Annotated in this window: 37 protein-coding genes (1 of these 37 cut by a window edge); 31 read left to right on the top strand and 6 right to left on the bottom strand. The window is 48.9% G+C overall.

Annotation, left to right across the window (positions count from 1 at the left end; translation table 11 throughout):
* Positions 1–964 carry the 5' portion of a glycerol dehydrogenase gene (locus tag B5F07_RS12305; RefSeq protein WP_087161587.1) on the bottom strand. It extends 134 nt beyond the left edge of the window, so only the first 964 of its 1,098 coding nucleotides appear in the window; the start codon lies at positions 962–964; its stop codon lies off the left edge, out of view.
* Positions 965–1,280: 316 nt separating this feature from the next.
* Here B5F07_RS12305 and B5F07_RS12310 point away from each other — a divergent pair, with 316 nt between their 5' ends.
* Together B5F07_RS12310 and B5F07_RS12315 are read left to right on the top strand one after the other, a co-directional pair.
* Complete coding sequence (locus tag B5F07_RS12310; RefSeq protein WP_087161588.1) at positions 1,281–1,571, top strand: hypothetical protein; 291 nt, start codon at positions 1,281–1,283, stop codon at positions 1,569–1,571.
* Position 1,572: 1 nt separating this feature from the next.
* Entirely contained in the window at positions 1,573–1,764 is a 192-nt protein-coding gene (locus tag B5F07_RS12315; protein ID WP_191403164.1) for a helix-turn-helix transcriptional regulator, read from the top strand.
* Positions 1,765–1,898: 134 nt separating this feature from the next.
* On the opposite strand, the gene B5F07_RS12320 is transcribed toward B5F07_RS12315, so the two are convergent.
* Complete coding sequence (locus tag B5F07_RS12320; protein WP_087161590.1) at positions 1,899–2,789, bottom strand: Rpn family recombination-promoting nuclease/putative transposase; 891 nt, start codon at positions 2,787–2,789, stop codon at positions 1,899–1,901.
* A gap of 434 nt (positions 2,790–3,223) precedes the next feature.
* Between B5F07_RS12320 and B5F07_RS12325 the strand changes: the two genes are divergently transcribed.
* From B5F07_RS12325 to B5F07_RS12385, 13 genes are all read left to right on the top strand, one after another.
* Complete coding sequence (locus tag B5F07_RS12325) at positions 3,224–4,123, top strand: alpha-hydroxy acid oxidase (RefSeq protein WP_087161591.1); 900 nt, start codon at positions 3,224–3,226, stop codon at positions 4,121–4,123.
* A gap of 156 nt (positions 4,124–4,279) precedes the next feature.
* Complete coding sequence (locus B5F07_RS12330; protein ID WP_087161592.1) at positions 4,280–4,516, top strand: hypothetical protein; 237 nt, start codon at positions 4,280–4,282, stop codon at positions 4,514–4,516.
* A 10-nt stretch (positions 4,517–4,526) separates the two neighbouring features.
* On the top strand, positions 4,527–5,912 hold the full coding sequence (locus B5F07_RS12335) for an MFS transporter (RefSeq protein ID WP_087161593.1): 1,386 nt from the start codon (positions 4,527–4,529) through the stop codon (positions 5,910–5,912).
* A gap of 56 nt (positions 5,913–5,968) precedes the next feature.
* Complete coding sequence (locus tag B5F07_RS12340; protein WP_162613128.1) at positions 5,969–7,207, top strand: helix-turn-helix transcriptional regulator; 1,239 nt, start codon at positions 5,969–5,971, stop codon at positions 7,205–7,207.
* A gap of 275 nt (positions 7,208–7,482) precedes the next feature.
* Positions 7,483–8,169, top strand: a complete 687-nt coding sequence (locus B5F07_RS12345) for a hypothetical protein (protein ID WP_087161595.1) — start codon at positions 7,483–7,485, stop codon at positions 8,167–8,169.
* Positions 8,170–8,174: 5 nt separating this feature from the next.
* Positions 8,175–8,963: a hypothetical protein gene (locus tag B5F07_RS12350; protein ID WP_140398012.1), complete on the top strand. Its 789-nt coding sequence runs from the start codon at positions 8,175–8,177 to the stop codon at positions 8,961–8,963.
* Positions 8,964–9,068: 105 nt separating this feature from the next.
* Positions 9,069–11,162, top strand: coding sequence for a hypothetical protein (locus B5F07_RS12355; protein WP_087161597.1), 2,094 nt, complete (start codon positions 9,069–9,071; stop codon positions 11,160–11,162).
* 38 nt (positions 11,163–11,200) lie between these two features.
* Positions 11,201–12,235 (top strand): alpha/beta hydrolase, encoded by a 1,035-nt coding sequence (locus tag B5F07_RS12360; protein WP_087161598.1) that lies wholly within the window; start codon positions 11,201–11,203, stop codon positions 12,233–12,235.
* Positions 12,232–13,239: an alpha/beta hydrolase gene (locus B5F07_RS12365; RefSeq protein WP_087161599.1), complete on the top strand. Its 1,008-nt coding sequence runs from the start codon at positions 12,232–12,234 to the stop codon at positions 13,237–13,239. Before B5F07_RS12360 ends, B5F07_RS12365 begins: the two co-directional genes overlap by 4 nt.
* 65 nt (positions 13,240–13,304) lie before the next feature.
* Positions 13,305–14,672, top strand: coding sequence for a family 43 glycosylhydrolase (locus tag B5F07_RS12370; RefSeq protein WP_087161600.1), 1,368 nt, complete (start codon positions 13,305–13,307; stop codon positions 14,670–14,672).
* Positions 14,673–14,764: 92 nt separating this feature from the next.
* Positions 14,765–15,289, top strand: coding sequence for a GNAT family N-acetyltransferase (locus B5F07_RS12375; protein WP_087161601.1), 525 nt, complete (start codon positions 14,765–14,767; stop codon positions 15,287–15,289).
* Positions 15,290–15,499: 210 nt separating this feature from the next.
* A complete protein-coding gene (locus B5F07_RS12380; protein WP_087161602.1) occupies positions 15,500–15,814 on the top strand; it encodes a hypothetical protein in 315 nt (104 codons plus the stop codon).
* Positions 15,748–16,386: a hypothetical protein gene (locus tag B5F07_RS12385; protein WP_140398013.1), complete on the top strand. Its 639-nt coding sequence runs from the start codon at positions 15,748–15,750 to the stop codon at positions 16,384–16,386. Before B5F07_RS12380 ends, B5F07_RS12385 begins: the two co-directional genes overlap by 67 nt.
* 139 nt (positions 16,387–16,525) lie before the next feature.
* Here the strand turns inward: B5F07_RS12385 and B5F07_RS12390 are convergent, their stop codons facing one another.
* From B5F07_RS12390 to B5F07_RS12410, 4 genes are all read right to left on the bottom strand, one after another.
* The gene (locus tag B5F07_RS12390; RefSeq protein WP_087161604.1) at positions 16,526–17,278 is read right to left on the bottom strand and encodes a DeoR/GlpR family DNA-binding transcription regulator; all 753 of its coding nucleotides are present in this window, start codon (positions 17,276–17,278) and stop codon (positions 16,526–16,528) included.
* A 135-nt stretch (positions 17,279–17,413) separates the two neighbouring features.
* A complete protein-coding gene (locus tag B5F07_RS12395; protein ID WP_087161605.1) occupies positions 17,414–19,348 on the bottom strand; it encodes a PTS fructose transporter subunit IIABC in 1,935 nt (644 codons plus the stop codon).
* A gap of 52 nt (positions 19,349–19,400) precedes the next feature.
* Positions 19,401–20,303 (bottom strand): 1-phosphofructokinase, encoded by a 903-nt coding sequence (gene pfkB, locus B5F07_RS12400; RefSeq protein ID WP_087161606.1) that lies wholly within the window; start codon positions 20,301–20,303, stop codon positions 19,401–19,403.
* Between the two features lie 384 nt (positions 20,304–20,687).
* On the bottom strand, positions 20,688–21,317 hold the full coding sequence (locus tag B5F07_RS12410; protein WP_087161608.1) for a carbohydrate-binding family 9-like protein: 630 nt from the start codon (positions 21,315–21,317) through the stop codon (positions 20,688–20,690).
* A 350-nt stretch (positions 21,318–21,667) separates the two neighbouring features.
* Here B5F07_RS12410 and B5F07_RS12415 point away from each other — a divergent pair, with 350 nt between their 5' ends.
* The 16 genes from B5F07_RS12415 (at position 21,668) to B5F07_RS12490 (ending at position 44,308) form a co-directional block, all read left to right on the top strand.
* Positions 21,668–22,888 carry an NAD(P)-dependent oxidoreductase gene (locus tag B5F07_RS12415; protein WP_087161609.1) on the top strand — a complete coding sequence of 407 codons (1,221 nt, stop codon included), beginning with the start codon at positions 21,668–21,670 and terminating at the stop codon, positions 22,886–22,888.
* 547 nt (positions 22,889–23,435) lie between these two features.
* The gene (locus B5F07_RS12420) at positions 23,436–24,464 is read left to right on the top strand and encodes a hypothetical protein (RefSeq protein WP_087161610.1); all 1,029 of its coding nucleotides are present in this window, start codon (positions 23,436–23,438) and stop codon (positions 24,462–24,464) included.
* 182 nt (positions 24,465–24,646) lie between these two features.
* Positions 24,647–25,732, top strand: a complete 1,086-nt coding sequence (locus tag B5F07_RS12425; protein ID WP_087161611.1) for a LacI family DNA-binding transcriptional regulator — start codon at positions 24,647–24,649, stop codon at positions 25,730–25,732.
* A 235-nt stretch (positions 25,733–25,967) separates the two neighbouring features.
* Positions 25,968–26,810 carry a tyrosine-type recombinase/integrase gene (locus B5F07_RS12430; protein ID WP_087161612.1) on the top strand — a complete coding sequence of 281 codons (843 nt, stop codon included), beginning with the start codon at positions 25,968–25,970 and terminating at the stop codon, positions 26,808–26,810.
* A gap of 520 nt (positions 26,811–27,330) precedes the next feature.
* Complete coding sequence (locus tag B5F07_RS12435) at positions 27,331–30,717, top strand: vWA domain-containing protein (protein ID WP_140398014.1); 3,387 nt, start codon at positions 27,331–27,333, stop codon at positions 30,715–30,717.
* 30 nt (positions 30,718–30,747) lie between these two features.
* Positions 30,748–31,116 (top strand): hypothetical protein, encoded by a 369-nt coding sequence (locus B5F07_RS12440; RefSeq protein ID WP_140398015.1) that lies wholly within the window; start codon positions 30,748–30,750, stop codon positions 31,114–31,116.
* A complete protein-coding gene (gene lepB / locus B5F07_RS12445) occupies positions 31,109–31,690 on the top strand; it encodes a signal peptidase I (RefSeq protein ID WP_242972518.1) in 582 nt (193 codons plus the stop codon). Before B5F07_RS12440 ends, lepB begins: the two co-directional genes overlap by 8 nt.
* Positions 31,691–31,824: 134 nt before the next feature.
* Positions 31,825–32,877 carry a DUF7601 domain-containing protein gene (locus tag B5F07_RS12450; RefSeq protein ID WP_087161615.1) on the top strand — a complete coding sequence of 351 codons (1,053 nt, stop codon included), beginning with the start codon at positions 31,825–31,827 and terminating at the stop codon, positions 32,875–32,877.
* Positions 32,878–33,068: 191 nt separating this feature from the next.
* Positions 33,069–33,812 (top strand): class B sortase, encoded by a 744-nt coding sequence (gene srtB / locus B5F07_RS12455; RefSeq protein ID WP_087161626.1) that lies wholly within the window; start codon positions 33,069–33,071, stop codon positions 33,810–33,812.
* A gap of 52 nt (positions 33,813–33,864) precedes the next feature.
* Positions 33,865–34,509, top strand: a complete 645-nt coding sequence (locus tag B5F07_RS12460) for a Spy0128 family protein (RefSeq protein WP_140398016.1) — start codon at positions 33,865–33,867, stop codon at positions 34,507–34,509.
* A 125-nt stretch (positions 34,510–34,634) separates the two neighbouring features.
* A complete protein-coding gene (locus B5F07_RS23110; RefSeq protein ID WP_242972519.1) occupies positions 34,635–35,573 on the top strand; it encodes a transcriptional regulator in 939 nt (312 codons plus the stop codon).
* Positions 35,574–35,749: 176 nt separating this feature from the next.
* Positions 35,750–37,849: a purple acid phosphatase family protein gene (locus tag B5F07_RS12470; protein WP_087161617.1), complete on the top strand. Its 2,100-nt coding sequence runs from the start codon at positions 35,750–35,752 to the stop codon at positions 37,847–37,849.
* A gap of 1 nt (position 37,850) precedes the next feature.
* The gene (locus tag B5F07_RS12475; RefSeq protein WP_087161618.1) at positions 37,851–38,993 is read left to right on the top strand and encodes a YibE/F family protein; all 1,143 of its coding nucleotides are present in this window, start codon (positions 37,851–37,853) and stop codon (positions 38,991–38,993) included.
* Positions 38,994–39,144: 151 nt separating this feature from the next.
* Positions 39,145–41,088, top strand: a complete 1,944-nt coding sequence (locus B5F07_RS12480; RefSeq protein WP_087161619.1) for a PTS beta-glucoside transporter subunit IIBCA — start codon at positions 39,145–39,147, stop codon at positions 41,086–41,088.
* Positions 41,089–41,121: 33 nt separating this feature from the next.
* Positions 41,122–42,597, top strand: a complete 1,476-nt coding sequence (locus B5F07_RS12485; RefSeq protein WP_087161620.1) for a glycoside hydrolase family 32 protein — start codon at positions 41,122–41,124, stop codon at positions 42,595–42,597.
* A gap of 100 nt (positions 42,598–42,697) precedes the next feature.
* The gene (locus B5F07_RS12490) at positions 42,698–44,308 is read left to right on the top strand and encodes a GH35 family beta-galactosidase (protein ID WP_087161621.1); all 1,611 of its coding nucleotides are present in this window, start codon (positions 42,698–42,700) and stop codon (positions 44,306–44,308) included.
* Positions 44,309–44,505 lie beyond the last annotated feature (197 nt).

Here is a 44,505-nt window from a genome sequence, read left to right on the forward strand (position 1 = left end):
GTTTTTCATCTGTCGGATTCTCAATTCCCAGTTCTTTGAGCGTGACCGGAAGTCCCAGTTCGATACACCAGTCGATGATATCTTCCAGTTCTTCGGCGTCAACATTTTCCAGGACAAGCTGTGTGATTGTTCCGAAGGCAACTTTTTCTCCGTGGTACATGTGGTGGCACTCATCCAGAATGGTAAATCCATTGTGGATCGCGTGTGCGCCTGCCAGACCGCCGCTCTCAAAACCAATGCCGCTGAGGAGCGTGTTGGCCTCGATGATCTTCTCGACTGCCGGAGTGCATGCGCCTGCTTCCAGGGCGAGTTTCGCCTTTACGCCTTCCTCCATCAGTGTGTTGAAGCACAGCTCTGCCAGCGCCATTGCCGCGGATGTCACCTTGCCGCCTGCGCAGGTCGTAGCGCCGCTTGCCTGGCATGCGCGGGCCTCAAAGTATGTAGCCAGCGCATCTCCCATACCGGAAACGGTGAGGCGGACCGGGGATTTGGAGATGATGTTCGTGTCCATCAGGACCATGTTCGGGTTTGCCGGAAGGAACAGGTATTCCTCAAATACTCCTTCGTCTGTATAAATAACGGAGAGTGCGCTGCAGGGGGCGTCAGTTGATGCGATCGTCGGGCATACAAGAACCGGAACGGATCTGTAATAAGCGACTGCTTTTGCGGTATCCAGGATCTTTCCGCCGCCGATACCGATCACGAGATCGCAGCCTTCTTTCTCCATGATTGCGGTAAGCCGGTTAATCTCCGTCTTGCTGCATTCACCGTTGAAATAGTCGAAAACGATTTCCGTGCTGCTGTTTTTGAATCCCTCTTCTACAATGCCGCCGCATCTTTTGTAACCGGAAGCGGTGATAAGGATGAGGGCTTTTTTGCCGTATTTTTCAGCATACTCTCCCAGTTTTCCAAGTTCGCCTGCGCCCTGCACATATTTGCCCGGGCTGATCAGAATGTTTGCCATGATGATAACCTCCTTGAAGTTCGTTGATACAAATTGTTATATTTATAACAATACAGATATATTTTAGTCTGCACGGAAAGACAAGTCAATGAAGATTATGTTAAAAGAAGTGCTGTTTCCCGTGGCTTTTAATTTTAGACGGAATCAATTTTAAAAAATGTCAAAAACTCTTGACATTTTGGATGTCATCCGTTATTCTGAAAATGTAAAAAGTTTTTGATAATTCCGGCACATGGAACAGAGCAGTTTTCCCGGGAATGTCCGGTGACGGATAAGGAAAAAAACCTGTACTTATATCATGGAGGATGTGTAAGATATGGAAAATCTGATTCTTGTATTGTTTGGTATTTTTCTTGTTGTGATGATCTGCCTGGATATCGGGATGATTATTTCTCTGGCGAGGGGAGGTGACGAGCGGAGAATGATAATCGTCTGGAAGTCCAGCACATATACTCTGCTCGGTTCAGCCGGAGCGCTGGTTATCAATATTATCGAGTGCCTGGTGCGTGCTCAGGAGATGAGTGTGAATCCGTTTACACAGCTTTGTACCATGGCAATTATTTATTTTATTCTGATTTTGTTTTTCAGAAGAAAGTATGGTGGCTGATATGAGGAATATGATCCGGGAGAGAAGGAAAGAGTTGGGGCTGTCACAGGAAGAGCTGGCCAGAAAGTGCGGCGTGACCCGGCAGACAGTCAATGCAATCGAGAATAACAAGTACAATCCCACGCTGGCACTGGCGTTTGATCTGGCGCGGGAGCTGCGGATTACGGTGGATGAGCTGTTTATGCCGGAGTGAAGGAAAAAGAGGGTGAGCGGGTCCACTGGGCATGGCATATTTATTTGAATAGGAGAACAGTGCATTGCATCTTCTTAAAAACAGTAATATCTGAAAGAAGTTGTATGCAATGCACTGCTGCTTAACCTGATCGTTTATTTTTTACTATTTACTTTTCCGGCAAGCTCCGCCGCCGTATCCCGATCTATCCCGAGGAAGGATGCAATCGTATCCAGATCCAGGCCTTTTTGGAGATTTTCACTGATCAGCTGAACCAGTGTCTCTTGCTTTCCAAGCTTGATCCCTTCCTGCTTCCCAATCTCAATGCCCCGCCTCTCTGCGCTGCTCATCTGGGTATTATAGTCATGAAGAGCCCGCTCTCTCGCCTCATATTCCAGGCGTTTCTGCTCATCCAGGCTCAGCTTTTTCAGTTCGTTATATGCCTCTTCAATATATTCGTCTTTCTTTGCCATATTCTCGAACTCCTTTCGGGTCTTCCCACTCAGGAAGCGCATCCAGCGGATCACTCCTTCTTCGTTCTGATCCTCTTCCGGAAGTTTTTTCAGTTCCAGAATGTGCAGTTCCATCAGGTCGGTATACTGCTCACCGGTTTCCACGTCACAGAGTGCGATCTTCCGATAACAGCGGTTATCCTTTGGAAAATGAATGAAATCAAGAATACTTACATGGACACAGGGCTTTAATGTCTCGTAAGATTCCCCCTTTTTGATCTGACCGGTGTATACTTTGCACACATAAAACAGCACCCGGTTTGTCCAGAATTCAAAATACGGCACCTGCATTTCCATGTTCAGTTTCGATCCGTCATCCAACTCCACCATCACGTCCAGGATCCCAAGCTTGTCATCCGGGGACTCTCTGCGCAGTTCTGTAGAAACCAGGACGGTCTTACGGATTGATTTCGGATCTCGCCCGAGAACCGCCGCGATGAATCCCAACCGGACTTTGTCATTGCGCATCAGCTCCTTAAAACAGAAGTCTATTATGGGAAGCATGATAAAGTTGTCAGTTTCAGTTTTACACATATTGTTTCCTCCCTTATCTTATCACGTTCCACTAGAAAACACCATCCCCGCGGCTTTTCTTCCCCGCGGTAATTTTTCCAAACTTTGAACGGTATCCGTTTTCACCGTAAAATCAGATCATCATCCTCTGGAAATACAGGCGATTTGCCCGGGAGTTTTGACTGCTTTATGAGATTTATCAGATTACTTGAAAAGTTTGAATGCACCCGGTGATCTGACCTGCAAAAGGCAGGAGTGATCTCCGGGTGCATCTACCATATCACGAAGCGCTTAATATTACAACGGCTGTTTTGAAAAAAACAGGGTTATCAACAAACTTACATCATTTATACAATTTTATCCGCACTGTGTTAATAATGTGGGGCGAATTCTTGCCATAACTTTTTCCCCATGATAGAATTGCCTTATATAAAACGTGAAAAGAGGTAATCAGAATGGAACTGCAGAAAACAGACCCGAGAACAGTAACCCGTGAATATTTTGACAGCCTTCTTTTAGAGCAGCGTCTTGTAGGCGCGGTGGAGCCGGATACGGAGACGGTGATCTACGGACACCGCTTTGCCACGCCGATCATGACGGCGGCACTGTCCCACTTAAAGACGTTTAATCCGGATGCCGGCGCGCCTATGGAAGCGTATGCCAAAGGAGCGGCAGATGCGGATGCGGTCCACTGGATCGGCATGACGGAGACGGCGGAATTCTATTCTGTGATGAACTGCGGGGCGAAGACCATCCGGATTGTAAAGCCTTATGCGGATAAGGACAAGATTTTCGCACAGCTCAAAGAGGCGGAAGAGGCGGGAGCTCTGGCTGTGGGGATGGATATAGACCACACGTTTGACAGGACCGGAAGCCCGGATCTCTGTATGAATGAGCAGATGGCAGTTTATGATGTTCCCGCATGGAAAGAGTTTATCAGTGCCACAAAGCTGCCTTTTATCGTGAAGGGTGTGCTTGGTGTTCGGGACGCTGTCCGGTGCGCGCAGATGGGTGCGCAGGGGATTGTTGTCTCCCACCACGGCGGGCGGATGCCGTCGGCAGTTCCGCCGCTGATGGTACTGCCGGAGATACGCAAAGAGCTGGGAAAAGACTTCCCGATCTTTGTTGACTGCGGGATCGCTTCCGGGGTGGATGCATACAAGGCAATGGCGCTTGGAGCTACGGCAGTGAGCGTGGGCGGACACCTGATGAAGATCGTCCTCCAGGAAGGCGCGGAGGGTGTGACGGCCCGGATCAGGCAGATGACAGAGGAACTCAAAGGCGTGATGGCTTTTACCGGAGTGAAGGATACTTCCTCCTTTGATCCGACGGTGGTGCATCTGAGAAATTTTTAGACATGCGGCGGAAACAACAATAGAAAACAGGCAAATTTTATCACAGAGACGCAAATCTGGACATACAGATCGGCGTCTCTTTTTCATTATAATAAAACCACAGGATAAATAATCACAGAATTACTGCAGTGATCGAAGAGAAAACGGAGGTATGGGATGAAATTTAAGAAAGATGTTGATTTTGGAGAATTCTTTAAGAAAGTGAAACAATGTAAGCAGGATGTCCTGTTTTACTCTCTGGAGGGCGACCAGTTGAATCTGTCTTCCACGATTTCAAGGTTCATCTTCTCGGCCGTGAACTGCCACGAGGGGATCATAAGCAGCGGGAACGTCGTGTGCGGCTGTGAAGAAGACAAGGAACTTTTGAAAGAATTTTTTGAGAAAGAGGAATGAGGTATTACATATGTTCGGAAAAAAACGAAAAGAAAATCCGGCCAGGATCGGCGTGGGGAAATTCTGGGCATGGGGCTCAAGAGAAGTATCGGAGACGACAAATGTTCTGATCCAGGGGTATCTGATGTTCTACTGTACGAACACGCTTCACCTGAATCCGGGAATCGTAGGTATCCTTCTTGCTGTCAGCAAGGCGATTGACGGGGCTACCGACCTGGTCGCAGGCTATATTGTAGATAAGACGAAGAGCAGACTTGGAAAAGGGAGACCTTATGAGCTGTGCATATTCGGAACATGGATCTGTACATTCCTGATGTACAGCTGCCCGGAGGGCTGGGGAGACATAATGAAATATGTATGGGTTCTCTCCATGTATATTCTTGTAAACGCGCTGTTTAATACGTTCCTGAATGCAGGTGAGACGGTATATATGGTGCGCTCGTTCCGGTCGGAACAGCTGGTAAGGATCAATTCGTATACAGGACTTATTTCTTCCGGAGTCGGATTTATCGTAAATATTATTACACCGCAGCTGGTAGAAAGATATTCCTCTGTGCACGGAGGATGGTCACGGATTATCCTGACCCTTGGAATCCCGGTTCTGATTATCGGAATTATGCGTTTTGTATTTATTGAAGAAAAATATGATCTGGATATTTTTCAGAAGACGGAGACGATCCGCCTCAAAGATACGCTGCACATGCTGAGAAAAAACAAATATGTGTGGATTATCGTAATCATGACGTTTATCACACAGCTTGGCTCCCAGGTGGGACTTGGAACTTACTATTTCCAGGAAGTATTCGGAAGCATCGGACTTCAGAGTCTTACCTCAGCAGTCACGATTCTTGCTCTTCCGTTGGTATTCGTGTTCCCGAAGAGCATTAAGAAGTGGAATGTGCGTGACGTAATGTTGGTCGGCTCCATATGCTCCGTGGTGGGTTCTGTGGTCTGCTTTATCTCGAATACCAATGTGGCAATGTACATGGTCGGGTGGCTGATCGTCGGGATCGGTTCGCTTCCGGGCACTTATCTGATCAAGCTGATGATCTTCGACAGCGCTTCTTACAATGAATGGAAGAAGATGCACAGAATGGAGGGAACCATCGGAGCTGTACAGGGATTTGCAAAACGTGTGGGAGGAGCTCTTGCGGCGGCGCTTGGCGGCCTGATTCTTATGGCGGTAGGATATGATGCTGAAGCTGTTACAGAGACGGCAGTTATGGGAATCCGCGTGGGACAGACGCTCCTTCCGGCATTCTCATCCATTATCGGTATTATCTGCCTGCTGTTCTACGACCTGGATCATAAGATGCCGCAGATCAATGCAGACAATGAAAAGGCAAGAAAAGAGGCCCTGGAGGCACAGAACAGTGCAAAGACGTCAGAGAACTGATTGACATGGGCGCGGAAATGAGGGATGATAGAAAAAAAGAAAAGGAGAATCAGACGATGGCACTGTCGGATGTATCAGTACCGGAACGGCTCTGGTACTATATGGGGATGGTCTACAGCGGAAACGGCGTCTGGGTCTGGTGCTATTCGGAAAATGGGGAACTCTATTACAGCAGTTCCCCATATGAGAAAGAACTGGATATGTTTTTTACTGCCGGCGGGTGCAGAGCCTACGCAATGGAAACGGGAAAAACATTGAACGGGCCTTTCATGATGAGCAGCTCTGTGGGAATGGTATGGCTTGGAGAATTTGCAGCCATAGGAGACGAGAGGAGGCTTATCCTGATCGGTCCTGTTTTTTTCGGAACCGCTTCATCCCGCTCCGTGGAAAATGCACTGACGAACATGAATCTGTCTGTGGAGATAAAACGGCTATGTATGAAAATCCTGAGAGATGTGCCTGTGGTAGGCGGGGATATTTTCTGGTCGCTGGGCAGGATGCTTCACTACATGATTACACTGGAAGATGCGCGGAACATAGAGATCCCGTGTCAGTATCTGGAAACAGGGAATTCGTCCGGAAAACACGAAAAAGACGCAGGCGGAGTCAGCTATGAACGCATGCGTGAGCAGGAAGAACTGATTTTGCAGTGTGTCAGGGACGGGAACAGGAACTACAGTCAGGCTTTTGCGACAATCGGAAAAGCAGGAAGTGACAGATTTCACAGCGGGGACGAACACAGGGATGCGGTAAACAAGATGATCATCTTTACTTCCCAGTGTGCACGTGCCGCCATTGAGGGCGGAGTTACGCCGAAAATTGCACTGGAATTGGAAGAAAAGTATATTCGGGCGGCAGAAGAGCCGAAGACACTTCCGGAACTGATGCAACTGAATAAACAGATGCTGGATGATTTTATCGCCAGGGTGAATGAGTCCCGGGAAATTTGCGGCGTGTCTCCCGTTATCCGTGAGTGCTGCATCTATATCCGCGAACATGTGACAGACGAGCTGACACTGGCTGGAATTGCAAAGCAGATGGGATATGCGGAGTATTATCTTGCCAGAAAATTTGCCAGGGAGATGGGCGAGAAGATGTTGGATTATATCAAGGACCAGAGAATCGAGTATGCCCGGATATGGCTTGCGACTACCAATAAGACCGTGCAGGACATCTGTGATTCCCTTCATTTCGGCTCACGCAGCTATTTCAGCCGGATGTTCAAAGAAAAACTGGGAATGTCGCCTGCCGCCTACCGGGAGAAGATACAGAAATACAGCGGAAAAGGAGAATGACAGAAATTTATACATAATATCAAATTTTCTGATGCCATCCAAAAATATTTTCGGCTATAATAAATCTGAGCCGGGTGCGATAACAATAATACGAAGTAAAATGATATGAAATAAATAATAGAACAGTAGAGAAGGGATGTTTCTGCAGCAGGCGGATACATCCCTTTTGTGGTAAGAGGGAACAGGGATGCGTCCGGACAGAAAGAGTTTTATTATGTAACCAACATATATTGAAAATATGTAAAAAGTATGTTACGATATACCTGGTGATGAACATGAACGAGATGGAGCTGTTATATTGTGATCTGCAGCGGAAAAAAGCAGAAGCGGAATCAAGACTTCTGGAATACCGGAAGCGTCTGGATGATATTTCCGGACAGAAACAGAGTATAACAATTAAGAAAATTCACGGGGATCTTTATTATTATTCCCAGTATCGTCGTGACGGAAAGATAAAAAGCAGATATCTCGGACCGGTTTCGCCGGGCAGCATAGCAGAAGAAGAACGGAAGCAGATGGAAATAGAGAGTCTGACCGATGAGATCCGGGAGCTTCAGTGGAATATCGAGAGCCTGGAAAGGATGACAGAATATCTGCAAAAAAGAAGAAAGAAAGAAAAGATCGTGGACAGCCTGCTGTTTGAGGTGTACTGGAAAGATGAGATCACGGCGAGAGTTTATGCAAGAGGTTCGGATGTAATTATTTCCAGATTTACGGATAATCCGGGAAAACAGTTGTTTGCGGAAAAGAAAATGACGCGTTATCAGTTGGGCAGGATATTCGAACTGCGCTGCTGGGAGAAAGACCGCCCGGACATTAATGAGATATTGGAATATCTGGGGCTGGATGAATATAATCCTTATGAAATCGTAAAAAAGACTCACGGGGTAAGCTGTAATGATTATATCTGGTTTCGCTTTCCGGGAGAAAAAATAACCAGTAAAGACGTTTTGGTCAGGTGATGAAGTTGTTTCACGAAGATATAGGCAGAGAATTTATTATCATGCAGGCAGGTACCAGTGAAGGTACTCAGATTAAATACAGAAAAGACGGATACTGGTATAAGAAGGATAATCACGGACATGAAGGACTGGCTGAATACCTGGTATCGAGAATGTTGGATTTTTCGTCCCTGGATCCTTCCGAGTATGTCCGGTATGAAGCGGGTACGATCAACGGATCAGGCGGATGCAGGAGCAGAAATTTTCTTAAGGACGGAGAAGAGCTCATTACATTTTACAGGCTCTATTATAATACGACAGGGAAAAATCTTGCAGATGTGGTTAATGCGATGGAACAGATGGAGGACAGGATAGAATATGTGGTCGAATTTATCAGACAGAGCTGTAAACTTGATATTAGAGACTATCTGCGGAAAATCCTGACTTTGGATATGATCGTACTTAATGAAGACAGGCATTTCAATAATCTCGCTGTTATTATGAAGGATGACAGATTCAGCCCGGCTCCGATTTTTGATAATGGGATTTCACTTCTGACCGCCAACAGAAGTATAAACAGAAGACTGTCCATGGAACAAAATGTAAAAAGAGTGATAGCCCGTCCGTTTTCCGGTTCCCATGAAAGAATGGTAAAATATCTCGGGACAGGATTTACAGTTGACTGGCCGTCAGCACTGGGATGGCTGAATACGGAGCCGGAGTCAGAGGAGCGAAATGTACTTATGTATCAGATTCACAGATATGAAAATCTGAATACGATCATAAATACAGACGAAAAAGAAAACCAATTTTAATACATCAAAACAAAATGAGAGATAGGTATTTTCCTCCGAAAGTTTTATGATTGAAACAGAAATGAAAAATATTCTGTTTATTATGAAAGTCAGGAGGAGAAAAAAATGGCAGTTGCAAAAGAAATCTATCACGCAATGGATGACCCGAAGATGCAGAAAATGGTTATCGATACACAGGAGAAGAGGGAGAGGGAGCTTTCGGATGGTACGAAGATCCCCTTCCTCTATATTCACGGGTCACTTCCGGACAATGAGATCAAATTTATTCTGTGTATTCCGGAAAAAGACAAGTATGAGGGAAGGTTTTTCCAATACCTGTCTCCGTTCCCGGGACCGGACGAGGAAGTTGCCTCTCTGAAGAAGTCAGGGGAGGATGACGCTGTTGCGTTTGCACTGACCCACGGCGCATACTTTGTAGAGAGCAATATGGGTTCAAAGTTTGCCTTCGGCGGAGCTGCGGATCCCACGCTCTGTTGGAAGGCTTCCGCGGCTGTGGCAGAACATTCCAGAAAGATCGTTATGGATCTTTACGGGGTAACACGTCCTTATGGTTATGTATATGGAGGAAGCGGCGGCGGATATAAGAGCATGGCCTGCATCGAGAATACGGATGCGTGGGACGGAGCCTGCCCGTATGTGATCGGTTCCCCGGTTTCTCTGCCGAATACGATCACCATGCACGTGCAGGGACAGCGCCGTCTGCGCCATGTTTTCGGAAAGATCGTGGATGCGCTCGATGCGGGCGGGAGCGGAAATCCGTACGAAGGACTGAACGAAAACGAGGCGGCCATGCTTAAGGAGCTGACCCAGATGGGATTCCCGCCGAAGGTATGGTTTGTGGAAGCTTACGGCGTAAAAGATCCGGGTTCCCTTCCTGTGCTGACACCGGGCGTGAAACAGCATGATCCGTCTTATTTTACAGATTTCTGGACAGTTCCGGGATACCTTGGAGCTGATCCCGACAGCGAGGAAGTCAAAGACCGCCTGCAGTTTACCGGGAAAGTGAAAAGTGTACATCTTCCCAGTGAGGAGAACGCGAATCTGGGAGGAAACGGAGTAGATGATGCCTGGAGAAAGCAGCTTGCCAGTGGAAACGGAGCGTGGATCGAACTGGAGGAACTGCCGGAAGGGGAAGACCTGTACCTGGAAGGCGTGACCATCGAGCTGACCACAGGAAAGGCAGTCGGGAAACCCATGCTGTTGGACAAGATGATCCGGGAGCCGGGAAAGAAGAGCGGCTATCTGACCATCGGACTGTGTTATGGAATGACAGATATTGCGGAAGTGATCGGTTCCATCGAGCCGGGAGATACGCTGACTATGGATAACTCCGATTACATTGCAATCCAGTCCTATTACCGCCATCAGGTTCCGGAGGATCTTTCCTTCCACGCATGGGATCAGTTCCGGGATGAAAATGGAAAACCGGTGCTTCCCCAGAGAAGTGACGTGATGGGATACGGTTTCACGGGAACCGGAACTGTACAGGACGGAAACATTCAGGGAAAAACGATTATCACCCAGTCGCTGATGGATGAGTCTACCTGCCCGTGGTGCGCCGACTGGTACAAGGGGAAGGTAGCGGAGAGCCGCGGGGATACAAAGGATTTCCGCCTCTATTATATGGAAAACTGCATGCACGGCGATGTGGCATGGCTGGAAAACAATATGATTACAAATTATGTAGGAGCGCTGCAGCAGGCTCTTCTGGATGTGAGCGCATGGGTGGAGAAGGGAATCGAGCCCCTGCCGGAAACCAGCTACCGCTATGAAAACGGACAGATCTATGTGCCGGACAATGCGAAGGAACGCCACGGCATGCAGGCAGTTGTCTCCCTTACGGTGAATGGAGAAAACTGCGTTCATGTAAAGGCAGGCGAGCCGGTGACCATGGAGATGAAAGCACTGCTTCCCGAGGGAGCGGGACGGATTACTGAGGTGAGATTCGGCGCGGAGGATCCCCGTAAGTTCCCGAGCATGGCAGATCAGAAGCCGTTGAACGCCTTCCCGGACAAAGCCGACTTTGAAGTAATAGAAGAAGGCGGTCTTGCCGGAGCGAAGGCTTCATATACCCATACTTATACAGAGCCGGGAACCCATTTCGCTTCTGTCAGAGTACGCTCGACAAGAAGCAGCCGGGATGACGATGTATTTACTCAGGTACGGAATATCGCAAGAGTAAGAATCGTGGTGGAATAAGTTGCAATGAAATAAGAAAAGCGGGAAAGGATGATATTATGGAACAGGAGAAGCAGCGAGTTAAAATTACTCCGGACATGACTTTCGACAGTCTGGAAAAAATACCTCTGATTGCAGAGGCAGTCCCGTATCTGGTGGGCGGAGACGGACAGTACTATTATATGATGAAGGATCTGCCCCTTGGAAAAGGCGATGTACTTGGCTGGAATTACGAGAGTATGGCAGAAGGAATCGAATATCTGATGGACCGGGCGGAGAAAGGGAGATATCTGTACCCTGTCTATTCAGAGGAAGAAATCCGGGAAACACCTGCCAAAAAAGATGTGAATATCATGCATTTCCCGGCAGAGGACAGAGCGGCGGCAAATGCCAGACCGTACATTATCGACTGCCCCGGCGGAGCATACCTGAATGTATGCTCCATCGCCGAGGGCTATCCGATTGCGAAAAAGTTCAATCAGATGGGCTATGATGTATTTGTTGTCAATTACAGGGTAAATGAAAGAAATATCATGCCGAAGCCGCTGGATGATCTGGCGGCATGCATCCGGTATGTGATGGAGCATCATAAGGAGTTCGGCATTGCAGATCCGGAGCGCTATATTGTGGGCGGATTTTCTGCAGGAGGAAATCTGACGGCACTCTGGGGAACAAAGCACCTCGGGTATGCTGTATATGATCTGCCCCGCCCCGTGGCAATGTTCCTCATCTATCCGGTATCGGATCTGCACCTGTTTGACGGGATCGTAGACGAGGAACTTGTGCGTGCATTTATGGATACACTGTTCGGGGATAACCAGTCGGAGGAGCGAAAAAAAGAGTATTCTGTGCTGGAACATATGGATCAGGACTATCCGCCCTGTTATATCGCATGCTGCCGGGATGATGAGACCGTGCCATGCATCAATTCAGAAAAAATGTATGAGAAAATGCAGTCGTTGGGAATTCCTGCTGTTCTGGATGAGGGAGAACACGGCGGACACGGTTTCGGAGACGGGCGTTTTGCGGATACGAAAGGCTGGATGGAACGGGCGGTTGATTTTTTTGCAGAAGCAGAGGAAAAGCAGAAATGAAAATTACGAAAGATACGACACTGGAGCAGTTTATAACGGGGTACGGACTCCAGAATAAGGATTATATGATCGATCCCATGTCGGAGATTGATATAAATCTTCTGGGAGACGAGACATATCAGGAAGAACTCTGTAAGATTACACATGGAAAAAACTTCCGGCAGCTGACACTGGAGGAGATCTCCCGGATGGCGCCGGACTGGAAGCTGGCGCCCATGCAGGCAGGACTTCAGTTTTTTGCTGACAGAATGGAAAAAGGAAAGGTTTTCTATGATATCTGGGACGATGAGCGGAAAAACGTCACCGGACTGACTGCATTTCCTGCAGAAAAGAAGAGCCGGTTTGTGCTGATCTGCCCGGGCGGCGGTTATCTGAATGTGTGCTCCATTGCGGAAGGATTCCCTCTGGCAATGGAGATGAACCGCCTGGGGTACGCGGCGTTTGTTCTTCAGTACCGCACTGCAGAGTATGCGCAGCAGCCTGCTCCCCAGGAGGATGCTGCAAGGGCAGTACAGTTTATCATGGAACATGCGGATGAATTTCATGTGGAGACAGATGGATATGCGGTGATGGGATTTTCCGCGGGCGGTCATCTGGCCGCATCCTGGGGAACCGAGTCTCTCGGATGGAAGAAATACGGACTGCCCCGTCCGGCAGCCATGATGCTTGGCTATCCTGTGATCACAATGGGGGAAAAGACCCATGCGGACAGCAGGGCAAGACTTCTGGGAGAGGAACATGTAAGAGATGAGAAGTTAAGAAATCTGTATTCTGTTGAGCAGCAGATAACCGGAAAGTATCCTCCGTCTTTTATATGGCAGTGCGCGGCGGACGCCACAGTGCCTATTGAGAATACCCGGCTTCTGGTGCGGTCACTGGAAGAAAAGAATGTTCCTCATGTATATGAAGTATTCCCGGGACCGTCCCACGGCTGGGGGCTCGGGACCGGAACTGCGGCCGAAGGCTGGGTGGAGAGAGCAGTAAAATTCTGGGAAGAGGTATAGCGGACTGGGATGAAAATAACAGACCAGCATAGAAATATCAGCGGCTTTGAAAGGAGAAATTGCAGATGGAGAAATTTACAAACAGGCGCAACCCGGTGCTTCCGCCGCACTGGCACATTCCGGACAGCGAGGCACATGTGATGCCGGACGGAAAACTTTATATCTACGGGAGCTATGACGATGGAAAGCATGTATACTGCAGCAACAGATATTATGTGGTTTCCACTCCGGATATGGAGCACTGGACGATTCATGACAGCTCCTTTGACAGCAGCCGGATCTCCTGGGCGGAGGATCCGGATTCTCCGCATTATCCGGGGATAGACTGGGAGCATCCCTCTCCCTTTATTCAGAAGATGATCCGGGAAAAACCGGACGCTCATCCGGATCTGGTAAAAGAGGAAGAGAAAGAAAACGGCGGGAATGCCATGGAGCATGGTGATGAGGGACACCTGCTCTATGCTCCGGACTGTATTGAGAAAGACGGGAAGTACTATCTGTATTTCTGCATGGATGACGACCGGGAGGGTGTCGCAGTGTCAGACCGTCCGGAAGGACCTTTTGACAACGCGGTTCAGTTCCCCTGCGGCGGGATCGATCCGGCGGTATTTGTAGATGACGACGGACAGGCATATTACTACTGGGGACAGATTTATTCCCACGGAGTAAAGCTGAATGAGGACATGATGTCTTTCCGGCAGGAAGAGGTTGTCGATCATCTTGTCACGGAAGAAAAGCACTATTTTCATGAAGGATCATCCATGAGGAAGATCGGCGATACATATTACTATGTTTTCGCTGATGTGGAGAGAGGAAAGCCGACATCCCTCGGGTATGCTACGGGGAAATCTCCCCTCGGTCCGTTTGAATACCGGGGAATCATTATAGACAATGCGGACTGTGATCCGGACAGTTGGAATAACCACGGCTCTATCGAGTGCGTAAACGGTCAGTGGTACATTTTTTACCATCGGTCCAGCCGCGGCACAGAACGTTTCCGGAGACTGTGTATCGAACCCATTACCATTAATCCGGACGGTTCCATTGACGAGGTGAAAATGACTTCCCAGGGCGCGGGGGATCCGTTTGGCGCAGGAGAGGAAATCATGGGATATCAGGCGTGCGGGCTGAAAGGCACGGTGTTTTCTGCGCCGGATGAAAACGGAACAGAATATCTGACAGAAATCTCCGATGGGGATGAAGCAGTGTTCCGCTATGTGGAGAGTGAGAACGGATTCTCGGAAATCCGGATGGAAGCGGAAGGCAGCGGAACAGTGGAAATCCTGATGAACGGAAAAAGTGCAGGGAAGGTCCGGATTGAAGGCGGAAAGCAGATGGAAACACAGATCAGTGCAGAGCCGGGGCTTTCTGAGGTTGTGCTTAAGTTTTCCGGAACAGAACGGCTGAAGATCAGAAAGTTTGTATTCCTGTGATCAGGGGAGATTTTGCAGCCAATATATTGAAAATGTAAACAAAATATGGTATTACAGTATCGGATGATAAGTATATGTATGAGGTGGCATAAATGGAGATTAAGCAGGCTGCAATGAACAACTTTGAGGAAATTATGTCCTTTTACAGTGTGATGTGTGAATTCCTTGGAGAAAAGAATTTTTTGCCGGATGGGAATAAAGGCGGATTTCCCTCGCCGGATATGGTAAAAGATTCCATTTCCTCCGGTTTTCAGTTTATCGGTGTGGAAAACGAAAAAATTGTTGCCGCCTATATTATGAACCATGAGTGCGACAGTGCATATGATACTGTTCAATGGCACATTGATGCGGCCCCGGATGAAGTGGTTATTCTTCATGCCCTGCGTGTCCTTCCGGACTATGGCGGCCGGGGATATTCAAAACAGCTTGTAGAACATGCCATCCGGACTGCAAAAGGATGGGGGCAGAAAGCGATACGTTTGGACTGTATTGTAGGAAACGATGTTCCGGTAAAAGTATATAAATCTTTCGGCTTTGAGTATGTGGATACGGTGGATATCACCTATGCCGATATAGGAGTCCCCATGCAATTTAAGCTTTATGAACTTCTTTTATGAGAAAAGCGGCTGCGTCCTGACGTGACCGCTTTTCTCTTCTGAAAGTCCGGTCAATGGAAAAACAAAATAAGGAATCCCCATATTTATCAACAAATTTCTTCTGCTTATCAACAAAAAACACATTGCGTGCTGAATTCGATGGTGCTAGTCTTTATTTACACAGAAATGCTTGTCAGAAATGACCCGAACTTATTATAATGGAGGTGGAAAATGAAGAAAAAGAAAAGTGGCAGAATATCGAATCAGAATAAAAAGCAGATGCAGAAGAAGAGACGGCGGAACCGTGGAGGACGCCGGTTCCGTGTCAACCGGGAGTATAAGGACCGGCTGTTCTGCAAGGTGTTTGAAGACCGGAAAGATCTACTGGACCTGTACAATGCGATGAACGGTACGAACTATACGGATCCGGAAGCGCTGACAGTGAACACGCTGGATTCAGCCGTCTGTATGAAAGCTATGTGGAGACACAGGGGATCCGGATCTACGGCAGAAAACGGATTTCTCTTCCAACGCCCCAGTACGTGATTTTTTACAATGGCACAGATGCAGAAGAGGACAGAAGCGAGATGCGCCTGTCTGATTCCTATATTCAGAAGGATATGGAACCGGCGCTGGAGTGCAGGGGAATCCTGCTGAACATCAATTACGGGCATAATAAGGCGCTGATGGACAAATGCCGGAGACTGAAAGAGTACGCTATCCTCGTCTCAACGGTAAGGGAAAAGCTCGCAGGAGGGAACCCCCTGGAACAGGCGGTTGAGGAAACGGTGGATGAATGTATAGAAAACAATATTCTGAGGGATATTCTTGAGAAGAACAGAGCGGAGGTTATCGGAATGATACTGACGAGTTTTGATCAGGAAGAATACGAGAAGACAATACGGGACGAGAGTTATGAGGACGGACATTCAGATGGATATAAGGAAGGATGTGCAGACGGCTACAATTCCGGCTTTGCCGAAGGCGAAGAACAGCTGCTCCGCCGCATGGTTGAGAAGAAGCTCTCGAAAGGAAAGTCTGTTTCGGAGATAGCAGCAGAACTGGATATGGAAGAAGAGCAGATTCTTCATGTGATAGAAAAGATGGAGAAAGAGTAATATCAGCCGGAAAACCTGGAAAGAATACCGAAAAAGAAAAAAGAAAAGAGAGACAGAAGCCGCACCGAGAGTGACTTTCCATGAAGCCTCCGTGTGCGGTTCCCGTCTCTCTTTTTTCCATTCTTTTCTTATTCCTTCTCTATTCTCCGCTTACCACAATAATATTCCCCCGGGAGGCATACCCGCCTTCCGGCTGCCGGTCTGTGATGATCTGTGCGGAGTCAAAAGCCCCGAAGCTGACCGGGCTGGTCTGGTGAAACTTGCTGCTGTCGCAGAGAACGTATTTCTGGCGGGAGTGCTTCATGGCACATTCCTTGATCAGCGCCTCGTTGATATCCGGTGTGGTAAATCCGGAAGCTTCCCCCACGCCGTTTGCACCGAAAAAGCCTTTGGTAAAATTATATTTCTGCATATAGGCATAGGCTTCATTCCCCACGATTGCCTCTGTGGCGGCTTTCAGCTCTCCGCCGATCAGGATCACCCGGAAACCGTTATCCGAGAGCTTTAAGGCGTGGGAGACGGCGTTGGTCACGAAAACCGCGGACTTTTCTGTAAGGAACGGGATCATATATCCGGTTGTCGTCCCCGCATCCAGATAGACGAAGTCATCTGCCTGAATGAGAGAAGCGGCGTACTGTGCGATCCGCTTCTTTTCTTCGCTGTGGAGAGATTCCCGCATGGAGACTTTTTCGTCTTTTGTGTTAAGCGTTGTCTCTGCCTGGACCGCCCCGCCGAATACTTTGACGAGTGCGCCTTTTCTATGAAGTGCGTTCAGGTCACGGCGGATGGTGGACTCGGAAGCACCGAAATGTTCCGTCAGCTCCTGGACCGTCACGCTGCCCGATGATTCCAGCATGCGGAGAATCTCTTCCTGCCTTGTTTCTGTAAGCATGGTATCCATCCTTTCGCATCGTAAATTTCGTATCTGTCTGATCCCTATTTTACAACGGAACCGGCGGGCAGGCAAGACGGCAGCCTGGCAAATTTCCGGCAGATCGCAGTCCCTTCAATATCAGTCTCTTTGCTCTCAGGCAGTTACCTTCTTTTTCAGAATTCCCAGCAGTACCGCGCCGATTACGGTTCCGACAACGAGGGACACCAGATACATCAGCGGATGTTCCACAACCGGGAACACGAAGATTCCGCCGTGGGGCGCCATCAGTGTACAGCCGAATGCCATGGAGAGCGCTCCGGCAACTGCAGAGCCGATGATGCAGGATGGCAGTACATGGAGCGGATCAGATGCTGCGAAGGGGATGGCTCCTTCTGTGATAAATGCCAGACCCATGATGAAGTTGACCGGACCTGATTCGCGCTCTTCTTTCGTAAATTTATGCCTGAAGAGAAGTGTGGCAAGGGCGATCGCGCAGGGCGGAACCATGCCGCCGATCATGACGGCTGCCATGATGTCGTAGTTGCCGGCTGCGATGGATGCTGTACCGAATACATATGCTGCCTTGTTGAAAGGACCTCCCATATCGATGGACATCATGCCTGCCACGATGATTCCCAGGAGGATCTTGCTGCTTCCGCTCATGTTTGTCAGGGCAGTGTTAAGCCCCGTGTTCAGCGCGCCGATAGGCGGCTCCACAATATACATCATGATCAGTCCCATGATCAGGATACCGAAAACGGGATAGAGCAGTACCGGGGCGATTTTCTCGAGGGCTTCCGGAAGTCTGCTGAATATCTTCTTCAAAAGCTGAATCAGATAACCTGCCAGGAAACCTGCCAGAAGGGCACCGAGGAATCCGGATTTCCCGTTTGCCGCAATCATACCGCCGACGAATCCCACCGCAAGGGCAGGCCGGTCGCCGATACTCATGGCGATGAATCCCGCCAGTACCGGGAGCATGAACCCGAATGCCAGATCACCGATCCCTTTCAGAGCAGCCGCCACCGGGGTAATCGTACCGAAGCTGGAGCGCATCTCGTCAGACAGAGAGTTGATGTCCACGCTGAAACCATCGATCAGGAATGCCAGGGCGATCAGGATTCCTCCGCCTACCACGAAGGGTAACATATGGGAAACGCCGTTCATGAGCTGGGTATACAGCTTATGCCCTGCACCGCCGGAGCTTTTTGTCTCGCTCTGTGTGGATGGACTGCCCGCCTGGTAAACGGGTGCATCCCCTTTCATGGCTCTCTCGATGAGCTGGTCTGCCTTGCTGATGCCGTCGGATACCTGGCACTCGATGAGTTTCTTCCCGTGAAAACGGTCCATGGGTACCTGGGCGTCCGCGGCCACGATGATACAGTCGGCATCTTTGATTTCCTGATCGGTCAGCACATTTTTGGCTCCGCCGGATCCGCGGGTCTCTACTTTAATAAAACATCCGGCTGCCTTTGCCGCTTTCTCCAGTCCTTCCGCCGCCATATAAGTATGGGCAATTCCGGTGGGGCAGGAAGTGACTGCCAGAATCCTGCATTTCGGGGCAGGAGTATCGGAAGATTCGGCCGCTGTGCCTTCTGTCTGGGCTGCAAGCTGTTCATCGATGTCCGGTTTCTCCTGATCCGCCTTATCTACAATCTCAAGAAATTCATCCACGGAGGATGCGTTTTTCAGACTGGTAACAAAGGACTCGTCCATGAGCAGCATGGAGAGTTTGCTCAGTACGTCCAGATGTACGTTGTCCTTTGTGTTCGGGGCTGCAATCAGGAAAATCAGATGTACCGGCTGGCCGTCCAGGGAGTCGAAATCCACGCCGTCAGGGATGACCATCGCTGCAAGTCCCGGTTTGATGACGGCATCGCATTTCCCGTGAGGAATGGCAATTCCCTCTCCGATTCCTGTGGTGCTCTCTTCTTCTCTGTGATAAACTTCCGCCCGGTAGGCTTCCTCATCCCGTATCTTTCCGCTTTTGACCATCAGTGCAACCATCTGGTCAAGAGCCTCGTTCTTGGATGAAGGTGAGCCGTTTAACATAATACTTCTTCTGTCGAGCAGTTCTGTGATCTTCATATTCTTTCTCATCCTTTCTCAGATATAACAGAAACAATGCCGGTTCCGGAGATCATAAGGTCTGATACAGTTTCAGGATCTCGTCCTTTGTGGCAAGAAGTTCTGAAAATGCGCTGGCGCTTCCGGCGCTGATTCCCATTTTAAAGGCGTGTCCGTAATCGTTCTTTTCCGCCCAGCCTGCAAGAAATCCGGCGACCATGGAATCGCCCGATCCGACGGCGTTGACCAGTTTCCCTTCCGGAACCGGCAGGGAATGTACCTGCTGATTTTCATCCAGGAGGACAGCACCTTTTCCGCCCATGGAAACAAGGACATTGCGGGCGCCCATTTCCTGGAGCTTTGCTGCGTATGGGGCAACGTCGTCCCGCTCCTGAAGTGTGACGCCGAAGAGTTCGCCCAGTTCGTGGTGATTCGGCTTGATTAGGAAGGGATGGTATTTCAGGACATTCAGAAGCAGATCCCCGGTGGCGTCCACGACAAAGACGATCCCCTTTCCATCCAGACGCGCCATAATATTGCTGTAAATGGAATCCGGTATGCTGGCGGGGATGCTTCCCGCAAGGACAAGCGTATCTCCGGATCTGAGCTGATCCAGCCGCTCCAGAAGCCGGTTCAGAGCCTCTGTGCTGATATCCGGTCCTCTGCCGTTGATCTCTGTTCCGTCAAATTCCTTCATCTTGATGTTTATTCTGGAAAATCCTTTTCCCACGTCGATAAACTCGCTCTGAAAACCAAGTTCCCGCACTCTGCGTATAATTTCATCGCCTGTAAATCCGGCTGTGAAACCAAGCGCAGTGCTGTCAATTCCAAGATTTTTCAGAACCGTTGACACGTTGATGCCCTTTCCGCCGGGGAGCATCAGCTCGGATACGGTCCGGTTTGTGCTGCCGAGCTGAAAGCCTTCTGTTTCGACGATGTAATCCAGAGACGGATTAAATGTAACCGTGTAGATCATGATTTGTACCTCCTGTATTTGATAGTTATATTATAGATTCATATTCGATCAAAATCAATCATATTAATTCACAATATTCGAGGAAGCTAATTGTATAAAATTCACAAACGTTCAAAAACATTCAAATAAAAGCAAAAAGGATGGACAAGCAACACGGTCTTGTATTCTTATCATGCCTTTTCCTGGTTATTTCATACATATACAGGTGCGTTGGGCGAAGATTTTACAGAAACAGGTTATATACAGGAAAAAATCCACAGATGAGGGAAATGCCGTCATATGCGGCATTCCCTCATCTGTGGATTTTTTCGGGATAACGGTTCTGCAGGTGGATCGGTTCTGCGGGGGAATTAGTTCTGCAGGAAAATTAGTTCTGCAGGGAAATTAGCTCTGCAGGGAAATCAGTTTTGCCGTCCCGAAATATTCCGGGCGGTGAAAATCCGGTTCCTCCGTCAGAACCGGCGACCAGGAGGCATAGTGCTCTTTTCCGGCAGTTTCGCATATTTTATAGAAGTTGCAGGTGAAACGGCTGCCTTTTCCTAAGGAAAGAGGGCCGTATATGCTTTCCAGAACTGTCAGCGGAATATAAAGAGAAATGCTCCAGCGGTCTTCTTCAATCTGTGCTCTGCGGCGGATCTTTTTCATCTCATTTTCCGGAAGAGGCGTCCTTCTCCGGCGCCCTGTGCCGGACTCCGCAAGAAGCGCTCCGTTGGAGTTTATCTCAAAATTCACGTATACGGGGGCCGGGCTGTCCGGTTCGCCGCCATTTTCGGGAGTGAAGTTAAAGAACGCCTCTACTGTACTGTCCATGCAGACAGGAGACTGGTCTTCTGTGTAAGTGCGCAGCGGATCGGATTCCATGCAGACCATTTTCAGATAAAATCCGTCCCCGGGAATCAGTCCGATATAACCGTAAGTCTCCGGGATTGACTGTGTCCCCCAGAGCAGATGCGTGATGCGAAAGGGCGGAGCGGACTCAAGCTGTCCGGGATTATCAAGAATTCTTACTTCCATGAGAAAATACTCCTTTTGTTCCTATATATATTTTCTGATTTGATTTTTCGCATACGATTTTACTGAATCCTGTCAGAGAAGTCAATAAAAAGCAGCAAAGAATCGTGCCGGAGTCCCTTGTTAAACTTGAGACATTTTTCGGAGAAAAATTCAGCTGATATTGTTTTTCTTTGCATACAATAAACACAAATGCATGAGAAAAAGCAGGAAACGGATGTGGATAAAACCGCAGATTTTCGTGTGGATGTGGAAAACTCTGCGGAAACCGTCCGGTTAAGAAAATAACGATTGTTGACATTTTCGATTTTCGTGGCAGACTGAATGATAGAAAACAAAAGGAGGAAAGAGCAATGGGACTTCACGCAATCGATGAAGCAAAACGCTGTCTGAACTGTAAAAAACCGAGATGCCGGGAGGGCTGCCCGATTCACACGCCAATTCCACAGATGATTCAGATGTTTCTGGGAGGGGAGATGAATGAGGCGGCAGAGATGGTGTTCGAGAATAATCCGCTCTCAGTGATCTGTTCTCTTGTATGCGATCATGAGAAACAGTGCGAGGGACACTGCGTGAAAGGAATCAAGGGGGAACCTGTTCATATTTCCTCGATTGAAAACTACATTTCCGACACCTGCTTTGACAAGATGCAGTTGAAAAAACAGCCCTGGAACGGCGGAAGGATCGGCGTTGTGGGAGCAGGCCCGGCGGGAATTACGATTGCAATTCTGATGGCCTGCCGGGGATACAAAGTGACCATATTTGAGATCCGGGAGAAGATCGGCGGGATCATGCGCTACGGGATTCCCGAGTTCCGTCTGCCCAAATCGATCCTGGACCGTTACTATAAGAAAATGCGGGAACTGGGGATTCTTTTCCGCCCCAATTTTGCTCTGGGCGGCTCTACCGGCGTGCATGATCTCCTGAAGGACGGTTATGATGCTGTGTTCATCGGCACAGGGACCTGGAGACCGTACAGGCTGAATATACCGGGAGAAACCTTTGGAAACGTTCACTATGGGATCAACTATCTCAACAATCCGGACGTCTATGAACTGGGCGACCGGGTGATCGTCATCGGAGCCGGAAATGCCGCCATGGATGTGGCGAGAACCGCTATCCGGAAAGGGTCCCGGTATGTGACGGTTTACTCTGTAACCGAGGTGCCTGCCGCTTCTCCCAAAGAAGTGGAGTATGCGAAGATTGACGGCGTACAGTTTGAGTTCCTGCAGACGGCGATTGAGATCAGGGACGAAGGCGCTGTAATATGCGATGTGGAATGGACGGAAGACGGGCAGATGGTGAAGCATGAGGAGACGGCAAGGCTCGTGCCCGCAGATACCATCATCATCTCCATCTCCCAGGGCCCCCAGGACCGGATCGTAAACCGGGACAAAGAGCTTCAGGTAGATGACAGGGGCCTTCTGAAAACAGATGAGAAAGGCGAGACAACCATGGAAGGAATCTTCGCCTCCGGGGATGTGGTAACCGGGGCGAAGACCGTGGTAGAGGCGGTCCGGAGGTCCAAGATGATCGCAGATGCCATGGACGAATATATAAGAAGTAAGAAGTGAAAAATCTGTCTTTCGTGTATGGATGACGTCCATCCCGGAGAACGTATCATAACGCAGACCCGCTCCGCTCTACCTCGACTGTTGGAATGTCTGTAACGCCAAAGAATATGCTCGTGCAATGGTACTCCCATATCCTTTGGCTAACAGACAGAACCAACGATTCTCGGAACGCTCCCGCTTGAAGGTCTGCTTATATGATACGTTCTCCGGGATTACGTTCATCTATACAGAAAGAATCTGGTTTTTCTCAGCAGGATTAAACTTTCTGCAAAACTGTCTTTCCGGCTTGGATAACATCCCTCCCGGGGACGAAGCTTATCCATACACGGAAGACAGATTTTTACCAGTCCACAGATTGAAGCTTGGCAGGGGTATCTTTTTGTGTTATTGTTTTATTATCCTGAAGCGAAGGGCGTTCTGCCCGGTTTACGGCACAGGATGGGGGATCATTTACATTTTTGTATCAGGCTCCGGATCGGGGCAGAATTCATAGTGGAAACTAAGATATTGAAACTGAAAACCGAATTGTTTATACTAAAGGAGAAACATGGACAGAGGAAAATTACAGTGGCATCCTGCGTTCAGTGCTGCCCTGCGGATCTCTCTGCAGGATGAGATGCAGTATCTGGAGATGCGGGAAGAATATCTGTTGAGCAAAAAGCCTCCGCAGATAGACGTTCTGATTATCCGGAAACTCCGTGATGTTCCGCTGAAAAAGTCAATCAGCAGGATATTCCGGGGACACAATATTATTGAATACAAAGCTCCGGATGATTATCTGAGTATTAATGATTTTTACAAAGTGTACGGATATGCCTGTTTTTATCAGTCAAATACAGAGCGTGTAAAAGAAATTGACCCGGAAGAACTGACAATTACTTTTGCGTGCAGTCATTATCCCGGGAAGATGCTGAAGCATCTTTCTGAGGTCAGAGGAATACATACAGAATGCCGTGAAAAGGGAATCTATTACTTAACAGGAGATCCGATTCCCATGCAGCTTCTGATTACCAGGGAACTTGCGCAGAAAGAAAACTACTGGCTGCAGAATCTGCGGTCCGATCTGAAGGCAGGACCCGAAATCAGGAATCTGATGGCTGCGTATGAGAAAAACAGGCACTCAAAGGACCATGAGGCAGTGATGAATCTGATCACACATGCCAATATGGAACAGATGGAGGTGGAAAAGAAGATGTGTGATGCGTTAAGGGAATTGTTTGCAGATGAGCTGAAAGAGGCGGACGAGAAAGGCAGAGCCGCGGGAATGGAACTGGCAAAGCGTGTTTTCAATCTGTCCTTTCAGGGAAAGTCTGAAGAAAATATTGCCGAGCAGTGTGAGATTACAGTTGAGCAGGTGAAGAAAATACTGGAACAGATAGAGGGGGAAAAGAAGACGTGTGATGCGTTAAGGGAATTGTTTGCAGATGAGCTGAAAGAAGCGGATGAGAAAGGCAGAGCCGCGGGAATGGAATTGGCAAAGCGTGTTTTCAATCTGTCTTTTCAGGGAAAGTCTGAAGAAGATATTGCCGAGCAGTGTGAGATTACAGTTGAGCAGGTGAAGAAAATACTGGAATAGATGGAGCTGGAAAAGAAGACGAGTTAGAGCTGACCGAGGAGAACGTTCAAATGCTTATAGATAAGATAAAATGCAGTAGAAAAATCCTGTAACTGGTATTTGAAACTGAAACCCGAATTGTGTATACTAAAAGATACTTCAGATAGGTATTCTGATTGAAACTGGAACCCGGAGGGAGCACTATGACCATCAAGGAAATCGCGCAGCTTGCAGGCGTTTCAAGCGCAGCGGTGTCGCGATATTTAAATGGCGGATATGTCAGTGAAGAGAAAAAAGAACAGATTAAGAAGGTGATTGAGGAGACCGGTTATCAGCCGTCGGCCCAGGCAAGAATCCTTCGGACAAAGAAGGCGTGCCTGGTAGGGGTTGTCGTTCCCAAGATCAATTCCGAATCTATCAGCCGCGTGACAGCGGGGATTGAACAGGTTCTTTCCAGGCGAGGCTATCAGATGCTCCTTGCCAGTACGGACAATGACCCGGCAAAGGAGATAGCTTATCTTAAACTTTTCGAAAACTATCCGGTGGACGGTATTATCCTGATCGGTACAGTCATTACGGCAGAGCACAGGAAGTTTCTGAAGAATTCCAGAGTTCCGGTAGTGGTGGTGGGACAGTACACGAAATACGCCAACTGTATTTACCACGATGATTACGGAGCGGGAAAAGCCATGGGAAAACTGGTAGCGTCCGCTGTGAAGCCGGATGCCGCATCCGGAGAAAAGGCGCAGCAGGAACGAAGCAAGGTTGCCTATATCGGAGTCACCCGGGAAGACCGGGCGGTTGGCGTGTCAAGGGAAGAGGGATTCCGTGCCGGGCTGAAATCGGAGGGCATTGAGCTGGATGCAGAGTATGTGCGGCAGGCGGAGTTTACTATGGACAGTGGCTATCGGGCGGCGCTGGATCTTCTGACAGAGAAACGGGATATCGGGATTCTGGCCTGTGCAACGGACACCATTGCGGCGGGAGCTATCGAGGCAATCCTGACTTACAGTAAAAGCCGGGTGCCGGGGACGGTGAAGGATTCCGGAGGACGGATGCAGTATATTCTGGAAAATTTCCGGATCCGGGTTACAGGATTCGGTGACAACCAGTTTCTGAAGGCGGTCACAGGCGGGATTCCGACGGTTCATTTCGGGTATAAGACAAGCGGGATTCGCGGTGCGGAACTTCTTCTGGATGTGATCGAGAGAGGCGAGAAGATCCCGGTTGAAATGAAACTGGGATTCCGACTGGTAAACGAAAAAATAAATATAAAAAATAATAAATGAGTAAAGAAAAGAATAAGCGAATATAGAAAATGATAAATTAATATAGCAACAGATATATAGGATCAGACATTTGAAGTAAGGCAAAATAATAGGAACGGGCTGTCTGTTATTTCAAGTTTATGAAGCTTGGAATGACAGGCAGTTTTTTTACATATATGAGAAAACGGCTGCGTGAAAAGATAGAATTCCGCGCCCGGGGGCATACTAAAGAGAAAGAATCCGAAGGAGGAAGAATATGAAGCATGAGATAAGTGAAGGGATGCTTGCAATTTTCCGAAAGAAGATGATGGAAGAGGAAAAGGCAGCGGCTACAGTGGAAAAATACACAAGAGATGTGGGAGCATTTCTGAAATATGCGGAAGGCTCCGGCGGAGTGGACAAGGAGCTGGTTCTTACCTATAAAAGTTCCCTGGCGGAAAAGTATACGCCGGTGAGTGTAAACTCCATGCTGGCAGCACTCAACTGTTTCTTTAAAAAGACAGGCTGGTTCGACTGCACGGTAAAGCTCCTCAAGATTCAGAAGGAATCTTTCCGTGCGCAGGAGCAGGAACTGTCAAAGAGTGAGTACCTGCGCCTGCTCGGCGCCGCAAAGGATCAGAAAAACGAACGGATATATCTTGTAATGGAGACAATATGTTCCACAGGGATACGTGTGAGCGAACTGAAATTTATTACAGTTGAGGCACTGGAAAGCGGGAGGGCGCAGGTGGCGCTAAAAGGAAAGACAAGAACTGTACTTCTCCCTTCTGCACTGCGAAAAAAACTCCGCACATATGTGAAGGAGAAGGAAATCAGAAGCGGAAGCATCTTTATTACAAGAACGGGGAAACCCATGGACCGGAGCAATATCTGCCATGCCATGAAGGCGCTCTGCGAGAAGGCGAGGGTGGCAAAGGAAAAAGTATTTCCCCATAATCTGCGCCATCTGTTCGCCTGCACTTTCTATAAGGTAAAGAAGGATCTGTCCCGTCTGGCGGATGTCCTGGGACATTCGAATGTGAATACTACAAGGATCTATACACTTGTGAGTGGAAAAACACAGATGAAACAGATCGAGTCGCTGGGGCTTGTGACCTGAGGGGATGTCTCCCGGCGGCCGGCAGTGAGGCACAAAAAAACCACATAATGTTTATTATGTGGTAATAAAGCCCCGTTATTACATATGTATCTCTGAATATCGGCTACATTATAACAGATAGATTTTTAAAATGCAATAAATTTTCGCACAAAAACAAGACCTTTGTGTAAAAGGTTTGTAAACTTTCCGGGAAAGTTGCGATTCTTCATTTTAAAGGGCAGGAGCAAAGATAAAAACAGTCTCCTGCTCTGTTTTTCCGTTCCATTTTTTCACAGATCCATTCAAAAACAGCAGATCATGATCCGTTCGGAGCCTGTACCAGACATTATGCCAGAAAGACATTTACCACATAATAAACATTACGTGGTAACAGAGGGGAGAATGACGTTGTTTATTATGTACCGTCATATTAGCGCCAGGTACAGCGGCGCTGCCTGCATAGGCAAAACAGGCGCCTGTCCGGATGAACCGGGTGAGGGGCCTCGAAGCTGTAACAGAAACTAAGAATGGAGAGTGCAAAATGCGAAAAAGAGTGAAAAAACCCCTGGCATTGCTGATGGCGCTCCTGATGATGCTGACGATGTTCGGCAGTCAGGTATTTGCGGAAAGTACTGCGCCAGCCGATGCTGCAGCGGCAGTGCAGGGGGAAGAGGGCACCGCAGGAAATGACGATGATGCCGGAAATGCTGAGATCGACAGCACTGCGGGAACTGCAGCACAGGATGCCGGGGACGGCAGTCAGGATGCGGACACTAAAAGTGCGGAAACCGCAGGTACGGTCGAGTATGTGCCGGAAGAGCAGCCCAACGGCGTGACTGTGAAAGCATATGCGGCAGAGGGCGTGCTCCCGGACGGCGCAGTGATGAAAGTCACCATGCTGGACGCTGAGGGAGATACCGCAGACCAGTACAATGAGGCGGCTGCAGCTCTGGAGGAGAGCGATGTGGACTACGCCGGATTCCTGGCAATGGACATCAGCTTCTACGATGCAGAAGGAAACGAGATCGAACCTGAGGACGGCGCGGTGAACGTGCAGTTTGAGGTGGACGAGTCTCTGCTCCCGGAAGAAGCCGAGGCGGATACACTGGCGGTACAGCACCTTGCGGAGACGGAGGACGGAATCCAGGTTGAGACTGTGGCTGATGCGGCAGATGTGACCGATGGAACTGTTGCAGTTGAAGGCAAGGCTGTGACGGCGGAGTTCAGTGTGGAGAACTTTTCGTACTTTACGATTACGTGGGGATCTGATTGGTCGTGGAGTGATTATTTTCAGATAACTGTTCACTATGTGGATACAAATGGAAATGAGCTTACTGTAGATTCCGGTCAAACGGTGCAGAATATCAACATTAGCGGTGTATCAGATGGTAGGTCAAAAGCGTATAAATTTGCAGATTACGAAAGAACTATATCAGGATACAACTATATAGGAGCAAAATACAGCCAGAATGAGAATTTTTCAAATGCGCAGGATGTTATCCGGATGGTAGCAAGTCAGAATACTACTTCCTCTGGCGGAGGGTGGGGGTCTGGCAGTAAAACAACCCGCTACTTAAAATTTTATAATTCCGAAAGCGGAGCACAGAATCTTATTGCTACTCTGCAAGAAGATGACAGGTGGGCACAGTCAGCCCATATCTACCTCGTCTATGAATCAAACGGCTCCGGCGGAGGAACCGGAGGCGGTGGTGAGACGATCACAAACGCCAGTGTAACGACTGGCAAGACGGCTGTTCTGAAGGACGATGAATCAGGCAACTATGATCTGACGCTTTCGATCAGCGGGGACAGAGGACAGGCAGACGGTGAGGATGTAAAGGTTGATATTCTGTTTATTCTCGATGAGTCCGGAAGTATGGATTACAGCCTTTATAGTGACAATGATGCTGGGTGGGGCGACAGCCGCATGGATCTCCTTAAGGAGGCAGTAAGGGGTCTTATCACTACGGTTGAGTCAAATGATGATATCGATGCAAGATACAGCGCCGTTTCTTTTTCCAGATCACAGTATAGGGATCAGGTCGGGTGGACGAGCGCAAATGGTGTCAGAACATTTATAAATGATCTGGACCCGAATGGCGGAACGAACTACCAACAGGGTATTAATGATGGAAAACAACTTTTAAATAGTAAGCGTACTGGCGCATTGACTTTTGTTATTTTTGTGTCGGACGGTGAACCTACATATCGTGGTGTTGATGTAACGAACTATACCGGAGATAATGAAAATGGGAACGGGCAGAATGACAACGAAGGAAAGAATATTGCGGCGGCTGTTGAAGAAATCGGCTCAATGTCTTCTGACTATTTTTATGCGATCGGTATGGGACCGGAGTTCGGACAGGATAAAGATTGGTGGGGAAATGTTACAGATAAGCAGGGAACCGTTAATCTAAAGAGTCTGGCTAATGCCGTAAATGCAAAATATAAGGGCGACAGCAACGTTTATTCGGCGAACGATACAGCCGGGTTGGAAAAAGCTTTTTCTGACATTGCATCCAGTATCAGTTTCTTCGCGGCGGAAGATGTGACAGTTACGGATCAGTTGAGTAATTACGCTGACATCGTTCTTAATGCGGACAATGCAGCAGAATTTACTATTACCGTTTCCCGTGACGCGAGAGATGAAAGCAGTGCGAATACCTGGACGACAGAGACTCCGGTAACAAGCGAAGGAAATCTGACGTTCCAGAATAGGGATGGGGAAAACGTAATAGCGACAGTTAAATATGATTCTTCAAAGAAGATAATTACGCTTGATTTCCCGGATGATTATGAACTGGAAGAAGGCTACATTTATTCAGTCAGTACGGTGATAACTCCGAGTGAAGCGGCTGTGAATGCAGGAATGGGATCTGACGCAGCCGGTCAGACTCCGGATTCCGGAACAGGAACGCATGCTGAAAAAGGAGAACGGGGCTTCTGGAGTAATGTGAATGAAAACGCAAAGGTGACATTTACTGCAAATGGTGAAGATGGAGAAGAATTTTTCCCGAAACCGGTTATTCAGGTTCAGAAAGTCCCGACAGGCAGCCTGACAGTCACAAAAGTATTTGCTGGAATTGATGCTGAGGATTCAGATGTAATAGGTACAAGTGAATTTACTTTTACCATCGAAAAACTGAAGGAAAATAATGAAGGAAACCTTGTTGTTGATACGGACTTTACAGATACAGAACTGGGCTTTACAGACGGCGTAAAGACAATCACGATTACCGGAGCTGCTTCCCAGACCATTAGCGGTCTGCCGACAGGACAGTACCGTGTGACAGAAACAGCAGAGAGTATTCCGGAGAGCATCGGCGATTACGTCTATGTGAGCAACAGCATTTCGCCAGAGAACCCTGTAACAGTAGAGAAAGACCAGACGGCGGCAGTAACGGTTACGAATACGTATAACCACAGGGATAAAACACTGACCATTACCAAAAAAGTAGATGGCAATATGGGAGATAGAACCCATGATTTCGATTTTGAACTTACAGTTCTGCAGGAAAATGGTGAACTGCTTACAGCAGATGACTATCGGCAGATTGCAGGGACAGCAGAGAAGAATGAAGCTCCATTGAGTGATTTAGAATTTGACGAAAATGGAAAAGCTGCATTTACTCTGCGGAACAACCAGACATTTACAATTGCAATTCCGCATGGCTGTCAGTATACCGTGGAAGAAGTAAATAATGACGGATACAAAGTAGGAATTAAAGTAACTGCAGGAGACGGCGATGTTGATAATGGGAAACTAACGGGTACGCTTACAGAAAATATATCAGCAACCTTCACAAATGACAGAACTGTCAACCCGCCAACCGGTCTGATCCACACTTCTGCTCCATTCGCAGCGATGATCATCATTGCCCTTGGCGCAGTGGTTATATTCATCACAGGAAGACGGATTCGCAGATAAGCAGTGATGCATACTGCGGAAAGGAACCAGATGGCAGTTAAGAAAAGACGTGTTCAAAGAAAAGGCTCTCCGGCGGCGCCGACAGCAAGGTCGCCGGACAGCCGCAAGAAAAAATCTTCGCATCCTGAACAGACACAGATTATACCGCAGATGTCTTCCGGTATGAAAGAGATTTCAGACCTGTTCAAAGACCTACATTTCCAGAAAAAGATCTTGGGCGGTGTCGATGAGATGGATGTCTGGCGGCAGCTTCGGGAGGTTCAGAAAGAGTATGAAACACTGCTTCGTATTCATGATGAGCAGAACAAAGCACTGCTGAAGGAACGGGATGCAGAGATTCGCAAATTGAAGCGCAGACTTCTGGAGAAAACCGAAGTGAGAGGTGAGACGGTTGAGTAAGCCAAAGGCAGCGGGGAAAAAAGAAAAGAATAAAGCGCCGCTGTCACCGGATGAAGTGATCAAAGGCAGGATGAAAAATCTGGCATATCAGGAAGAGATTATAAGTTTTTTTACAAGGTTAATTACTCTTGCTGTATTGCTCTGGATCATATTCGGAATGGTATTCGGGCTTACACCAATGGAAAATGACGACATGTCTCCCAGAATCAGCGCAGGAGATCTGATGCTCTATTACAGATTGGACCGTGAGTTCATTAGCGATGACATTATCGTTTTTGAAAAAGATGGTCAGCAGTATACGGGGCGTATTGTTGCCAGAGGCGGCGACAGTGTGGAAGTTACAGACGATGCAGAACTGGTGGTGAACGGAGGAATCGTTATGGACAGCGACATTTTCTACTTCACACCAAAGTATGACGAGAATGTGACGTATCCCGTACAACTCGCGGAGAATGAATATTTTGTGCTCTGCGATTACAGGGAGGGCGCAAGGGACAGCAGATATTTCGGTCCCGTCAGCGCCGATGAGATCAAGGGCAAGGTGATCACAGTGATTCGCCGCTCGAATCTCTGAAAAATGAATATCGCAAAGATGAGGGGAGTAAACCAACCGTTTGGGAGGAAAAACCGGAACATCTTTGAGATAGAGACGGCATGAAAATGCAGTCAGAAATAAGCAACAAAAAGTGAAAGAAAGAGGTAAAAAGAATGAAGAGAAAATTATTAAGCCGTGTATCAGCGGTAGCAATGGCAAGTGCGATGATGGTTTCTATGTTTGGGATGACGACATTTGCGGAAGGTGGAGTGCTCGGCGGTGATGGATCTGAAGCGATCACAAATGTTGACATTACTAAGATAGTTACAACAGATGGAAAGAGTTACGCACCGGATGAAACATTTACATTCAAGGTAGAAACCGGAGAAAAAACAACCTACTACGATGAGGTTGTCTACGCGGGTGTCCCGGGAGGTCTTCTTCCTGGAGCCGGTGCTGACTTTGACTCAGATGCAGAGTTGAATAACAGTTATACAAAGATCGGCACCTTAACAACAGACGCATCCGTGTTTGAAGGTCCTGGAATCTATCACTATGTTGTTTCGGAAAATGCCGGAAATTTTGCGGGAATTACATATGACAATGCAGTGTATGATGTTTATCTCTATGTATATGGAAATGGAGACGAAATGTACGTCGGCAATATCGCCACTGTAAAGCAGGGTCAGGAAGGCGGAAAAGCTGACCTTACGTTTACAAATGATTATGGCAAAAATAACGGAAAGCTTCATGACCTGACTGTTACAAAAGATGTAACAGGTAATCAGGGAGATACAGAAAAAGAATTCGAGTTTACTATTACGATTACAGGAGATGAAGACAATGAAAGATTCTATATGGATGTAGAAGGAAGAGTATATACGTTAGTATCAGGAGAAGAGCAGAGCTTTGGTCTGGCAGATGGGGAATCCGCTGTAATCTACGGACTGTCAGAAGGAGATAAATATGTGGTAACAGAGACAGATTATACAGAAACAGACGGTTATACAACATCCGTTAAAGTGAATAATAATGATGCTGCTGAGGCTTTAACTACGGACGAAGTTACTATGGGAGCAGCGGATAATAATGTAGTATTCACCAATAACAAAGAAGTTTCCACCCCCACCGGTATCATCATGAACATCGCTCCGTACATCATCCTTGTAGCCTTCGCAGGAATCGCAGCACTTGTATTCCTTCGCAGAAGAAACCGCGAGTTCTAAGAGCCGCCGGCCTGAATGAACCTGACACATAATTCAGAATGTCAGACTACTTATACTCATTTTATTTAACTCATTTAAAATCAGTTTAACCCATCCCTGGCCGGTTCTCCGGTCAGGGAAAAACCAGATACCGGCGCATGCCGGTAAATATCAGCGAACCTGATACAACACCCGGAGAGGAGGCCCACATCTTGAGAAAAGCAGCGCTTGCGGCAAAGGCGGGAAACAGAGTGCTCGGCATAATAGCCGGACTTCTGATCCTGGTGATGCTTCTCTACGGAGCCTACTCTCTCTGGGATACGGCGATGGTCTATGCCGGGGCATTTCTGGACGACGATCTTCTGCAGTACAAGCCTACCGGCGAGGGGGAGGACAACCCTACACTGGAAGAGCTCATGCAGATCAATCCCGACGTCCGGGGATGGCTGACCATCGATGACACGAATATTGATTACCCGGTTGTCCAGGGCGAGACAGACATGGAATATGTCAACAAAGATGTATACGGAGAGTTCGCGCTCTCCGGTTCCATCTTTCTGGACAGCGAGAACAGTCCGGATTTTACGGACAGCTACAGCCTGGTCTACGGTCACCATATGAGCAACGGTGCGATGTTCGGTGATGTCGTGGAGTTTGTAAACGAAGATTATTTTGAGGGGCATATAACCGGTACGCTTTATCTGCCGGACAGCACATATGAGATTACCCTGTTTGCCTGTGTGGAGGCGGATGCATCAGATTCGCGTATCTACAGCCCGCAGTTGCAGAACAGTTCCACTCTGGACAGTTTTCTTTCCTATATAAAGGAAAAGTCCGTGCAGTACAGGGACGTCGGGGTATCACCGGAGGACAGGATTATCGGACTGTCCACATGTGCGGAGGCAGTGACCAACGGCCGCGTCGTTGTCTTTGGTCTTCTGAATCCGAGAAGCTGAAGCAGAAAAAGCCATCCGGAAACAGCACAGGAAGGGGGTGCTTTTCAGAAAAATGATTCGAAAATATAAAAACAGATATATGGGATTTCTCCTCTCGTTTCTTTTTGCCTTCCTGCTGATACCGGGAATGGCGAAAGCGGAGGGATATTCCTGTACGGTTTCCGTTCCGGTGGAGGTGACGCTGGAAGGAGAGTCGGCTCCGAAGGAGAACTTTACGGTGGTGATGGAAGCTGCCGCAGAGAATACGCCGATGCCGGAAGCCGCGGAGCAGAATGTTGAAAACAGCGGAAAGGTCCAGTTTGGTCCGGTCACTTACACAGCGCCGGGAGATTATCAGTACGTTGTTTCCCAGAAAGCGGGAAATACTGAGAATTTCACTTATGACGATACAGTGTACACTGTGACGGTGCGCGTGGTAAATGACGGAGCGGGCGGTCTGACCGCCGAGATCTGGGCGATTGTGGACGGAGAACAGAACAAGACGGACAGAATTGTATTTAACAACAGATACGAGGCTCCGGCAGCTCCGGAAAAACCGGCAGAACCTGCGAAGCCGGCAGAGCCGTCAAAGGACAATGTTCAGACCGGAGACACGCTGAACCTGACACTTCTGATCGCAGTGATTGCCGCTGCGGCAGTAGTGATCGGCATTACGGCGGCGTGGAAGATCCGGAAGAAAACATCGGAGATTGAATAGACAGAATATACAGTCAGACAGAATACATATTCAGGTGAAATATATAACAGCCGGGGGAGCGCGCTCCTGCCGGCTGTTATTGTACAGAATCCCGCCTGAAAGAAGCAGATGAAGGATGAAAAAATATGGCAAAAGGAAAAGATCTGACCGGACAGCGTTTCGGTAAGCTGACGGTGGTGGAACAGACGGATCAGAGGCAGGACCGCTATGTTTTGTGGCGGTGCCGCTGTGACTGCGGCGGAGAGGTGCTTGCGAGCACGAAACGGCTGATGCGCGGAACGGTAAAGGACTGCGGGTGTGTGCCCCGGCCCGATGCAAGACGGGGCAGTATAGCCGAGGATCTGACCGGACAGAAGTTTGGTTCTCTGACAGTGGTGCGCAGAGCGGAAAACCGGAATGGCAGGACCTCCTGGGTCTGCCGCTGCCAGTGTGGAAATGATAAGATTGTGACAGCCCATGACCTGAAAGCCGGCAAGGTGAAGAGCTGCGGATGCATGCGCCATGAGCGGGGCTACAACCGGGTAGACCTGACCGGCAGCCGTTTCGGCCGTCTGACAGCGCTGTATCCCACAGAAAGAAGAGACCGGAAAGGCTCGATTTACTGGCACTGCCGCTGCGACTGCGGAAATGAGACAGATGTTACAGAGAGCGGTCTGGTTCATGGAAACTACCGGAGCTGCGGATGTCTGAAAAGTGAAAACCAGAAAAACATTTCCAAACAGCTCCACATGATTGACGGCACGTGCCTGGAGATCCTTGAAAAGAGAAAATACCGCAGAGATAACAAGAGCGGATTCCGGGGAGTCTGCCAGCTCAAGAACAGGAGATACCGTGTGGATATCGGCTTCAAGGGGAGACGCTTTTACGTGGGATGCTATGAGGACTATGATGAGGCGGTCCGCGCAAGGCTGAAGGCCGAGGAGCTGATCCACGGGGGATTTGTGAAAGCCTACTACACCTGGAAGAAGAAGGCGGATGAGGATCCAGAGTGGGGCAAGGCGAACCCTCTGGTGTTTGAGGTGGACAAGGCGAATGGAAGCCTGACGGTGCGTGAGAACGTTTGAAGGGAAAATGAAAATATGTGCAGCACATCTGTAAAGTGACGGATAAACGTTGGTTAAAACTCTGTAAACAGCAAAAATTCTGATTCTCTTCATGCTATAATTTTCCATGGATCCGGCAGAGTCCTGTGATTCTGACGGTGATATTCAGAGAAAAAAATTGTGGAGGCCAGAAGAGAATGAAAAAGAAAAATGCAGTGATGCTGATTCTTGCGGCAGCCCTTGTCTGTCAGCCTATGAGCGTATTTGCAGACGCGGCGCCGGATGGAATGACTGATGCAAGCCAGACCGCGGCAGCGCAGGGCGGAGCATGGGAGGCATGGTCCGAAGAGTGGGAGACGATAAAAAATGACTGGACACAGGTTTCCATGTCTCCGGGAGCCGATGAGACAAAGATGAATTTTGCCTGGTACAGCCGGACAGGGGAAGCGGCGGAGTTTATCTACGGAACTGCCGGTGACCTGAGCGACGGGCAGGCGGCAACAGTTACTCAGACGTCCGCCCAGGACGGCTATATGAGCAACAAGGTGACGCTTGAGAACCTTAAGCCCGGAACGACATATTACTATCAGGTGGCAGGCAAGGAGATCGAATCATTTACAACAGATGATGATACAGCTGATTTCAGTTTTATCTTTGTGGGCGATCCGCAGATCGGTTCTTCCAATGCGGAAAAGGCCAAGAAGCCGGAGGATATTAAGAAGCCGACTTTTGTGACCGCGCAGAGCGAGGCGGTCCGCAACGATACGTTTAACTGGAACTATACCCTGAACCGGGCTTATGCAAAGACCGGAAACAAGGCGGGATTTATCCTTTCATCAGGTGACCAGATCCAGACGAATGCCGAGAAAGTTCAGGACCCCACGGTCAGCGAGATGGAGTATGCGGGATATTTAAGCCCGGATATTATGAAATCCGTACCGGTGGCAACGACGGTGGGAAACCATGACGCGGACAACCAGAACTACCAGTATCATTTTAACATTACGAATTTAAGCAATCTCGGAAATAATGACTATAATGTGGGCGGCGATTACTACTTTACATACGGTGACGCCCTGTTTATCATCCTGAATACACAGGACACCAATGTTGCCGAGCACAAGGAATTCATTGAGAAGACCGTTGCGGCAAATGCGGACTGCAGGTGGCGGATTGTGACGCTTCACCAGGATATCTACGGCTCTGCGGAACATTCCAACGAACCGGAAATCACAAACCTGCGTTACAGCCTTGTGCCGATCTTCGAGGAAAATGACGTGGACATTGTGCTGACCGGACATGATCACGCATATTCCCGCACAAAGATTTTAAAAGGCGGACACAGCACATTTGAATACACGGATGATGAGTTCGACGAGATGCTGGACCGGGACATCGATGTGGGAGACAGTACAGAGACCATATATGAAGCTCCGGGCAATATCCAGGATGACACAACGGATCCGGCGGAGCAGAAATATCTGGAATATCTCTATTCCGTAATGGATGACGATGCGGTTCAGACGCTTACGGAGAACCAGGAAACAGCGGTGAATCCGGACGGAATCATGTATCTGACGGCAGGTTCTTCATCAGGAAGTAAGTATTACGACCTTGTTCCGAGACAGCAGACCTATATAGCCAGCAGATGGCAGCAGGATGTTCCGACCTATTCCGTGATCGATGTGACAGAGACAACGCTGACGCTGAATACATACCGCACAGATACAGACGAAAAGATCGATACGCAGTTCATGATCGTGAAATCTGCTGACCACAGCCAGCTTGAGGATCTGATCGCAGAGGCAGAGGCGCTCCCGGAAGACGAATACACGGCAGAAAGCTTCCGCACGATGCAGCAGGCTCTGGAAGCCGCAAAAGCTGTCAATGACCGTGCCGGGGCAACAGAGAATGAACTCACGAATGCATATACGGCACTCAGAAGCGCAATGGACGCGCTGGAAGAAGTACAGACCCAGACTCCTTCCGGGGATGACCAGCAGGGAACAACAGATCCTTCTGCTCCGGGGACAACGGATCCTTCCAGACCGGGGAATCCGGATTCTTCCCAGCAGGGAGCATCCGGTTCGAACCAGAACGGTACGGCCCAGAATGGAAACTCCCAGAACGGTACGGCTCAGAACCAGCAGACCGCGGCCGGTGTAAATAAGAAGCCGTCAGCGTCACAGTCCATTCAGACCGGGGATTCGTCCAACATTATCCTTCCGGCAGCGGCCCTTGTAATTGCCGCTGCAGCAGGCGGAACAGCAGTTTACTTCCGAAGAAAGAGAAGCTGACATGGAGGCGCTTAAAAGAAACCGGAGACGGCTTGTTATTCTGCTTGTAACCGTGCTTTTTGCCCTGTTTCTGTACCGGTTCAACCAGATTGAACGGGTGGGGCTCTACGACACGGAGGGAAAGACGTTTGAGAAGGCGGAAGTAGTCGGGATCCTGCAGGATAATGAGACGGAATCGGGAAATCAGATCGGGAACCAGATCGTGTCCCTTGAACTTTTAAGCGGGGAATTTAAAGGAAATACAGTAGAAGCAGTGAGCTCTTCCAGTTACCTGTACGGGGCTCACTGTGAAGTGGGAATGAGGGTCATCGCCGAGGTCAACGAAAGTGATGACTCTCTCTATGTTACTGTGTTCAGCTACGACCGCACATGGATGCTGTATGCGATCGTGCTTCTGTTCCTCGTGACTCTCTGCATTATCGGAGGAAGGCAGGGCCTCAATTCCGCGATTGCCCTTGTGTTTACCTTCGTGTGTATTGTATTCCTGTTCCTTCCCATGATTTACCGGGGCATTTCCCCCATTGCCGCGGCGGTTACGGTCGCCGTGCTTACGACTTTTGTGACAATGTATCTGATCGGCGGGCTCTCAAGCAAGAGCGTCACATCTATGGTGGGGACGATTGCGGGCGTAGGGATATCCGCGGTGCTGGCAGTACTTTTCGGAAAACTGACCAATATCTCCGGCTACAATGTCTCAGATATTGAGCAGCTGGAATATGTAGGACAGATGACAAATGTGCGGATCGGAGAACTGCTTTACGCGGGGATTCTCATCTCGGCTCTCGGTGCTGTCATGGATGTGGCGATGTCAGTGGCATCCACAATCAGCGAGATCCACTACCGTAATCCGGAACTCAGCCGCAGGGAATTGTTTGCGTCCGGGATCAGTGTCGGCAAGGATATGATGGGAACCATGTCAAATACGCTGATTCTTGCTTTTACCGGAAGTTCCATCAACACACTGGTATTTATGTATGTTTACAGCTATACGGCAACCCAGATCATAAACATGTATTCCATCGGGATTGAAATCATTCAGGGGATCTCCTCAACGATGGGAGTTATCCTGACGGTGCCGATCGTATCTGCCGTCTGCACCTGGCACCTGAAGCGGAAAAAACATTCTCCGGAACCGGGGGAGTGATATCGATTTCAACAGAAATAGCAAACTGCACAAAAATAAACAGCAAATATCGGTAAAAATGACCTCTTTACAAACACGATTTTTACCGATATTATTTTATACAGAAAATATGAAATCGATTACATATCGAAAGCAAGGAAGGAGAGATACCATGGATTACAGGAAGACCGCACAGGAAATTCTGGACAAAGTCGGCGGCAGCAAAAATATTGTATCTGCCGCTCACTGTGCAACACGTCTGCGTCTCGTTATAGCCGACAACAGCAAGGCGGACAAGACGGCGATTGAGAACATAGAGGGTGTGAAGGGAGTGTTTGAGGCTTCCGGACAGCTTCAGATTATTTTGGGAACAGGAACGGTAAACAAGGTGTTTGACGAGTTTATCGCCATTGCGGGAATTACCGCAAGCTCAAAGGCGGAGGCGAAGGAGGCGGCAGCCCAGAAGCAGAATGCATTTATGAGAGCCATCAAACTGCTAGGTGACATTTTTGTGCCGATCATCCCTGCCATTGTAGCCAGCGGATTCCTTATGGGAATCATGAATTCTCTGGATTTCATGATCAAGAACGGATTTATCAATATGGACACGAGCAGTTCCATCTATGTGTTTGCAGGGCTGTTCAGCAACACGGCATATACATTTCTGCAGATTCTGATCGCATTTTCAGCGGCAAAGGCGTTCGGCGCAAACCCGTATCTGGGCGCGGTTATCGGTATGATCATGATCAACCCGTCCCTGCAGAACGCCTACGACGTGGCGACAAACGGCGTCCTTGTGAAACAGCCGGTATTTTTCGGACTCTATGAGATCGATATGGTCGGCTACCAGGGACATGTGATCCCGGTTGTCATCGCCGTATGGCTTCTGTCGGTCATCGAGAAAAAGCTTCACAAGATTGTTCCGGAAGTCCTGGATCTCTTCGTGACTCCTCTTGTCAGTGTGTTCGTCACCGGCTATCTGACTCTGGCAGTCATCGGACCCATTTTCGTGTGGGCGGAAAATGCCGTCCTGTACGGAATTCAGTGGCTCCTGACTCTTCCACTGGGAATCGGAAGCCTTGTCATGGGTACATTGTATGCGCCTACCGTGGTTACCGGTATCCATCAGATGTACACAGCCATTGATATCGGGCAGATCGCCAAGTACGGCGTGACTTACTGGCTCCCGCTGGCAAGCGCAGCCAATGTCGCCCAGGGAGCGGCGGCCCTTGCAGTTGCAGTAAAATCAAGAGACAAAAAGATCAAGTCGCTGGCACTTCCGTCTTCCCTGAGTGCATTCATGGGTATTACGGAGCCTGCGATCTTCGGTGTAAACCTGCGGTTCTTTAAGCCATTCATCGCAGGATGTATCGGCGGAGGATTCGGGGCTCTGTATGCGTCCATCGTTCACCTCGGCGCGAAAGGCACCGGTGTGACGGGAATCTTCGGTATTCTTCTCTGCCTGGATGAGCCGTTGCAGTATCTGATCGAGATGCTGATTGCAGTGGGCGTTGCATTTGTCATATCCTTTATCCTCTACAAAGACCAGAAGCCGCAGGAGCAGGCGGAGGAGAAGAAACAGAAGCCGCAGGTGCAGGTGGAAGAGAAGAGCCAGAAGACGGAAGAGAAGACGGGCGTATCCGGGACGGAAAATGCCGTAAGCGAGGAAACACTGGGAAGTCCGGTGAACGGCAGAATCGTTCCGCTCTCGGAAGTCAGCGACGAGACGTTTGCCTCGGAGATGCTCGGAACAACCGTTGCAGTTGAGCCCTCAGACGGAAAGATCACAGCCCCCTGCGACGGAGAGGTTATGAATATATTTGAAACCGGCCATGCGGTGTGCATTGTCACGGAATCCGGCGGCGAGCTGCTGATTCACGTGGGAGTGGATACGGTAAAAATGGAAGGAAAAGGATTTACGAAGAAAGTATCTGACGGAGACAGAATCAGAAAGGGCGATGTACTCATCGAGGCAGATCTGGACGCAATCCGTTCTGCAGGCTACCCGGCGACAACCATGGTTATCCTGACCAATGCGGATCAGTTTGCCAGAGCAGAAAAAGCGGAGCCGGGTGAAGTAAAAGAGGGAAGCCCGATTATGAAGCTTGTAAAATAGAAGAAACAGGAAAATGACCAGGAGGCACATAGTATGAATGCGCTGACAAGAGATTTGAAGAAATTAACAGAAGAGGCGGAAAAGAGAGCGGAAGAAGATATCCGGAGCGGGAAGTCCCGCTTCCGCCAGAGACTGCACCTGATGCCGCCCGTGGGGTGGCTCAACGATCCCAACGGACTGTGCCAGTTTAAAGGTATATATCACGCATTTTTTCAGTACGCTCCCTTTAATGTTGAGGGCGGTGTGAAGATGTGGGGGCATTATACGAGCGGCAATCTGATTGACTGGGAATATCAGGGAGTGTCCATGTACCCGGATCAGCCCTTTGACTGCAGCGGCGTTTACTCGGGCTGCGCTTTTATCGAGGACGGAGAGATGTATCTCTATTACACCGGAAGTGTGAAGCTTGAGGACCGGGACGATTACGATTATGTCAATACCGGGAGGGAAGCGAACACGGTTCTCGTGACGAGCAAAGACGGATTCCATTTCGGAAGAAAGCGGCTGCTGATGAAAAACAGCGATTATCCCGCAGACCTGACGCTGCATGTCCGGGATCCGAAAGTGTGGAAGAAAGATGGAACGTATTATATGGTACAGGGCGCCCGCACGAAAGAAAATGTGGGGCAGGCGGTGGTCTTCTGTTCTGAAGACAAGATAAACTGGAAGGTTCACAGCCGGGTAAAAACACCGTTCCCGTTCGGCTATATGTGGGAATGTCCGGATTATTTTGAGACGGACGGCGTGAAGATCTTCTCCGCATCTGTACAGGGGCTTGAGGGAGGCGTCTGGGAAGACCGCAATGTATACCAGTCCGGATATTTTATGGTTCACGGTGATATTACCGGGGATTACAGCCTGTCAGAATACCGGCTGTGGGATTACGGCTTCGATTACTATGCTCCCCAGAGCTTTCAGACGGAAGACAGCAGAACGGTTCTCATTGCATGGATGGGGATGCCGGACTGCGAGGAGTATACGAACAGAACAATTGCCGAGGGATGGCAGCACTGCTTCACATTTCCACGGGAAATATTTGTGGAAACTGAGGAAAATGTGGAAAACGGCGGCGAAGCCGGGAAAACGTGTGGAAAAACCATAGTCAGACAGCGCCCGGTGCGCGAGCTTGAACAGATGATGAAGTATGGCGGGGAAGTGCAGGACCGTCTGGAGACGGACAGATACCGGGTGTATGACCTGCAGGTCACAGGAATCCGGGAAAACCGCTTCCATGCACAGCTTGCCGGAGGACTGCAGCTTGACTGGCATGACGGCAGATTTGAGATGTATTTTGAAAACCGGGATAAGAATTCCCCGTCTGCGGGAAGAAGCGTGCGGTACGCAGAAGCAGACAGACTTGAGGAAGTAAGAATTCTGGCGGACATATCATCCGTGGAAGTGTTTGTAAATGACGGCGAGTATGTATTCAGCACCAGATATTACCCGGAGGACAGCCGTATATGCGTAGAGGCGGATGGAGCGCAGATCCGGCTGGGCGAGCTGATTTAAGCGTCTCTTTTTGAGGTATCTGATCTTGCCAGAACTGTGCGGCGCATCTATAATAAAAAGGACACAGAAAAACTTTTTATAAAAGAAAGGACACAGGCACATGATACCGGAAATCAGAACTTACAATGGCAGAAAAGTACTTTTTGTAAATGACGCCCCGTTTTACGCAGTGGCAGGCGAAGTACATAATTCGGACGCATCGTCTCCGGAATATATGGAGCAGATCTGGAAGGCGGCGGATGAGCTGGGGATGAATACCGTGCTTCTCCCGGTTACATGGGAGCTGTTGGAACCGGAAGAGGGAGTTTTCGATTTCTCTGTTCCTGACGCACTGATTCGACAGGCAGGGGAATGGAAGAAGAAGATAATATTTCTCTGGTTTGGCTCCTGGAAAAATGCGGAGATGATGTATGCTCCGGCGTGGGTGAAAAAGGACAGGAAACGATTCAGACGGGCGCAGATCACAAAGGGAAAAGACAAGTCTGTACGCGATGTGGGACCGGCGAAAATACCGTATTACTCTCTTTCTTATCTCTGCGAGGAGACAAGGAATGCCGATGCCCGCGCATTTGCAGAACTGATGGCTCATATCCGCGAAACGGACGGAAAAGAGCAGACGGTAATCGGCGTGCAGGTGGAGAATGAGACAGGGCTTCTCGGAAACGCGAGGGAGGTCTCTGATGAGGCGGATCAGGCGTTTGCCTCGGAAGTCCCGGAAGATTTCGTGAAGTATATGAAGACCCACACAGATACCATGAAAGAAGATGTCCGCAGAGAGGTGGAGCACGGCGCGGACAGAGGCACATGGCAGGAAGTATTCGGAGCCGTGGCAGAAGAGATATTCAGCGCCTACTATATTTCCGGGTATGTAAACTATGTGGCGGAGCAGGGGAAAAAGGAGTATCCTCTTCCCATGTTTGCAAACTGCTGGCTGGTTCACAAGGGAGATGCGCCCGGAAAGTATCCGTCCGGAGGCCCGGTATCACGGGTACATGAAGTGTGGAGATTCTGCGCGCCGGAGATCCAGGTCCTTTGTCCGGATATCTATGTCCCGGAATTTATGGAAGTGTGCGACGACTACAGCAGAGATGGAGCTCCGCTTTTTATTCCCGAAGCGGCGACCCATTCCTATGCGGCACCCCGGCTTGCATACTGTATCGGCCATTATCATGCCATGGGATATTCTCCGTTTGGCTTTGACGACATAGGAAAGCCCTTTACCATGATACAGGGTTACCTGTTCGGCGTTGATGTAAATGATCCCGCTCTGAAGACGCCTCAGAATTATGAGGAATATGCATGGTTCGGCAGGACGCTTACTTCGATGATGCCGGTCATTGCGCCGAAATACGGGACGGAAGACCTCCAGGCTGTGTGCGCGGAAAAGAAAGAAGAAAATAATACGCTGAATTTCGGGAAACTGAAAATCACGGTAAGTTTTAAACATCCGCTGATGGAAATGCCGGGCAATGGAGTTGCTCTGGGAGTAAAAACCGCAGAGGATGAGATCTTCCTGATCGGTTACAACTGCATCCCCATGCTGGCGGCAGGGGACGCGGAGCACATGGATATACTTGAGCTGGAGGAAGGAGAATTCCGCGATGGAAAATGGATCCGGGGCAGACGACTGAACGGGGATGAGGCGGCGGCCATGCAGATCACTTCTCCCCGGCTTCTGCGGATTAAAGTCTACACCTATTGTGACGAATGATTCTGCGAAAATGATTTCCTGAAAAGCTGCGGTTCAGGGCTTGCCAAGTCTTTACAGAATTATTATAATGTCTTTACATAAATATTATATTAACCTGTTGTGCTAATTTGTTTTGGTGTATCTGTAAGTTGCGAAAGGGCGAAAATCCCCCTTCTACTTTTAGTTGGACAGTTATCTGCTAAAAGATAAGCTGCTTG

The organism is Lachnoclostridium sp. An169, assembly GCF_002160525.1.
In the GTDB taxonomy this organism is placed as follows: Bacteria; Bacillota; Clostridia; order Lachnospirales; family Lachnospiraceae; genus Mediterraneibacter; species Mediterraneibacter cottocaccae.

Bases quoted from the DNA above. Each gene is read 5' to 3' on its own strand.
- B5F07_RS12310 (WP_087161588.1), top strand. From the start codon at position 1,281: ATGGAAAATCTGATTCTTGTATTGTTTGGTATTTTTCTTGTTGTGATG.
- B5F07_RS12315 (WP_191403164.1), top strand. From the start codon at position 1,573: ATGAGGAATATGATCCGGGAGAGAAGGAAAGAGTTGGGGCTGTCACAG.
- B5F07_RS12320 (WP_087161590.1), bottom strand. From the start codon at position 2,789: ATGTGTAAAACTGAAACTGACAACTTTATCATGCTTCCCATAATAGAC.
- B5F07_RS12325 (WP_087161591.1), top strand. From the start codon at position 3,224: ATGGAACTGCAGAAAACAGACCCGAGAACAGTAACCCGTGAATATTTT.
- B5F07_RS12330 (WP_087161592.1), top strand. From the start codon at position 4,280: ATGAAATTTAAGAAAGATGTTGATTTTGGAGAATTCTTTAAGAAAGTG.
- B5F07_RS12335 (WP_087161593.1), top strand. From the start codon at position 4,527: ATGTTCGGAAAAAAACGAAAAGAAAATCCGGCCAGGATCGGCGTGGGG.
- B5F07_RS12340 (WP_162613128.1), top strand. From the start codon at position 5,969: ATGGCACTGTCGGATGTATCAGTACCGGAACGGCTCTGGTACTATATG.
- B5F07_RS12345 (WP_087161595.1), top strand. From the start codon at position 7,483: ATGAACGAGATGGAGCTGTTATATTGTGATCTGCAGCGGAAAAAAGCA.
- B5F07_RS12355 (WP_087161597.1), top strand. From the start codon at position 9,069: ATGGCAGTTGCAAAAGAAATCTATCACGCAATGGATGACCCGAAGATG.
- B5F07_RS12360 (WP_087161598.1), top strand. From the start codon at position 11,201: ATGGAACAGGAGAAGCAGCGAGTTAAAATTACTCCGGACATGACTTTC.
- B5F07_RS12365 (WP_087161599.1), top strand. From the start codon at position 12,232: ATGAAAATTACGAAAGATACGACACTGGAGCAGTTTATAACGGGGTAC.
- B5F07_RS12370 (WP_087161600.1), top strand. From the start codon at position 13,305: ATGGAGAAATTTACAAACAGGCGCAACCCGGTGCTTCCGCCGCACTGG.
- B5F07_RS12375 (WP_087161601.1), top strand. From the start codon at position 14,765: ATGGAGATTAAGCAGGCTGCAATGAACAACTTTGAGGAAATTATGTCC.
- B5F07_RS12380 (WP_087161602.1), top strand. From the start codon at position 15,500: ATGAAGAAAAAGAAAAGTGGCAGAATATCGAATCAGAATAAAAAGCAG.
- B5F07_RS12390 (WP_087161604.1), bottom strand. From the start codon at position 17,278: ATGCTTACAGAAACAAGGCAGGAAGAGATTCTCCGCATGCTGGAATCA.
- B5F07_RS12395 (WP_087161605.1), bottom strand. From the start codon at position 19,348: ATGAAGATCACAGAACTGCTCGACAGAAGAAGTATTATGTTAAACGGC.
- pfkB (WP_087161606.1), bottom strand. From the start codon at position 20,303: ATGATCTACACGGTTACATTTAATCCGTCTCTGGATTACATCGTCGAA.
- B5F07_RS12410 (WP_087161608.1), bottom strand. From the start codon at position 21,317: ATGGAAGTAAGAATTCTTGATAATCCCGGACAGCTTGAGTCCGCTCCG.
- B5F07_RS12415 (WP_087161609.1), top strand. From the start codon at position 21,668: ATGGGACTTCACGCAATCGATGAAGCAAAACGCTGTCTGAACTGTAAA.
- B5F07_RS12420 (WP_087161610.1), top strand. From the start codon at position 23,436: ATGGACAGAGGAAAATTACAGTGGCATCCTGCGTTCAGTGCTGCCCTG.
- B5F07_RS12425 (WP_087161611.1), top strand. From the start codon at position 24,647: ATGACCATCAAGGAAATCGCGCAGCTTGCAGGCGTTTCAAGCGCAGCG.
- B5F07_RS12430 (WP_087161612.1), top strand. From the start codon at position 25,968: ATGAAGCATGAGATAAGTGAAGGGATGCTTGCAATTTTCCGAAAGAAG.
- B5F07_RS12435 (WP_140398014.1), top strand. From the start codon at position 27,331: ATGCGAAAAAGAGTGAAAAAACCCCTGGCATTGCTGATGGCGCTCCTG.
- B5F07_RS12440 (WP_140398015.1), top strand. From the start codon at position 30,748: ATGGCAGTTAAGAAAAGACGTGTTCAAAGAAAAGGCTCTCCGGCGGCG.
- B5F07_RS12450 (WP_087161615.1), top strand. From the start codon at position 31,825: ATGAAGAGAAAATTATTAAGCCGTGTATCAGCGGTAGCAATGGCAAGT.
- B5F07_RS12460 (WP_140398016.1), top strand. From the start codon at position 33,865: ATGATTCGAAAATATAAAAACAGATATATGGGATTTCTCCTCTCGTTT.
- B5F07_RS23110 (WP_242972519.1), top strand. From the start codon at position 34,635: ATGGCAAAAGGAAAAGATCTGACCGGACAGCGTTTCGGTAAGCTGACG.
- B5F07_RS12470 (WP_087161617.1), top strand. From the start codon at position 35,750: ATGAAAAAGAAAAATGCAGTGATGCTGATTCTTGCGGCAGCCCTTGTC.
- B5F07_RS12475 (WP_087161618.1), top strand. From the start codon at position 37,851: ATGGAGGCGCTTAAAAGAAACCGGAGACGGCTTGTTATTCTGCTTGTA.
- B5F07_RS12480 (WP_087161619.1), top strand. From the start codon at position 39,145: ATGGATTACAGGAAGACCGCACAGGAAATTCTGGACAAAGTCGGCGGC.
- B5F07_RS12485 (WP_087161620.1), top strand. From the start codon at position 41,122: ATGAATGCGCTGACAAGAGATTTGAAGAAATTAACAGAAGAGGCGGAA.
- B5F07_RS12490 (WP_087161621.1), top strand. From the start codon at position 42,698: ATGATACCGGAAATCAGAACTTACAATGGCAGAAAAGTACTTTTTGTA.